This window comes from Oceanisphaera arctica, from assembly GCF_002936955.1.
In the GTDB taxonomy this organism is placed as follows: Bacteria; Pseudomonadota; Gammaproteobacteria; order Enterobacterales; family Aeromonadaceae; genus Oceanimonas; species Oceanimonas arctica.
In genome coordinates, this window is sequence record NZ_MPZM01000002.1 from 115,343 (window position 1) to 173,013 (window position 57,671).

Sequence of the window (57,671 nt, forward strand, 5' to 3'; positions counted from 1 at the left end):
GAAGATCTTACGTACAATCAACGAGAGGTGGAGTCATGGATAACGAATTATTCGATCGTCTGGCCGAAAGCATGACCCAAATGGATGAAATTGTTAAAGGAGAGCGCCAGCCTTCCCGCGAAATGGTTGTCAATGCCATCATGGTAAAGACGATACGCAGAAATACCGGACTGACTCAACAGCGTTTCGCCAAGCTGATTGATGTCAATGTTGGTACTCTGCGTAACTGGGAACAAGGGCGCCGCGAGCCCACAGGTCCGGCAAAAGCACTGCTACGGGCGATTGAACGCGACCCCAAGCATGTGTTGAAAGCATTATCTTGACTGTTTTTGTAGCCGGCGCTTTAGCCGCCGGGCAGACGATGCCGATTCTGCAGATATGGCGTTGTTTGCAAATTCGCGCCAGCTAAAGCGGCGCCTACAGCCCAATCCAAACATCGGTGTTTTGGTTTTTTCTTACCGCTGACAGCTTACCGCTGACAGCTTACCGCTTAAAGCTCCCCAAAGGGGCTAACGCCTCCCACAAATACCGGGCTTTGCGCAGGCGGCGATGGGCCCAGCGCAACAAGGTGTTGTTCGGCTCTTTGAACTGTTCCCGTTCCCGGGCCAGCCGCCAGGCCATGCGCAGCGGGGTGCTGTACAGGCCGGTGGCATAGTCCACATAAGTGGGGTACCAGGCATAAGTGGCATACACCAGGGCGGCCAGGGGCAGGGCACGACCCCGGCGCTCCACAGGGTGCATATCGAGAGTCAGCCCCCAGCCGGCATAAAACGGCTGACCCCAGACCGTAACCGGTTTGCCGCGGATCAAGGCTTCCAGTCCGGTAAGTGAGGTGAGGGTATGCACCGTATCGCATTCATCCAGGCAGGCCACAATTCCGGCCCGGGTTTCTACCGTGTCCGCACAGCATTCAAGCACCGCATCCGGTACCTGGCCCTTGCGATTGCCACTCACCACATCCGGATGTGGCTTGAACACGATAAAGGCCTCGGGATGATCCCGGCGCACCGCCTGCAGCAGGGCTGCATTGCCCTTTACAAAGGGGCTGCCCAGCTGAATGGAGGCATCATCATCCACCTGGCCGGGCACCAGTATTATCGGGCGCCCCGCCGCCTGCTGCCGCCACTGTGGTCGGGCATTATCGCCTACATTGTATTTGGTGAGCGCCTGCTCCCTGAAATGAATGACCAGCTGTTCGCCCAGCTGTAACTCGAGGGCAGAAAAGTCATGCCCGGCAAGATACCGCTCAATGGCGCTGGGCGTGCGCGGGTCGTAATACATGCCCAGATTGTCGACCACCAGCGAGCCCGGACGACGCAGATCCGATCCCAGCCCCACCGAGCGTAAAAAGCCGTCTTCCATCCGCCACACCGGCAAAGCGCCGTTGGCCAGTTCCGATTCAAAACGGCGACCCCAGACCAAGACCGCCTCTTTGTCATTCCCGCGCAGGCGGGAATCCATATTTTGCGAATGGCCGAATGAATTCGACCCTGCGGGGAGTCGGTCTACAAACTTCACATCTCGGGCATAGCGGCTTAAAAACCGGGGGGTAAAACGCCGTCGCCAGAGCGAAAAACCCACCGCATACAGGGTATCCACTATTGGTACCGGGCTGCGCTGAGCCAGAATCAAATCCAGTAAATCTTCCAGTTCGCAGCGCTCACCGGTAATAGGGTCCACATAACGGCAATAACGCAAATAAGCGGCCGCCAGCAGTTGCGGTACGGTACGGGGTTCGCCTCGACGCGGAATAGCTACCCGGTCGTCGGTGACGCCCCAGCCGGCATAAAAGGGTGCGCCAAAACACACCACTGGCTTGCCGGCCAGCAAGGCCTCAAAGCCCAGCTGCGAGGTGACCGTATACACCTTGCTTACCGCCGCCATCAGCGCAAACGGGTTAACCGCATCGGCCAACAGCAGCACATCGTCATCGGCAACATCCGTTAAATAGCCCTGCTTTTTGCCCAGCAACACATCCGGATGAGTACGCACAATAATCTGCGCCGTTGGGTTATCTGCTTTAGCGGCAGCCAGCATATCGGCAAAGCTTCGCTCGCAGGCCTGCCCCAGTCGCACCGCCGGATCGCCCCGGGTCTGATCAATCACCAGCACCCGGGGGCGAGACGTATCCAGGCGCTCAGCCACCGCCGGTGGCAGCTGGTTATCGGCATAGCAGTTGTATTTGGTAATGCCTTCATGGCCAAGCAAGGCTTGCAACTGCTCAGCCCGCTGCTGCCACTGCGCGTTCCACCAGCTCATGTCATCCAGCATCTGCTCAAGCTGGCTTGGGCGAGTGGTGTCGTAATACACGCCCACTTCATCCACTATCAGCGACAAGCGAGATGCCCCGGAGGCCGGGTGACCGATATAACCCACAAAACCGTCTTCCAGCTGCCAGAAGGGTAGGGCACGCTTGGCTGCAAGGGCGCGGGCTTTTTGTGTGTTGGGCTTCATGCCCCAGCCGACCACAGCAGCTAATTCAGGAGTTGCCTGCTTGCCAAGATAATGAGGAGATAGAAACGCATTCAGTACCCGGCGCTGGCGCCAGATACCGCGAGAGGTGGTAAGCAGCATAAAAGATATAAAACCCCGTTATTTTTGTAGCCGGTGCTTCGACTGCCGGATCATACGGCGCCGATTCTGCAGGTATGGCGTCGTCTGCCCATTTTCGCGTCAGCTAAAGCGCCGGCTACAAAATCCAATACAATACCCAACATCGATGTTTGGCCATGTTGTAGGCGCCACTTTAGCTGCCGGTCCTGCGGAGCAGGATGTAATCAAGCTATCAGCTTGCCGGCAGTTTGGCATCGGTAAACAACGGCGCTTGCTGATCTTTCTGCGATAGCAAAGGATCATCTTTCAAAGGCCAGTCTATGGCAAGTGTGGGATCATCCCACCGAATGCAACGTTCGTGCTCGGGAGCATAATAATCGGTGGTTTTATAAAGAAACTCGGCTACGTCAGACAACACCAAAAAACCGTGGGCGAAGCCTTCGGGGATCCACACCTGGCGTTTATTTTCGGCCGATAAAAACACGCCCTCCCACTGGCCAAACGTAGGGGAGTTGGGTCGAATATCTACCGCCACATCAAATACTTCACCCAAGCTACATCGCACCAGTTTGCCTTGCGGCTGTGCAACTTGATAATGCAGGCCACGCAGTACGCCCCTGGCCGAGCGGGAGTGGTTATCCTGAACAAATTTAACCGGTCGACCAGCAGCCGGCTCAAATTGTCGTTCGTTGAAGCTTTCAAAGAAAAAGCCTCGTTCGTCACCAAACACCCTGGGCTCGATAATCAATACATCGGGAATGCCGGTTTTAATGATATTCATGCTTTAAACCCAGGTTGAATAAGACGTAACAAATACTGGCCGTAAGCGTTTTTAGCGAGCGGAGCTGCCAGTTGACGCACCTGCTCGGCATTTATAAAGCCCTTGCGGTAGGCGATTTCTTCGGGGCAGGCGACTTTTAGCCCCTGGCGATGCTCTATGGTCTGAATAAAATTACTGGCCTCGTTCAAACTCTCGTGAGTGCCGGTATCCAACCAGGCATAACCACGGCCCATAATCGACACCGACAACGCTTCTTGCTTCAGGTAGTGGTTGTTGATGTCGGTAATTTCAAGCTCACCTCTAGCCGAAGGTTTCAACCCTTTTGCTATATCAACCACATGGTTATCGTAAAAATACAGACCGGTGATGGCATAGTTACTTTTGGGCAGAACCGGTTTTTCTTCCAGTGACAAAGCCTGTCCCTGTTCATTGAACTCCACAACACCGTAACGCTCGGGATCATGCACATGGTAGGCGAACACGGTGGCACCTTCTGCTTGCGCACTGGCTTGCATTAATTCCGCCTGCAGGTTGTGACCGTAAAAAATATTGTCACCCAGCACCAGGGCGCAATTATCCTGGCCGATAAAGTCTTCGCCAATCAAAAATGCCTGGGCCAGACCATCCGGACTTGGTTGCACCGCATACTGCAGGTTAAGCCCCCACTGACTACCGTCACCCAGCAGCTGTTCAAAACGTGGCGTATCTTGTGGCGTACTGATGATCAGAATATCGTGAATACCGGCCAGCATCAGGGTGCTGAGCGGATAGTAGATCATCGGCTTGTCGTAAACCGGTAGCAGCTGTTTGCTGACCGCCATGGTTACCGGATAAAGCCGGGTGCCGGAGCCACCAGCCAGAATAATGCCTTTACGCTTGTTCAATGGCTTGCTCCAGAATGTCGGTGAGCGTATGTTTTACCCCATGCTGCCAGGGCGGCAAGGTCAGGCCAAAAGCGGCTTCTAGTTTGTTGCAGTTCAGGCGGGAGTTTAGCGGGCGCGCCGCCGGAGTGGGCCAGGCAGTGGTGAGAATGGGCACGAGCTGCGTAAGGGCCAGCGGTACACCGACCCGGCGGGCCTGCTCAAATACCAAAACCGCATAGTCATGCCAGCTGGTTTCTCCTTTGGCGGCAAGATGATAAAGCCCGGCCAGTGCCGGCTGCTGCATAGTCTGGCGCAGGGTATGGGCCGTGACATCGGCAATCAACTCGGCACCGGTGGGGGCCCCAATTTGATCGCTGATCACATTCAGCTCAGTACGCTCGTTACCCAGCCGCAACATGGTTTTAGCAAAATTATTGCCTCGGGCAGCATAAACCCAGCTGGTGCGAAAAATCAGGTAACGCGAGCAATATTGAGCAATGGCCTGCTCACCGGCCAGTTTGCTGGCGCCATAGTGGTTGAGCGGTGCGGTTGGGTCTTGCTCTTGCCAAGGAATGCTGCCCGAGCCGTTAAACACATAATCGGTGGAATAGTGCACCAGCCAGGCCTTCAGTGCCTCAGCCTCTTTAGCCAGCACGGCCACACTGGTTGCATTTATCTGTGTAGCCAGCTCAGGCTCGGCTTGTGCCTTGTCTACCGCCGTATAAGCGGCGGCATTAACGATGACATCCGGCCTGAGCGCTCGTAAAGTGCGAGCCAGTTCAACCGGTCTGCTCAAATCACCGCAGTACTCAACCGCATGACGATCCAGCGCCGTTACTCGCCCCAGTGGTGCCAGCGCGCGCTGCAGTTCCCAGCCAACCTGGCCATTTTTACCTAACAATACAATATGCACGCATTTTGCCTTTCATAATTAAAGCCCTGCGGGCAGCCATAAAGCTGAACCGTATCTGTATGTAGGGTCGAATTTATTCGACAAACATGGCAGCACGGCCTGAAAACGGTCGAATGGATTTGACCCTACATTGGTTGTGTTTGTCTTTAACTGATCGCTTACAGCTTAAGGCTTACCGCGTTGTTTCACATTGCTTACCCAATCTTCATTGGCCAGATACCACAGCACGGTTTTACGAATGCCGGACTCAAAGGTTTCTTGTGGTTTCCAGTCCAGGTCACGTTCAATTTTGGTGGCATCAATGGCATAGCGCCGATCGTGGCCGGGGCGGTCGGCAACGTGAGTGAGAAGTGAGGAGTAAGGCGTGAAGTGTGAAGGGGCCAGTTCGTCGAGTATGTTACAAATAGTGTGTACCATTTCTATATTTTGCTTTTCGTTGTGACCACCAATGTTGTAGGTTTCCCCCACCTCACCACGGGTGACTACTTCATACAGGGCCTGGGCATGATCTTCCACATACAGCCAGTCGCGAACTTGATCACCCTTACCGTAAATAGGCAGTGGCTTGCCTTCCAGTGCGTTGAGGATCACCAACGGAATCAGCTTTTCGGGGAAGTGATAAGGCCCGTAGTTGTTGGAGCAGTTGGTAATGAGCGTGGGCAGGCCGTAGGTACGCTGCCAGGCTCTTACCAGATGATCACTGGAGGCCTTGGAAGCGGAATAGGGGCTGCTGGGCGCATAAGGTGTGGTTTCGGTAAAGAGATCATCGATGCCGTGCAAATCACCATAGACTTCGTCGGTAGAAACATGATGAAAACGAAACGTCGCCTTGCGCCCGGTATCCAGCTGGTTCCAGTAATGGCGGGCGGCTTCCAGCAGGGTATAGGTGCCGACGATATTGGTGTGGATGAACTCCGCCGGGCCGGAAATGGATCTGTCAACATGGCTCTCTGCCGCCAGATGCATCACCGCATCCGGTTGGTGCTCGGCAAAGAGCGCATCCAGTCCGGCCCGGTCGCAGATATCCAGTTTGGCAAAGTGGTAGCGTGAAGAATCCGCCACCCCGGCGAGGGATTGCAGGTTGCCGGCATAGGTGAGTTTATCCACATTAACCACGGCATCTGGCGTGTGATGGATGATGCGGCGTACCACGGCAGAGCCGATAAAGCCGGCCCCGCCGGTAACGAGAATTTTGCGCATTGTGTTTCCGTGCAAATATCAATCAATTGTTCGGTTTGTAGCCGTTATTACAGATCTTTGTTGGTTTTGTGTAGCCAGCGCTTTAGCTGGCGAAAACTTGCAAACAATACCAAACAAACAGAGCCCTAAAAACCTGCTACGCAGCCCCTGCAGCTAAAGCGCCGGCTACAAGGGAAAAACCTGATGTTTTGCGTTTTCCAACATCTTCTTCCTGCTTTGTTCATCGTTGCTCAGCCGTAAAATCTCATCTGCCCAGGCTTGCTGGTCCATCGGCAGCAGCACGCCATTGTGCTGGTGACGGATAATCGAGCGATATACCGGATGGTCGGCATAAATACCCACGGCACCAGCCTGGGTAATATCGAAAAACTTGGTGTGAGCACGGGCGGCATTGAAGCGGTTTTCCAGCAAGGGCGCCAAGCCAATGGTGCGACCAGGCCGGCTTAACAGCGCCTGATAGGCTGGCCATTCCATGGGGTACAGCACATGTACCCGGGGCAGGGCCGTAAACCGGTTGCGTACTTTACTATTGCCTATCAGCTCAAAACTCAGGGTGTGATCCTGGTTTAGTACCTGCTCCACCATTGGATAGAGCCATTCAAGCTCTTGGCTGTGCGAAGCCGAGCCATGATAAAACAGGGTTTTTTGAGCACTTAACCCCGAACCCACACCAGAGTAGGGTGACTGCGGTTGCAGGACTGTAGGCTGCCAGCTGACGTATTTTTCCGCCAGCCAGGGGGTAGATACCCATAGTTCCGCCCCCATTTTTTTCAGCCAGGCCTGGTGCCGCCAGGCCAGTCGGTAGAGCTTCCAGCGATAGCGTATTGGCAGGCCCGTATGAGGGCGTAAATCGAACAGATCATCGTCCATAAAGAGCACTAACCGACTCATTTTCTGTCGGTTTTTTTCCACCCATTGTCGCCAGGCCGGTGTGATATAACGAACAAAGATGACTGTTGGTAACGATTCATCTAATAATGGCGGTGAATCATCAAGCCTCAGAGTGGTTATTTCCTCCCCGTTGGCATCGAGCCAGGGACGCACAAAAAAGTCGCTGGTAGGATTGGCGCCCTGTTCCACTATCAGGGCTCTGGGCTGCCGGCTTACCACGGCCAGCCTACCCGAGGGATCTTGCCCGGCTTAAAGTCCGGCTGCGAGTAATTGAGGTTGGGATTATAAAAGGGGTCGCGTTCAATGATATGCCCCCAGCGGTTGCGCATATACTCCGCCTCACGTTTGGCTCTGGCCTGTTTTTCCGGCGAGTCGTCTTTGCCGCGAGAAACGGACTCATGGTGATACAGCTCCGCATAAGGGGTATAAATCACCCGTTGTCCGGCCTCCCTTACCCGCAGACAATAATCCACATCATTAAAAGCCACGGTCAGGTTGGTTTCATCCAGGCCGTCTAGCTCCTGATACAGCTGTTTATGCGTTACAAAGCAAGCGGCGGTAACGGCAGACAAATCCTGAGCCAGCATGGCCCTGTGCATATAACCGGGGTCGTCTGCCTCCAAAATACCATGCAAGTGGGTAGCGCAGCCGCCGGGGCCCAGCACGTCACCGGCATGCTGCACCCGGCCATCACTGAAATACAGCCGGGCACCTACCACGCCAACACCGGGTTGTAGCAGGCGGGAAACCATTTCTTCCAGCCAGCCGGGGCTGATCACCTCGGTGTCGTTATTCAGCAGGCAGATCACATCTCCTGTTGCCTGCTCTACCGCAAAATTATTGATGGCAGAAAAGTTAAAGGGATGAGCGTAATGCAGCACCTTTACCCGACCGTCTGTTTCCAGTTGCTCCAGGTATGCCAAGGCCGCCGGCTCACTGCTCTGGTTATCCACAATAAGCAGTTCATAGTCCGGCCAGGTGGTTTTTTGCAGCAGGCTTTCTACACAGGTTTTCAGATAGTGCAGGGCATCTCGGGTGGGCACCACAATAGATACTTTAGGCAGGTTTTCTGGCTGCTGATAACGCACTCGCAGATGTGCCCCTTGCGGCTCTACCTTTGCCGCTATCTCATGCCTGCGCAAGTGCTGTTCCAGAGACTGTTGGCTGGAGGTTGTGGAGCATTGAACCCCGTAGTGACACAGCACTGCGGGAATATGACTTATCGCCTCTGGGCCGGCCAGCGTTGTGACATCCAGCACCAGCTGATAGGCACAATCAAAACCGGTTGTCTGAATAACCTGATTGAACAAGTCGGCACGCACCGCAAAGGCTGAGCCCACATAGCCGGAAGTGCGGGCCAGCTCTTCGGACCAGTCCGGCTTGAACTGAGGGTTCACCCGTTTGTTATCCACCAGATAATCGTGATCCGGGTAAATCAGTGCGGTGGAGGCATGGCGTGCTTCCATGGCTATCCAGGCCAGAGCCCAGGGGGCCAGCTTGGTGCCGGCCTGTATCATGAATATCCATTGCTGTTGATCTGAACCGGGCCAACCAGCGTGTGCGGCGATACTATCGTCACTGATTAATTTAGCCTGATCCTGAAGTTTTTCTGCCCACCAAGGCATGGTATCTGCGGTGATTAGCACCCAGGGCCGGAAAGGGAGTTCTAGTTGGGCGTACAGGGAGGTTAGCGAATCCAACACAGAGTCTGCCGACTCAAGGCCTCGCGCGTCGATCACCACTTCGAGCATCATGCTCTTTAATCCGAGCCGTTTGACGGCACGCTTCAGACGCAGGTACTCCGCCGAGGTAAATTGCTCGGTCTGGGCAACCCATTCGGGGTAAGAAGGAGAGGCGGTATAGTAGCGACTTTTACCGATCAGGGCGTAAGACGGATAAGGTTTGAACAGCATGCCACCTGGGGTCAGACCTAAAAGGCGGCGTTGTGTTTTTGAAACCCGGGTGTAAGTGTTGTACAGCCTTCGCCACATCAGATAGCGGCTGGTGACAGGATTGATGGGTTCAATCCGCACCGAGTCTACACCGGTAACCGAGCCGATGCTTTTTATCTCAAGCCACGCCTTGGTAACCAGGCATGGCAATCGAACCAGCTCATACAGCTTGCCTTTAAGCGTCACCGGCAGGTTAAACGACAAGGTATCACCCTGCCTGTTTTCAGTAACCAGAACGGCTTCCAGCTTCGGCCCATCATACTCCAGCTGACCACTCACCCGCACCCAGGAGGGACCCATGGCAGAGTCGATACCAAGACGGAGGTGCTGCAGCTGTGTTTTAAATGTCAGGGCGGGTAATTGCGTCATGCTAACCCCATAGCCATTTCAGACCTTGCACCAATTGCGTGCTCAGGCTTACGGCTTTCGGCTGCGATATGGCAATGTGTGCCAGCGGAATACGGGCATCATGGATCACCAGCCCCAGCTCAAAACCGCTTTCCAGCCAGCTTGCAGGTAGCTCAAAGGAAAAGCCACAGGGGTGATCCTGCCAAAAAGCGGGAGCGGTCTCTGCGCTGCCAAAGACGTCATCCAGCACATCTGTTCTTGTCTTCTCTGGTGTAAACTGCGCTTCGCCCTCCGGTCCGGAAACGTAAAGGCGGTAGCTGGTTTTCAGATAATCCCTGGTCACCGCCCAGCCGGCCACGCAGATGGTTTCTGTCCCGGTGCACCATTTTCCGCTACCGGGAGAGTCCAGATGCCACTGAATGAGAGTCTTAAGCTCTTTTTTCAGTTGCTTGCTAACCCGAACACATTCGCAGGCAAGGGCAGACTGCTCTTTTTTCAGGTAGGTTTCATATTGTCTGGCGCTGTTGGTCGACTCCTGTACCTTTGTTAACGGTGTATAGTCATCCCATGACACCTCAACCGGGAAGTAGCCGAGAGATTGCAAAGCAGCTTTTATCTGTTGGCGATATTCTGCCGGCACATAGGAGTCGAGCACGAAGTCACGAAATCCGGCCCGGTCGGCCCACAGTTGCGCCAGTTCGCCTGCCAACCCTTGTTCCAGCACCTTCAGGGTCGTTTTATCTATGGTCGCAGTGGAAAAGTCTGCTGCAACCAGATTGCGCATTTTATGTGACAGTTCAAACTCGCCCTGACTCATTTGCTGATATATATGATCGCCAGAAATGATCTTCGTATCGGGCTTCCCGCCAAACATACGGCGGCTAATGGTGGACTTTCCTGAGGCAGGCTCTTGCATCAGTAGCCAGGCATAAGGTTTGAATTTTCGAATATGCACCACATAGCGCTGTTGCGGATCGCCGGCCTGCATCACGCTATGGCCGATCACCTTCCAGGCATAGCCTTGCAATATTTTGTTTAGTTTGTTGCGGGTGGGAAAATAACGCTCGTCAATGGCACGTTTTACTTTTACCCATTCATCCTGTTTACCCGGCGCCAGGCTGAGCTCCAGCACCAGCAACCCATTGTCTGCCAGTAGCGCCATCAGTTTATGAATGAGCTCGGCCTGATCCTCGGCATAATGCAGGGCAGAAAGCAGGGTGATAACATCAAAGGGCCCTGTCGGCAGGCTATCCCACGACTGGTTGATAAACTCTGCATCCGGAAAGCGGACCGATGCCTTGCTAATGGCGTGTGCAGACTTGTCCATGCCCACGACTTGGCTGGCGCAATTAAACAGCGCATAGCCACAAAAAAAACCTTCATTACAGCCGACATCAAGAAAGCGCTTGCCAGTGAGAGAAGGCAGACGCAATGCTGCCAGTTTTTGCAAGGACGTCGAGCTGCCTTTAACACCAGGAAATGACTGATATTGCATTTGGATTTCTCCTGGTTAAAAAGTACTGGCCATTCGAGGCTGAAACATCGTTGCCAGTGCCTGCTGCATGACTTCTGGGCTGTATAATTGTTGCGCGCGATTTTTTCCGACGAGTCCCATTTTGATGCGCATGGTCTCGTCAGCAGCCAGTAAGCTTACATATTCCGCAACTTGTGCAATATCACCCATGGGTGCCAGAAATCCGCTTTCACCATGAATCACCAGCTCCGGCAAGGCGCCCCAGTCATAACAGATAACGGGGCGACTGGCGGCCATGGCTTCCAGTATGGTGCGGCCGAAGGACTCTTGTACATGAGATACATTCAGCACAATATCAGTCTGTGCCAGTACGGTTGCGGTTGGCATATAGTCAATGAAAATCAAATTTTCCGTTAATTGACCGGCAGCTTGCCTGGCTTTTAAAGCGGTAGTTTCATTATTTGCTGGCCCGATTAATAAAAAGCTTATGGCATGTGGGCTTTCTGCGAGCAGTTGCGCCAACTGAACAAAATCATGCAACCCTTTTTTTGGCAGATTACTGCTGATCAACGCTACCCGTAAGGTGTGGGAGCGGGGGAAAGGTAGATCATAGTCTGAGGTGTTCACCACATTAGGCACGATCACTGAAGGCTTATCCGGCCAGCAATTGGCCACGGCTTGAGAGTTAGCGAGAATTAGATCAGCCATAGCGGCCACTCGTTGCTGGATGTACGGAGCCGTTGCACCCAAGGCGGTGCATAAATCGGAATCTGACTCAATCAGCTCATGTACATACCAGGCAACCGCTACATTACATTGTTTAGCCGCCAGTATGGGTTCATCAAGTACCAGCGTATTGGCCAGTAACTGAGTGATTGAATATTGCTTCAATAATCCAGTAAACAAATCCAGAGTGTGTGGGCAGGTAGCTTTACTGGCATGCCACCAAGAGTAAGGCAGCACCACCAGTCGATGGCAATGCTGACGCACGTTAGCGACATAATTTTCATTCACGGCGGTTGGCAAGGTAACTAATACGTTCACTCGCAATGCAGACAAGGCTGCCAATACATCCAGCAAGCAGCGCTCCGCGCCAAATATAGTCTGGTCTGCCTGGTGACCACATACCATTACCCATGGGTGGCCAGAATGCTCGGGCTGCACACCCGGAAACTGTGGGCAAGGCTTATAGCCTTGTTCGTGGCCAATCGACAGAAAATGAGGTAGTGCCTCTCGATAAGTAATGGGATCCTTCGAACTTGAGTAGCAGGCAACATAGCCGGAGGCACTGAAGGCCGGCCCGGGGTCTCTGCCTTCTGCTGCTCCATAATGGTAATAGTGCAAGGCGGGATCTATGGTGCTTTTCAACAAGTCGGTATAATTCTGACTGTACCAATCAGCAGAAAACCATGAACTTTGTTGAATTAAATCAATTGAGTGAGCAAAGTGTACCGATTTTTTCTCGCAACATAATGTTTCAGGCGCCAGGAATGGCCGTTGAACCGGATCCTTCGTCAAATACAGACCTTTTCGTGAATGAGCCGTGGCAGCGTGCCAGCGTCGTGCCGCATCAATATAAAACTTGCGCACACCGTTAAGTTGCGTGACCAGGTGTGTTTCACCGAGCTGGGTAAGTGACGACGGCATCACACGGCCAATGGACAAGGGTACCTTCGGCAACACTTCAATTACACTGTCTGCTCCAAATGCGGCCTGAATACGCAGCAAATATTCCGAATCGGCAGCCACGCGTACCTTGTCCCAGTAACCCGTTTTTTTGATAACCTGGCGACGAAATAACAACGAAGATTCATTGCGCTCGGTCCAGCGCTGAGCGGCGCGCCACTGGCTGAACTGTAAATCCGGGGTTGCCCGTACCCAGTATGATATGGAAGCCACACACTGTGGTTTATCCAATAGGGCCAAGACCTGATGCTCTATTTTTTGCGGATGTGACCAATCATCACTGTCGTGTGTAGTGATAAAGGCGCCACTGGCCACTGTCAGCCCTGCATTACGGGCGGCATAGGCCCCATCATTCGTATTTTGCTTCAGTATTCTCAGCGTTTTTCCAAGGGGAAGAGGATATTGTTTCAGCCAGTTGTGCACGACATCGAGAGTGTTATCTTGACTGGCATCATCAACCAGAATTAACTCAAGCTCGGGCCAGGTCTGTTCTGCCAACGCACGTAAGGCCGTAACAATATAATCAGCCGCATTATAGACTGGCATAATCACACTGACTCTGGCTTGGGCCACTGATAAAGAACAGTGTGCCGTGGCTGTGTGTATAGCCTGCAAGCCATCAAGTCGGGAATCTGATGATGAAAGGGCACTCACTGCAGACAAACCATGGCGGAGGAATACCCGATTGATCAATGCCAGTTGAGTCGTGGAAGCATGCGCTTCTATATTGGCCTGTGCCAGCAATAAATCGGTTTCTTCAGGCAAAAGGGCTTGGGCATGTATGAGCATCTGTAAAGCCCGCGCATGCTGGCCGGTATGTTGCAGCCCCAGGGCAGACAACAACCATATGCCAGTTGTGATGTCGTGGCCGGGAGTTGTATTTATATAAGTCTGTAAGTGTGCGATAACTTCCGGCCAGGAGTCTTTCCAGGCAGCGCGACGAGCCAATGCCCACAGTGCCGAAGCACGCTCTTCCTCACTGGCGTTTTCGTCCAGCGGCAGTGCCTGCAATAAGGGAAGCATACGTCGTTCAAGACCACGCCAGAGATGATGCTCATAGATCAATGCCCGGTTTCGGCGCAACGGACGTTGTTCTGCCCGCCCATAGCGGGAGTAATGGGTCCAGGCGTCCATTCCTGCGGCGGCGACATCGGGATTGGCTTGTAGATAAGCAGGCCCATCAAAACTGACCGGTATCGCCAAGTTGGCGGTGGCAGATGGAGGTTGCAACCAGCGTAAAAGCTTAGTCAGCATCTTCATGCCATCATTCGCTGTAAAGGAAACACGGAACTGAGAAGGTAATCTGGTAATACATGGGGGTTAGTCACTACCAAAGAGATCCCGGGTATAGACTTTATCCTGCACATCCTTTAACTCATCGGCATGACGGTTGGTAACAATGACATCACAGGAATGTTTGAAGGTTTCCAGGTCTGTTATTACCCTGGAATGGAAAAACTCGTCTTCTTCCAGTGCCGGTTCATAGATGATCACTTCAATACCCTTGGCCTTGATGCGTTTCATGATGCCCTGTATGGCCGACGCACGGAAGTTATCTGAGCCGCTTTTCATCACCAGACGGTAGATGCCCACGACCCGGGGGTTACGCTTGATCACCGAATCGGCAATGAAATTCTTACGAGTTCGGTTGGCATCCACAATCGCCTTAATCATGTTGTTGGGTACGTCTTGGTAGTTATCCAGTAGTTGCTTGGTATCTTTTGGCAGGCAGTAGCCACCATAACCAAAACTAGGGTTGTTGTAGTGGCTGCCAATGCGCGGGTCCAGCCCAATCCCTTCGATCATCTTACGAGTGTTAAGACCATGACTTTCGGCATAGCTGTCCAACTCGTTGAAGTAGGCGATTCGCATGGCCAGGTAGGTATTGGAAAACAGCTTTATTGCCTCGGCTTCGGTACTGTCGGTAAACAGCACCGGCACATTCTGCTTTATCGCGCCCTGCTGCAATAATCGGGCAAATTTCTCGGCACGCTCACTGTGCTCACCCACAATAATGCGGTTGGGGTAGAGGTTGTCGTACAGCGCTTTGCCTTCGCGAAGAAACTCGGGCGAAAACATCAGCTTCTGGCAACCAGTCTGCTGTTTAAGATGTTGTGTGAATCCGACCGGAACCGTTGACTTAATGACTATTACCGCATCCGGATTGATAGACATTACATCTTTCACAACGGCTTCAACACTGTGGGTGTTAAAATGGTTGGTTTCAGGGTCGTAGTCGGTTGGGGTAGCGATGATGACGAAATCTGCATTGCTATATGCTTCTTCTTTATTCATCGTCGCGCAAAAATTTAACGATTCATCTTTAAGAAAACGTTCAATATCGGTGTCGGAAATAGGTGAGAGGCGATCATTCAACATGTCAACCTTTTCGGGAATAATGTCGATGGCAATGACCGCATTATGTTGTGCCAGCAACATGGCATTGGACAAACCCACGTAACCGGTGCCGGCGATAGTGATATTATATTTTGACATTGAATATTATCCAGCAATGCTTTATAAGGATTGGGTTGTTTTCATCTTTTTTGTATGGCGGTTTTTGAATTATTAATTTTAATAGTATGTCGCGGTATATTATCTATCCGTCATTCCGCACCTAATTCCCGGATTTAAAATTGTGACGATTATCTCAAAATCACCGTCAGTATTAGGTTCTAGCTGACACCAGGAAGGGTATTGTGTATTAATGCTCGGTTACGCTATTTTTATCCCAAATTCAGGAGGTTGAAGGTTATGTCCTTCCTTTCGACAGCTCTGTATTACACATCGACATCAAAACCGCTAGTTCGCTTGTTTTCTTAAAACGAGTAGACATCTTCGCCGAAAATAAATCTAAAAATAGGTGCGGAATGTCGGATCTATATGCAAGTGTGCACCAGCTCCTAAATGTGATGAATACTGCACTTCACATAGCAGGGGAGTAATTTCTAAATAATCTCGTATAGATAATGTGTAAATATTCGCACCGGGAGGTGCAGTAATGTTGACGCGGATTCGTATGTATAAATATGTTCTATTTCGAATTTCTTAAGTTGCATGTGTCAATGATGGTTTTTAATTATTTTCTGCGTCGCCATCAATGTTTGGCGTGGCGTGGTTCATGTTATGAGTGATATTTTTATTATTTATGATGAAGGTCGGTTGGAAGTTAGTTATATTAATGCTCGAGTTGAACGTTGATATATATGCATAGTTAACTTTTGATTCTATATTTGAGTAAAAAGGTACTGATGATAAATATTTGAATTCATCACTTGTAATGAATTCACTTGCCTTTTTTGTTAGTTGGCGACTAAGGAATTTGTGAGAATTTTGATTTATTTTTTTTAGTGTTAGCCAATCATCGAAAGATTTTCTCCCTATAAGGTTAGCTGGCATTTCTTTGTGGTATTCGAATCTTAGGTTTCTTAAGGCAACATTTTTAGGATGCTTTAGCGTGTCCAAGTGAAGAATGCAACAGGGGCTATTTTCCTTATTCATGTATAGCCGCTTCGGATTGTCAATCATCGAATAAAGTTCGTCAGCATACCGGCCATTTTTATACCTGAAAGACTCCCTTCTATAAAGTCTAATGTCACCGCTCAAACCAGCATATTTATTTTCACCTCCTACACAATTGAAACCAAAGCCGATATTTACAGCTTTGAATAAGCAAAGATCAAGTTTTTTCTTACTCATAAGATCAATTGAGTCACTCAATAGTGGTTTGAAGTCAAGTTTTGCTCCAAGGTGAGAGCGCATGGCGATAAAATCTGAGTCCCATTTTAATATGAATTCGCTGTTGGAGTTGTCAATTATCCAGTTTCTGCATTCAGCCATGTCGAGGTTTTTTCCGTCTTTTAAAGTGATAAGCCCCTCATCTTTAAATCGAGAAAGGATCTGTACGGTTTTATCTGTGGAGCCATTGTCAACAACAATGACTGAGTCAACAATATCTAAAATTGAAAGTATGGCTTCATTTATAGATGTATCTGCATTTTTAACTACAATGGCAGCGGCGCATTTTATTTTAGGCACAATAAATCCTCTGATAATTATTTTTATCTGTGATTGAAAACTAAAAAGTTGGTAGGTTTTTATGTTTTTGTTAGTTTATATTTTCTACAATTATCTTTTTTTGTTAGTGGGTGGTACACCACATTTTTTAATTTTTGTCTTGATAAGGATTTATTTACAACTTTAAAATGATTTTCTTTTTGTAGTCCAATTTTTTTAATGGATGTGTTTTCTCCATGAAGTACCCTGTTATAGCAAATTTTATTAATATGCTTGAATGGTCCAACTTCACTGAGTTTTAAATACATATCATAATCTACGGCGTTGGTTATTTTTTCATCAAAGCCTTCTGTCAGGTTCCAAGCACGAGCAGTAAACATCCTGAAGTGATGACAAATCATCGCTGTTGTCAGCTTTTCACGGGAAAATTCAGGCCAGTTATAACCGTTGACAATTAAAGAACCATCCGGGTTGACATTGCGATTGGTGGTGTAAACACAGGCTAGCTTCCTGTCGAAAAAAAATTCCTTTAAGCAATTTTCAACTGCATCTGGCTCCAGGTAATCGTCTGAATCAAGTTGGCCAATATAAAACCCCCTACACATTTTTACTGAAGAGTTAGACGCAGCACCGATGCCTCCATTATCTCTAGACATAAAACGAACTCTAGGGTGATCCGAGTATAGTTTCTCTAGAAGTGAGAGCGTTCCATCAGAAGATCCATCATCACAGATACAAACCTCCAGATCTGTTACTGTTTGATTTAACGCGCTTGCTACACAACGTTCTATGTAGGCTGCACAGTTATATGCCGGAATGTAAATAGAAACAAGTGGAACGAGTTTAATTGTCGCTTTCTCTATGGATTCTATTTTTCTATAAAAATAAGGAACTTTTTGCTCAACTATTTTAATTGTTATTGCTTTACCTGCCGCTCTATCTGTTTCATTTTCTTTCCCTGGGGGCTCTTGATGATAGGCGAGTGCCCCATTGACGGATTTAAAGAAACATCCTGCACGATATAGACGGTAGCCGAACTCGTTGTCTTCACCACCCCAATGAGTGAATTCTTCATCAAACCAGCCAGCAATAAAGAGCCATTTTTTTGCAAAGGCAACATTGCCACCACTAAAAAATCTGAATGGATAGTCACATAAACGAAGGTTGTCTGTTTTATTAAAGTGTTCCAATCGCCAGTCAACCGAAACTTCACCTTCTTTTTTACCTGCGACACCATTGTTGGTTATGATTTCAGGTAAAGAGGAAAGAAGGTCAGGTTGAGAGAATATGTCATCAGCAGTAATGCTGTGGGTGTCAATATACTTTCGAGGACCTATCAAAGCAATGTCAGAAGACTCAAGTAGGCCTGATATATATGATTGAACCCAGTGCTTGCCTGGTGCCATATCACAGTCTAAAATAGATACGTAATCATATTTTGCTGTGCGTAAACCAAGGTTTCTCACCGCGCATAGTTGATAACCATAATTTTTTTGCCTGACAAATTTTATATCTAATGACTCTTCATATTTTCGAACAAGCTGAGTTAAATCTTCTTTACTACCATCATCTGCCACGATAACTTCAAATGAATGATCAGTAATCTGATTAACAAGACAAGCTAGTGTGATGTCAAGGATTTTAGAGCGATTAAAAGTGGGTATAATTATACTTAATCCAGTATTGATATTATCAGTGGATTCCTTATGCTCTCTTTCTAGTAGCCAATTATAATCATTAGTCGATTTAGGTAATGGAGGTAATACAAGATCTGTAGGCCAGTCTGATGGTATTGGATTTATCTTTTTTATACCAAGTTCTTCGGACTTTTTAGTTTTTAATTTACTATAAAATATTAAATTAGATTTTAATTTTTCAGCGTTGCATTTGTACGTATCTTCAGTGGCGTTATACAATAGTATTTCTGTTATTGGATCTAACAACTCCGATGGATTTTTAGTGTTTATGTTTAGCATTTTTTCACATAATGTTATGTTATATTTGACCACCTTTTGTCCGAATTTATCTGCTACGATATGATACTTATTAAGCGCTTCCTGATATCTTTTTTCAATGTATAGTTTGTTTGCTTGCTGAAAAATGTTCATGTTGAATTTTCTTCTTTTATAATATCGAAAGACTTGCCAAACCTTTCTCGCTAGGAATGACATTAAACTCGAAATCAAGAGATCTTTCTTTAATTATCTTTTTCCATGCTTCCATGATGTCTTTCTCTTCCGCCCGATGGTAATCATCCATGATTAAAGTGAGCTTATTGCCAGCTAATGTGTTGATTAAGTGGGGCAGGGCAGGAAAGCGCGCATTATTATTGGTTGCCCCTGGTGGACCATCAATCAGCACCATGATATTGGCTTTTTTACCTTTGAATAGTTTTGCAATATCTGACAGCTTTTCTTCGCAGTTGTAGTACAGGTATTGCTGGTCGTCTTTATATTGATAGTCCACCAGTGGGGCGTGAACCAAATCTACCAGGTGCTCAATGCCGTGCTCGACTAACAGCTTGCCTGTCTTTTCAAAGTATAAGAAGTTATGCTCAAAGGATATAATTTTAGCAGGAAGAACATGATAAGTATAATCAATATCCTTTATATCATGTAATCTTTTATTTTCTTTATGTTTTTTAATGTTTTTTACGTTTTTTACAGTAAGGTTTTTTTGTTTGGCGTTTAGTGCTTTAGCCATTAATAGGGTTGAGGTGCCGCTGCCAAATTCTATAATACAGTCGTAATTAGCCTCATCGATCAAGCCTGTGATATACAGGCCTATGTCAGGGCTGATCGGCCAGCCGTGAAAGCTGAGTGGTTTTATTCCTTTTTCGAGGTAATTCTGTATTCCCATAAAGGATTCGATCTGCTTGGCCGTATTTCCCAAGCCATTGTTGATGTGGTTTTTCAAGCCGTTAACCATTTTATTTATTTCCTGGGTTTGGCTTAAAACCATGTTGTTTATCTTTTCTTCCAGTATGTTTTCAATGGTTTTGTTATTTCTCAGCTGTTTTAATTCTTCTTCTTTTTTTTCAAGTTCTCGTTTTTTATCTTCAAGCGCCTGGCTTAACATCAGAATTTCTTTTCTGGCATAGTCCCGTTCGCTCAGTGCCGTTTTTGTATTCTGTTGTGCTGTTTCTTCAGCTTGTGATACTTCCTTCAGCCGTTGCTGACATTTTTCTTGTTGCTCTTCCAGCTCGGTCCTGGCTTGATGAGTTGTTGCCAGCTGTTGCTTTAGCCGGGCACTGGTCTGCCGTGCTTCTGCGAGTTGCTGCTGCAGCTGAGTCTGTTGCTGATCGAAGCTGGCCTTGTTGTGGACAAGTGTTTTTCTTACTTCCGCATTGGTTTTACTGGCAAGCGCCAACTGCAGATCAAACTCTGTAAGTCTGTTGTTGGTTGCATTCAGCTGCGCTGTTTGCTCAGTCAGTTTTTTTTGCAAATCATCTCTGGCGATTTGTACCTCAGCCAAGGCAGTGCTGGTTTCGCTCAATTCCAGTTTCAGGGCATTGCGATACAGCTGAAAAAACGGCCTGTCCGGATCTGAGCTGTCGGTTGCCATCAGTTCATAACCTTGCTGTAGCAGTATGGTAAGAACGGTTTCACTATGGCTGTTGCTGTTATAGTGTGGTTCGTGTGGGCAGTGGAGTATGATATGCGCGAAGGGATTGTCCCGGTCCAATTGTGTCAGTTGCCTGGCTATCAGCTGTTCCGCACCGCAGGCATCAATAATCAGCATGTGGTCAACTTGCTGAGGAAGTTTGGCATGTTCAAGCAACCGGGTCAGGGTAAGGGTGGCGACTTCAAGCACCTGTTGCACTTTCAAGCCTGGCATCAGTTCGGCTAAGCCAGTAGCCTGATAAAGGCTGCTGGCTTCGTTCCAGTTATAAATATTAAAGGTGCTGCTGCCGTTGCGGTCGGCAATGGCCACCTCAAACAAGCACGCATTACCATGTTCCTGGCTGAACTGTTTGAGCAGGGGGGCGCACCTGGGGTTGGGTTCTATCAACAACAGGCGTCGGGCGTGTTGATAATAGTTGCCATTGTTGCCGGTATTGGCACCAATGTGTATCAGGGTATCCACTGAGTTTGGAATTTTCACAGTCATATAATAGGAAGCCATTGTTAGATGACAGAGTGGCAGTTTTATGAGGTGGCTTTGGGCTCTCGGCCCTCTTTCTGGCCATATTTAAGATAATGAACCAGAGGATTCAGTTCGGCCTCAACCACATCTGAATACAGTTTAAGGTACCAGTTGGTATCAAAGTGCTCACTGGGATTACGGCCCTCGAATGCGCCCACCTTAAGGTAGTGTTTGATGGCTAACATGCCGCTTTCGGCAACATCCGGATAGGTCGAAAGGTACCATTCGGTATCGAAAAGCGTGCTTTTTTTCAACAGAGTAATCTGTTGCTTGAGGCTGCGTTGCTCCGGTGTTGTCTTACGAAATGTTTTTCCCAGCGCCCGTATGGGTATAGTAACTTTCCAGCTGAAACTGGTGGTGAGCTTTTGTAGTTGTTGGCTGTTTTCTGCTAACTGCTGCTGTTGATGAGCCAGTTGTTGAGCCAGTTGCTGATTGTCCCGGTAATATCGCTCCAGCTCTTCCTGTACCAGGTGCAGCTGCTGCAGTATTAGTTCGTTTTCTTCTTCTACGTCTTGTTTGTTCTGCTGGATATGATGTAGTTCAGCCTGGGCACTGTCGCTTTTCTGTTTTAATACATTCTTGGTGACTTGGAGGCGCTGGAGTTCTTCACCCAGGCTTTCGGCCTGGTGTTTATGTTGATGCAGGGCGTTTTCGTAACCGGTATTCTGCTGCTGCAGGACTTTCAGTTCTCCTTGCATACTGTGCAGCAGGGTGACTACTTCGTGGTTTTTTTGTTCTTCCTCGTCTAATCGGCTCAGCAAGGCGCTATGCTGCACAGATTGTTGAGCCTGTTTTATAAGCTGCTGATATAACTGATCGATATTGATCTCTTGTGTGCTGGTATCCTCCAGCAGGTGAGTCGTAGCAGCTTCCAGCTCTGCCAGGTCATCGGCCATTTCACGTTGTTGCATTATTAGCTGTTGTGCCAGCAGTTGATGCAATGCTGACGGAGGAGCCATGGGCTGAAGAGACACTGGGCCTGCAGTAATGCCAAAACGCTGCTGACAATACTTCAATAACTCTTGGGGATTATGTACCGCTTGCATCACGTTAATTAACAAGGTTTTCCGGCGATGACGTCGATAAAACAACAGGCTTTGATGTAGGGCATCTTGCCATTGTTGCAAGGCTGCGGTGGGTGTTTTACCTTCATCCAAAGCATAAGCCACGGCGATATGTACGGGGAGATACAGCAAAAGACAAGGTGAGCCGGCTACCGGTTCGTTGCTGTCCCAGTCCTCTGGCTTTGCACTGCTGTTATGGTTCCAGCCGAGTAATGGCAACAGAGCTTTCAAGTGTTGCCATTGGCTAAATGGTGTAGCACCTACGATCAACTGCATCTAAATAAGCTCCTGATGTGACTGTTATTTAATTTATATCTACAACCTTTGGTGCTCAAATAATCATGCTCTGCGGAATAAGTTAATGCCTTGGATAACACAGGAAAAATAAGCCGTGCTTAATCCCGGTGGTCACGCACAATCAGCATCATCATGTTGGCGATAAAGGTCAGAAACAGGGTGATGATGGCGAATACGCTGGCGTTGTAGAGTCTGTCAGGCTTGGTGGCGTATTCGGGCAGCAACGGGCTTTGCAGCACGCTGACCTGCTTGAGCTTGCGGGCGGCTTCTATACGGGTGTTTTCCAGCGCGGCCAAGGCGCTGGAATAAGTTTGCTGGGCAAACTGGGCTTTCAGCTCCAGGGTTTGGTAGTCGGCGGAGATGCGGTTAAGGGCGTTGCCGGTTTCCTGCGCTAGGCGGTTTTGCTCCTTGCCGATTTGTTTTTTCAGAGCATTGATTTCGCTGTTTATTCTTACCAGTTCGGCCGAACGGGTACTCTGATAGCTTTGAGCCGCGCTATATCGGGCCTGCATGCGGGCCAGTTCACCTTCTAACGTGCCGACTACCTGATTGAGGCTTTCTACCGTATGAAGGGGAGAAATCAGCCCATGTTCATTCTGATAGGCCAGCAGGGCGGCGCGTGTTTCATCCAGGCGGCCTTCCAGTCTGTCTACCTGGCGCTCTAAAAAGTGTACCTGTTCTTCTGCCAGGCGTTGCCCCATTTCATTCATATGGGCTTCACCGGCATTCAGCAGCAACTGTGACATTTGGTGGGCAAATTCGGGTGCAAAGGCCTCTACGGTGATGTTCAGTACCCCGGCGTATTCATCCAGTTCTACCGATACCCGTTTCTTAAAGTATTTGTGCAGCTCCTCTATGGGGGCTTCGGCATCCAACAGGCGGGCAAAGAGATCGCCGCTCTGGCTGTAATGTTCGCGAAAGGGCAGTCCGCTCTGTACTTTTTTCAGCATGTCCACCGACAGCAGATGTTCGCGCAGTAGTAGCAGGTCACTGTGGCCGCCGGCGCCTTTTAACAGGCTGGAGAAGCTGAACTCTGGGGCGGCAATTTGCGGGCTTTCCAGCACCACGGTAGCACGCGACACATAACGGTCTGTTGCCCATACAAACCAGTACAGGCTAACGGAAATAATGGCGACAAGGGCCAGGGCCCAATGAGGATTTTTTTTGATGAAGAGTTTCATGATTGCTCAAATATTGGGTTCGAAAAATGTTCGCGGGTTTTGTAGCCGCCGCTTGGTCAGGTATCGGTGTTGTGGTTTTTTACGGCTTTGCTTTCTGGTGGTAGGCGGCAATGGCGTCGTTGATATTGTCATACCAGCTGGCCTCGCCGTCTTTCAGATAGATTCCGGCCTGACACAGCTCTTTGAGAATTCCTTCGGAGTGGGAGACCATGATCAGACTGGACTGGCCTACCTTGTCTTTAAAGGCTTTGCTGGCCTTCTCTCTAAAGTTGCGGTCACCCACGGCGGTGGCTTCGTCGGAAAGATATACATCAAAATCAAACGCCAGCGACAGGCCAAAGTTGAGTCGGGCGCGCATGCCGGAGGAATAGGTTTTGATGGGGCGGTCGAAGGCAGTGCCCAGTTCGGCAAAGTCTTCTACATAATCGATAATGCGTTGCACGTTAAAGCCACCACCCTGCATCCGGGCCACAAATTTAACGTTTTGTCGCCCGGTCATGGAGCCCTGAAAACCACCGGAAAGGCCGATGGGCCAGGAAACCCGACAATGCCGCTCTACCTGGCCGTGCTCCGGACTGTCCATGCCGGCAATCAACCTCAGCAGAGTACTTTTGCCGGCGCCGTTGCAGCCCACCAGCCCTACGCTTACATTTTTGGGAATGGTGAGATTGATGTCTTTCAACACCCAGCTGTTTTCTGTGCCATCGCGGCTGTTATAGCGTTTGTAAAGATTGGATATCTTGATCATTGTGCTTTCAACCGTTCTTTAAAGCGTGCATGCATTAACAGGCCCAATGCGTTTAAAGCCAGTATGCACAGCCAGAGATAGGTTTCGCTGGTGCCATGTACCACCTTGTAGCTACTGAAAAATCCCAGCCGTAAAAGCTCCAGACCATGGGCGATGGGGTTGAACATCAGATATTCCAGCAGGTATTGGGGCAGTATATTCAGCGGCATGATAACGCCGGAGATAATCAGCAGGGGCAGCGAGATCACGTTGATTATCTTGGCGGTTTCCGGCACCAGAGTACTGGTTACCGATACCACCAGCCCTAGTCCCAGCCCTAACGCCCATAACGACATCCAACCACACAGAGCATAAATGGCGTTATCCGGGAAAATATCCAGCCCCAGCAGCAGGCCAGCAACAATAAACAACAGAAACACGAAAGTGCGTAGCATGCCTTCCAGAAAGGAGCGTACCAGCACGGGGTCTACCGGCTGAACCTGGCGGTAGGCAAACAGTGCCTTATTGGCATTTATTGCTCCCTGACTCCGGCTCATGCCTTCGCGTACCAGAAAAAAACCCATCATGCCGGTAATCATCCAGGGGATGAAATCGGCTCCCATAATCAATTTGTTGCTGCCGCCGATAAAACCGCGAATCAATACCATAATGGCAATCATCGCCATGGGTTCGAAGATCATCCAGAACCAGCCCAGGCGGTCAGTCATGGTGCGGGTGACGGCTTCGCGCATAAACATGGCATACCAGACGCTGCGGGTGACCTGCCAGGGCGTGCGTGTTTGCATGGTGCTCATTACAGGTCTATCGCCACTTTGGCGGCAATGGCAATCTGGTAGAGGATCTGGGTGAGGGTGCTGGCCAGCTGCAGGTTTTTGGTGGGGGCTTGTGGCAGTACCAGAATTTCGTCACCCGGGCGCAAGGCGACGTCTTCCGCTTCGCGTACTTCGCCATTCTGGCGCACCACCAGAATACGTTTTTCATCGGCCTGATCGGTAAAGCCACCGGCGCCGGCAATGTAGTCTTTAGCATTGCGGTTGGCGTGGAACACCACCGACTGGGGCACCAGCACTTCGCCACTGATCAACAGGGAGTCGGACTTTTCGGGAATGGTGATCACGTCACCGTCCTGCAGACGAATGTTGCTGATGGTGCCATTGTTGGCCAGCACCAGGCGACCGTTGGGCTCTACCTTACGGGCGCGCTCGATGAACTGGCTGATCAATTCGGCTTCTCGCACACGAATTTGCGCTTCTTCGGGGGTGGAGGAAGAGGCACTCAGATAGGTGGTTTCCAGCCGGGCCAGGCTCTCACTTAGCGCCTGCTGTTGCCGTTCTGCCACGCTGACTCGTTTGAGCGAGATGCTGTTTACATCGGTCATGCTCCGGGGTACGGCAATGGCATCCAGTAGTTCGTGCAGCCGGGCGTCACGCGGCAGGGCAAAGCGGGAGGGGCCGTAGTAGCTGCCTTCCAGCTGCACCACTATGGTGTTGTCGCGCATGTCGCTGCTGAATACCACCTGATCACCGCTGTTCAGCGGTTGTTGGCCAAAGTCGGCCAGATCAACATAGCTGGATACGGGGCCCGACGCCCGGGCGCCGCGCAGCAGCGCATGGGTGACGTTGGATTTTAACCGGGCCAGCTGTTGCAGTGCCTGGCCTGTCATGGCTCCGGGCGTCAGCTCGTAGCGGTAGGATCGGGTCACATCGCCCTCTACGGTCACGGTGGGGCCGCGTTCTGACACCACTATGGTGTCGCCGTCCTTGAATTGCGGGCGGGGCAGGGTGCCGTTAATCAAGAAGTCGTACAAATCGGCGCTGGCAATGGTTTTGCCGTGGCGCACAATACGCACTTTACGATAGCTGCCGGTGGCGTCGTCTATGCCGCCTGCCTGATCCAGAAAATACAGCACAGAATCGTTGGGGGTACCGGCAAAGCGGCCGGGGTTCTGTACATAGCCTGTCACGAACACGGAGACCGGCTGCACGCCCTGCAGGTTGGTATATACCTGCACGTTGTTGGAATAGATGGAGTTAACTGCTGCGCGAACCTGGCCGTCCAACTGGCTGTGGCGTATACCCTGCACCTTGATGGGGCCCACACCGGGAATGAAGATATTGCCCTGGGCATCTACCGGCAGTACCCGGTCTATGTCTATCGCACCCCACACCCGCAGAGTGACCTGGTCGCCGGGAGTGATTACATAGTCGGGGTTCAGGCCGTCGGCCCGCACACCGCGAAAGCCGCCGGAGAACAAGTGGCTGCCAAAGCTGGGTGGCTCGGCACGTGTGAGAGGCGTGCTTTGCCGTACGGGACCGTAGCGACCGCTCTTCCAGTTGGTGCTGTTGTTGGTAACCGCCTGATCGGCCGGGGAAATTAGCTGGGCCTGGTCTGCTTCTGGCAATTCACCGGCATTAGTGCCGATAAGTTGGGCGTAGCAGAAGTAGGGGGATGATGTCAGAACGGCAATGAAGCAGGGTCGTATAAAATATCTGTAAAAGCTATTCATTGAGTGTCGTCCCATTGTTCTGTGATGTTCAGTGATGAAGCAAACGAGTTACCGGACGCACTGTGTTCCAGCTGCCGTGATCTACCTGACAAACGATGGTGTACGATATAGTTCCAGTGGTGGAAGTGATTGTCAGCTCGCGGCAGGTCCGGCCGCTGGCAGCGAAGTAAGGCTGTTGTGCCAGAACCAATACGTTGCTACCCCAAGGAGAGTGTGTCAGGGAAATAGAGCTGACGTTGGTGGTTGAAGAAAGATAGGCGTTAAGATCGGATGACAGTGCTTTTTGGCTATTCTGGTTAACAGCCGAATCAGTCGGCGATGAAGGGATGTTGTGTCGGAGTGAACATCCGCTGATGGCAACGATATCGAGGAATAGTATTAAACATAGCAGCTTCCGGGTCATTTTGGATTGCATCAGATATTTTCACTCTTGTAGTTTTTTAAATAAATCAGAACAGTAACTCCCGTAAACATGGTGCCTGCCCTGTATTGAGGCTGACTTACAGCATGTCGATAAAGTATGGCTTGATACATTCGAGTCTTATTTTTTATCTAGACCCATTGAGGGTTGTAAGCCATTTGATACGCTACCGCCCTTAGGTTACAGCTCCTAATTTGCTGATTTAACTAAATTCTTGTAAATCATTTTAAAATTCCATCGAAAAATTATAGGTTGAAATTTTTATACCGTAATCAGAGGCTGATGCTTCCTTGTTAGCTACTGCTAAATGTACTGTACTTATCTATGCCTACATACACGAGCCGGAACAGGCAATGAACCGGGGGACATGTTTATTCAGGCTGCTGGCTTGGTCTGCGACGCCAGTACATTGAATGGATCCGCTTGAGATCCGATATTTTTGACTGTGGTATGAACAGTATTGAAAGAGTTCAATACAAGCAGTCGTTGCCAAATTTTCTCACAAGTTTTTTGATATTCCCCATAAAAGCTGCCGTTGAGTTGAGTATGGTTCAGCATGAAGCATCGTAATTGTTTGAATAGTTTTGCATTTACCGGGCATGGTTTTTTCCAGAACTGATCCAGGCCATTTTGACTGGTTAAGCCGGGAATGTCGTATATTGCCTTGCCAAGAGTAATGGTTGGGACTGAATGTAGTAGGGCAGACATACCGGCTGTGCTGTTGACCGTGACCACGGCCTTGCAGTGAGGATAGAGCTCTGGCAAAGACAAATCATAGCCATAGAAAATTCGTTCATTTATGCCCAGGCGCTCGCATTCATATCTGATCAATTTCTTGTAGTTGGTATAGCCGCGATCCATGGGGTGATGTTTAAAAACCAGTACATCATTATCATTAGCATGGCTGGAAAATGACAATAAAACATGTCGAATAAACTGAGATGTATCGCCAAAACAGGAGTGAATCCGTACCTGAAAGTCATCTGTTACCTGCAGGGGGACCAGAAAAATATGCCCTGAATGATGGTCGATAAGTCTTTCCTTCAGGTTCTGATCTCTGTTCTTGTAAATGTATTTCGTATATAACCCTTTTAGCCAAGCCAGTCCTTCGGATAAGCAAGTACGACACCTGTGGTGTTGGTAGTGTGTAAATATCGGGTAGTGAAGTTGCATTGAAATATAATAACGAATGGCATAACCAATGCGGCGCTGGAAGGTAGGTGAAATGACAAAGTGGTCATTTTTTTCTACCGGTAATACCTCGGGCAGTAAGGTTTCAAGGCGCCCGTACCAGGTGCTGTGAGCGTTGACGCCATTTGGCTCCAAAGTGATGTAGTCCGGTCTGAGATAACCTTCTTCAAATACATAAAAACCAATGTGCTGCTTTTGGCAGTACTGGCGAGCATAATGATGGTAGAGGCGACAGTCGTTGTAGCAGAACACCGTATCAATGTGACAGCGCTTGATGGTCTCATCCAGAAAAGCAGGCCAGTCAACCAAGCTACCACGATAGCTTATGTTACTGCCTACGCATGGCCAAGACTCATCTCCACCATTGAAGTTGAGCTTGTGAACCCGGATACCTTGACTGGCTAAAAACCGGGAGAAGTGCTGAAAAAAAGGCCCTAAAGGTCCTTGGAGTAGCAAAATCGACCGCATGCTTGCACCCACCTTTCTTTCTTTTTATAAATTATATTTTGTCAGCTGGCCAGAAGCTGCCAGCACTTTGAAATCCCCTTACTTCCTTCAATATAGACGGGTTATCTGTGGGTTCAACCTCTGGAAGTGAGTTAGTTTGCCACCATCTGTAAGTTTCATATGTATCCACACTCACTATCGGCGATTTTTTATTTTCATTCTATGCTTTGCTTGTGCAGGCCTTTTTGCAGCATCAGGTCGACCAGGGGTTGCTCTCGCTTGTTGGCGCGTTGGCAGTGATCCTGCTGGAACTTGTTGGTCAGCCAGATCACGAATTTGGCCCATTGCTTGTTGTCGCGCTCGCGCCATGCGTGGGACGAGACCGACTCCCAGGCGTAACCGTTGAACACAGAAGCATTCACAAAATGATCCAGGGCACGTACGCCGCTGCGGCCCCGTTCTACCCGGCCCATGACACCCACGCAGCAGATGATCAGGTAGCCAAGAATGGCCAGCGGCACCACGGCGCACATGAGGATAAAGCCGGCGAGTCGTTCTTTCATACCGTTGCTTCTCTTGGGGTCAAAATCAGTTTCATGCCGTTTTGCGAGCGAATGGTCAGCCGGCCGACCGGCTCGGGCACAAAGTCGTCTGCCAGGGTAAAACGGTAGTCTCTGAGTATGGTGGCCAGGATCAGGCTGGCTTCTTGCTGGGCAAAGGCGGCGCCAATGCACACCCGTGGTCCGGCGCCGAAGGGCAGGTAGGATTTACTCAGGGGCATTTTCAGGTTTTTACTGGTAAAACGGCCGGGGTCGAAACCGTTGGGGTTATCCCAGAAGTCCTGATGGCGGTGAATCAGCCAGGGCGAGATCATCACCGACGAGCCAGCCGGCATTTTTTTGTCGCGCATTTCGGTGGCATGGGTGCATTCGCGGGACAAAAAGCCCACGGGCGGATAGAGCCGCAGAGCTTCGCGAAAAATATCCCGCACCAGTATCATCTTGCGCAGCGCCTCAACACTCATGGGGTGCTCGGCCAGTACGCCGGTTACCTCTTGGTGGGCCTGCTTTTGAATATCCGGATACAAAGCCAGCAGATATAACGACCAGGTCAGGGCGCTGGCCGAGGTTTCGTGCCCGGCCAAAAACAGCATGGAGATCTGGTCCACTATTTCACTGAACGAGAACGGCTCGGCGGTGGTGTCGTCGGTGGCCAGAAGCAGGGAAGACAGAATATCCTGTTGTTGCTCCAGCGCCGCCTGGCTTTGCGGGCAGCCGGCGCGGGCGACCTCGGCCTGCTGGTAGCGGGGGCGGATAATATCTTCGATAGTGCCCCGAATGTCTTGCGCGGCTTTAATACGTTTGCGCTCGCTCAAACCCCGCTGAATAAAGCCGGGAAAGCGGAACATCTTGAGCAACGCCAGTTTGGGCGATTCGGCCTGAAACTGAACAAAGGCGTCCAGAATGCGATCGGCCTGCTCGGGCGACAGCTCGGTCGACATAATGGTACGGAAGATGATGTCGGCGGTCACATAGGTCATCTCGGGGTCTATGTCCTGCCCCGGCTGGTGCTGCGTTAGCCGCTCAGACATATCGCTTACCGCCGCTTGCATGAGTGCAAACACCTGTTGCACCCGGGCGTGCTTGAAGGCCGGATCCAGCATGTTGCGCTGCTTTTGCCATTGCTCGCCGTTGGTGGTGAAGATACTTTCGCCCAGCAGTGGCTCGAGGATCTCGCCCAGCAGTCGGTTTTTGGGGAAGTTGTTGACGTCCTGCACCATGATTTTGCGGACCAGCTCGGGCTGGTTCACCATATAGAGCCGCAGCCCCGGCAGCTTGAATTCGCCCATTTTCATGCCATAGCTGCGCTCGTACAGGGCATCCAGCCAGGAATGGCGCTTGGTGAAAAATACCTTCCATAACGAGGCTTTGTTTTTGGCGGGTTTGGGGAACACCGGGCAGGTCATGGTTGATCCTCTATATGGCGTGCAACGGGCCGGGGGCCGGCGGTAAAGGCAAAAAAGTCGTAAGGGCCGGCCTTGTCGGTAGCCATCAAATACAGAAAGTGCATTGTGTACCAGGAGCGGCGCAGTTTTTTGTAGCGGGCCGGGTGGTACAGGGTAAAAAAGCGTGGCGACAACAGGCGCGGGCCGGCGTGGGGTGTGCGTGTCAGGCCGCAGGAGGTGAGGGGGTCGAGCAGAGGAAAGCAGGCGCCGTCGGTGGGGGCCGTATAGTCCAGCCACAGCAGACGGGGGTCTTGCCCCAGTTGTGCAAGCGCGGCTCTGAATTCATGGGCGCCGGGCTGAAAGCTGACCAGCGGTATGCACTGCCCCAGGGTGATGAGCACGACTCTTTGGTTGGCAAAGACATGGCCGTCGGGCAGGGCGGCCAGGGCCCGGGCGAGGGCAGGCACCACCATCATGGTGCCCACGCTGTGGGCGATGATCACCACTTCGTCGTTGTCGGGGTTTTGTATGGCTTTGATGATGTGGTCGGCGAAGTGCTCGGTACGTTCGTTTAAATGCGGGATTTTATCGTCTGCCCACCTGGCCGAAAACGCATAGATACGCAGCAGCCAGAAGACGGCCAGGCGATCCCCCAGCTTTTTTACCCCTTGCAGGCATAACCCGAATACGAGCATGCCGGCGAGTAGTTGAAGACTGTATTGCCCAGCGTCAGGCAACGCTGTCAGGGGCAACAAGGTCGTGATAAAACAAGATAAGGTCGCACTGCCGCTGACACCAAGCAATATGTATATCAGTGGGTAAAAGCCGGTCATCATCTGTTTATAAGAGGCTCGGGCAAAGGTAAAGACGTTGCCACTGGCGAGATAGGCCAGCATAACGACATAGAGATCGCTGATAATCTGGCGCCAGTCTTTACTCCAGTGCTGACGCACCAGATCGTCCCAACCCAGGTAGCAATAGTCGGTTTGAGTATGGGGGGTGCTCAGCTGCCAGTGATGGCAGTGCGCCGAGCGCCGGTGGCGGCGTGATACGGCTATATCCAGCCCGTTTACCGCAGCCTGTTGTGCCGACTGGGTACTATAAAGGCGGTGATAGTGACCGGCGCCGCGGGGATCAAACCCATGAATATAAAACACCTGGCGTTGTTTAACCGTCAATCCGTTGTTCCTTGACATAAAGGGGTTAAAACAGCAACAGATTACCTTAAATCGGGCAACGGGGCGAGTTGGCGCGGATTTGCGCGGCGGTGTGGTGTCTGCAGAATCGGCGTTGTTTGCCTCGACAGCTAAAGCGCCGGCTACAAAAACACACTCCGATGTTTGGTGGAGTCTGTAGACGCCGCTTTATCTGGCGCGAATTTACCGGCGGCAATCTCATCAATAGGTCTAACAGGAGTCTGCTGTTACTTGTCCCAATGGCGGTGTCGTGACACAATCGTGCCCCAAATTATGAAATAACTAATCAAGAAGAGGACGCTGTTATGCGCATCGTTTTGTTGGGTGCTCCGGGCGCGGGCAAGGGAACGCAGGCTCAGTTCATCATGGAAAAGTTCGGCATTCCACAAATCTCCACCGGTGACATGCTGCGTGCCGCTATCAAGGCCGGCACTCCGCTTGGTTTAAAAGCGAAAGAAGTGATGGATCAGGGCCAGCTGGTGTCCGACGATCTGATCATCGGTCTGGTCAAGGAACGCATCAGTCAGGACGACTGTGCCAAGGGCTTTTTGCTTGACGGCTTTCCGCGCACCATTCCTCAGGCCGACGCCATGAAAGACGCCGGTGTAGTCGTGGATTATGTGCTGGAATTTGCCGTGCCGGACGAAGAAATCGTCAAGCGCATGAGCGGTCGCCGCGTACATCCGGGCTCCGGCCGGGTTTATCACCTGATCTACAACCCGCCCAAGGTGGAAGGCAAGGACGACGTGACCGGTGATGAGCTGGTGATCCGCGTCGATGATGAAGAAGGTACGGTACGCAAGCGTCTGGGTGTATATCACGAGCAGACGGCCCCGCTGATCGACTACTACAAGCAGGCAGCCGAAGCCGGCCAGACTCGCCATTACAAAGTGGATGGCACCCAGTCTGTTGAAACCGTCAGCAAAAAACTGGCCGACATCCTGTCTTAAGTTCATTGCTTCCTACCGGGCGCCTCTTGCGCCCGGTTTCTTTTGTTCCGCTTCTATTCAGCTTTCTTTGCATACATGGGTAACAAAGTGAAAACAGGCGTTTTACTGGTTAACCTGGGTACCCCCACAGCTCCTACCGCCAAGGCGGTCAAGACGTTTCTCGGTCAGTTCCTGCACGATCACCGGGTAGTCGATCTTCCCAGGATGTTATGGTGCCCGGTATTGCACGGCGTTATTCTGCCGTTCCGTTCCCCCAAGGTAGCCAAACTGTATCAGTCTATCTGGTGGGAAGAGGGCTCTCCGCTGATGGTGGTCAGTCGTCGCCAGCAGGCGGGCTTGAGTGCCGCCCTGCAAGAGGCCGGCATCAATATGCCGGTGGCGCTCGGCATGAGCTACGGCGAGCCGTCTATCGGTACCGCCTGGCAGGAGCTGAAAGACGCCGGGGTAGACAGAGTCATTATTCTGCCCATGTATCCGCAGTATTCGGTCAGCACCACCGCCTCGGTATTTGACAGCTGGGCCCGGCTGATGAAGCAGGAGCGGTGTCTGCCGGCATTTCGCTTTATTCGCGATTATCATGATCATCGCGGCTATATTCAGGCGCTGGCGGAGTCGGTGCGTGACCACTGGGAAGCCGAGGGCCGAACCGATTTGCTGTTGCTGTCTTATCACGGTATTCCCAAGCGGTTTGAAGATCAGGGCGACCCCTATGGTCACCAGTGTCATAGAACCTCCGAGCTGGTAGCCGCCGAACTGGGGTTGGAACGTCACGAATGGCGTACCACCTTTCAGTCTCGTTTCGGGCGCGAGCCCTGGTTACAGCCCTACACGGACGAAACCATGAAGGCGCTGCCGGGCGAGGGCACAAAAAGCGTGAGCGTGATTTGCCCTGCCTTTTCGGCCGATTGCCTGGAAACCCTGGAAGAAATTGCCGAGCAGAATAAAGAGATCTTTATGGAAGCCGGTGGCGAGGCGTATCACTACATTCCCGCCCTCAACGATAATCCCGCCCATATCCGCATGATGATGGATCTGGTCTGCCGGGAGCTGGTGTAACCACAGCATTCCCAGACTGTAGGCGCCGCTTTAGCCGGCGCAAGACGCCAAGCGTTTTGTGCCGTCATCCTGACGAAGGTCAGGATCTTGATTTTGTTTAGTTCTGCTACGCAAAACCGGCCAGCTAAAGCGGCCTCTACAAAACCACAACACTACAGTCCAATCCAGACATCGGTGTTGTGTTTTTGTAGCCGGCGCTTCAGCTGCCGGGGCAGACGGTGCCGATTCTGCAGTTATAGCGCTGTTTGTGGGCTTGCGCCGGCTAAAGCGGCGCCTACAGCACCCCCACATCGGGGGTGTTTTTAGCGCCGCCCTACGCGGACTGTAACTGCGGGCTGGTGTTTTCGATCACATGGCGGGCAAAACCACTGCCGGCCTCTTCGTAGATATTGAAGATGTCGTCGGCCCCCATTTCGCGTAGCTGAGCGCCTTCTTCCGAATAGCAGATAATGGCGGCCACCTTGCCCTTGAAATGGTTGTGGCGGATCTGCTCCAGGGCGTAGAGGTTACCCGCGTGATTCGGCATGGCGAGAAAGATGTATTCCAGCTGTTCGCTGATGTTGGTCTTGTCCCAGAAGTCCGAATCGGAGGCATCGCCTTCGATGGCGTTGATGCTCAGATCCTGCAGCAGAGTGATTTTTTTCTTGTCGCTGTCGATGCCCAGCAACTGACCCGGATAGCTGCTTTCCAGCTCCATGTAGGCGCCCTGGCCGATGCGGCCCATGCCGATAATCAAGACCCTGGCATCGCCCAGCTGAATGGGCATATCGTCCGGGTGCAGATGCGAAGACTCGCGGGGCTGGAAGCGGTTCATCAGCCGGCGATAGATGTTTTCATTTTCGGCGTTCAATGGCGCCGAGATCATGAAAGAAATTGCCAGCGCGATGGAGGCGACAATGACCCAGTCGTTGCTGAGCAGCCCCTGTTTGGCGGCCAATGCGGCCACGATAAGGCCGAACTCCGAATAGTTGCTCAGGCTGAAGGTGGCCAGCAGCGAGGTACGAATACGCAGGCCGTAACGGTTGTACATCAGGTAATAAATCAGGCTTTTCAGTGGTAGTACCAGCAACAGTATGGCTGCAATCCACAGGGCGTCCATGGTGGGCATACCGTTCAGGCCTATGCTCAGGAAAAACGCCACCAGAAACAGTTCTTTCATGTTGAACAGGGACTTGGCCAGCGAAGAGGCACTGTAGTGGGAAGCCAGCATCATGCCGATGACAAGCGCCCCCAGGTCGCCCTTGAGCCCGACCAGCTCGAAGCCGCCCACGCCCACCACCAACGCCAGAAACACCGCAAACAGGGTTTGCAGCTCGCCGTGACCGCTTCGCTCCAGCACCTTGAAAAACAGCGGGCGCAGCAGCGGCAGCAGCGCCAGCAGGCCCAATGCCCAGGGGCTGGGGACCTTGCCGCTGGAAATGGTTAAATACGCCACCGCGAACAAGTCCTGCATGACCAGCACACCGATGGCGATGCGACCATAGAAGGTGTTCATGTCACTGCGCTCTTCCAGCACCTTGACCGCAAAGACGGTGCTGGAAAAGCTGAGCGCAAAGCCCATCAGCATGGCCTGACGCCATTCCAGCTCCAGCGCCAGGCTGAAGCCGATGGCTTTCACTGCCAGCAGTACCCCGGTAAACAGCAGGGTCGAGAACAGGATATGACCGGTTGCCGTGCCCCATACTTCTTTCTTGAGCAGGGTCTTGATGTCCAGCTTGAGCCCGATGCTGAACAACAGCAGGGTCACCCCCAGGTTGGCGAGGGTGTCGAGGGTGGCATTACTTTCATAGCCCATGGCGTTGAGTACGAAGCCCGCAGCCAGAAAACCAATCAGGGGCGGAAGGTTAATCAGATAAACGGCCAGGCCGCAGCCAAAGGCAATAGCGATAAAAATAGGATCCATTAGTGCTTCTTATTACTGAGTCAGAACAGGTCGATATCGGCGACGGATGAATAAACATGCTGCGGACGGAATGGCATCTTGTCAATGTCCGCGACCTGGCTGACGCCGGTCAGCACCAGTATGGTTTCGAGCCCCGCCTGAAAACCCGCCAGAATGTCCGTTTTCAGGTTGTCACCCACAATCAGGGTGTTTTCGGAGTGGGCGTCCATGTGATTGAGCGCGGCCCGTACTATCCAGGCGCTGGGCTTGCCAACGTAAAACGGCTTCTTGCCGGTCATGCGTTCTATGGGGGCACAGAGTGCGCCACAGGCCGGGTGCATGTTCGGGCCGTGGGTATCCGGGTTGGTGGCGATAAAGCTGGCACCGCCGGCCACAAAGCGGGCCGCCATCTGGATCATGCTCCAGTTGTAGTTGCGGGTTTCTCCCACCACCACAAAGTCCGGGTCTATGTCGGTAATGGTAAAGCCGGCCTTGTACAGCTCGTGGATTAGCGCCCCTTCACCGATAACATAGGCTTTTTCGCCGTTCTGGCGTTTCAGAAAATCGGCGGTGGCCATGGCCGAGGTATAGAAGCTGCTTTCCGGTACTTCGATGCCGGCAGAATAAAAACGGTTTTGCAGATCCCTGGGCGTCTGGGCCGGGTAATTGGTGAGAAACAGCAGGTTGATGTCTTGTTCCAGCACCCGGCGTACAAAGGCGTCGGCGCCGGGGATCAAATCGTTGTTATGCAGGATGACGCCGTCGATATCACAAATCAGATTTTTCTTATGCACTCATGCTCTCCTTGAGACCTGTATCGAGCAGGTCCTTGTCTAGTAGGTCCGTGTCTAGTTGGTTAGACCAAGCTCCGGCTTTATTCCTACTGTCATCGCAGCTTATGACAAATTGATGACCAGCGTCACCGTTTTATTACTTTTCCACGCAGTCGACCAAGGGGCCGAGCTGGTTAATGCGATAGCCAATGGTTGTGGCGCGTCGCTGCACGTAGGCCGATGGCCGCCCTGCGTTGAACTGCCGGGGATTGGGCAGCACCGCTGCCAGCAATGCGGCCTGATGACGGCTGAGATTGGCGGCAGAGGTATTGAAATAGGCCCGGGCCGCCGCTTCGGCGCCATAGATGCCGGGGCCGAATTCGGCGATGTTCAGATACAGGGTCATGATGCGGTCTTTCGGCAATATCAGCTCCAGCATGGGGGTATAAATGGCCTCCAGTGCCTTGCGGGTGAGGCTGCGCCCCGGCCACAGATAGAGATTTTTGGCGGTTTGCATGGTGATGGTGCTGCCGCCGCGCAGCCGACCCTCGTCCTGAAACTCGTTGAAGACATCATTGAAGGCGTCCCAGTCAAAGCCCCGGTGGCGACAGAACTTGTTGTCTTCGGACGCGATGACCGCCATCTTCAGGTGACTGGAAAGTCGGGATGAAGGTTGCCAGTCCTTGGACAGGGATTCGCCTTCAAACAGACGGATCACCATCAGCGGCGTCACCGGCACCGGCACGTAGCGATACAGCAATGTCAGCAGCAGCGGCCCCAGGATAAGCAGGCTCAGCAACCAGACTACACAGCGTTTCAAGAAAGAGATCATCGAGAGGGCATTCCCATGGTGGTGTTTGACCGTCCGGTTGTTGTTTGGCGGCAGCGGTGACTGAATTTTTGTTATCTTTAATCTAGGGTCTGACTCGAGCCACCGGTTTATAAACAGCGGAGAAACGCCATGTCCACGTTTATCAGTGAATTGCCCAAGGTGGAACTGCATCTGCATATAGAGGGAACCCTGGAGCCTGAAATGGTGTTTGCCCTGGCCAGGCGCAATGGTATCACCCTCGATTACAAGGATGAAAGTGCCCTCAAGGCGGCTTATCAGTTTGAAGACCTGCAATCGTTTCTCGATGTCTACTATCAGGGCATGCAGGTGTTGCTCACCGAGCAGGATTTTTTCGATCTGACCTGGGCCTATCTGCTCAGGGCTCATGCGGATCGGGTGCGCCATGTGGAGATTTTTTTCGACCCCCAGGCCCATACCGGGCGGGGCGTGCCCCTGGCGGTGGTGATAAGCGGCATAGTGCGAGCGCTGGAGCAGGCACGCCTGCAGTGGGGGCTGACCAGCCGTTTGATCATGTCGTTTTTGCGCCATCTGTCTCAGGAGTCAGCCTTCGAGACCCTGCATCATGCCGAACCCTTCCGCCAGCAACTGTCGGGCATCGGCCTCGATTCGGCGGAAAAAGGTAATCCGCCCACCAAGTTCACCCAGGTTTATACGGCCGCCCGGGAGCAGGGCTATCGGCTGGTGGCCCATGCCGGAGAAGAAGGGCCGGCCAGCTACATTCGCGATGCGCTGGATATTCTGCAGGTGGAACGCATCGACCACGGGGTGGCGGCCATTACCGATACCCCCCTGATGGCACAGCTGGCCCGGGAGCGTATTCCGCTCACCGTGTGTCCGCTGTCCAACCTCAAGCTCAAGGTCGTCGAGACCATGGCGGAGCATCCCATGCTCCAGCTGCTGCATGCGGGCCTGTGTGTGACGGTCAACTCCGATGATCCGGCCTACTTCGGTGGCTACATGAATGCCAACTATGAGGCGTTGCAGCAGGGGCTGGGGGCCAGCAACGAAGATCTGCTGCAGCTGGCGCTGAATGGGGTGGAAGCCTGCTGGCTGTCGCCGGAAGAAAAGGCGCTGCTGACGCGGGAAATCAAGGATTATGGCGAGCAGGCCGGCATCAGCCCGGGGCACGACAGACACTGAGAGAGGGTATCTACAAAAACCGCAAGCCTGTCCGTCTCGTAGGGTCCAATTTATTGGACCGTCAGGCCGGCGGTAACGGCGTTGGTCGAATAAATTCGACCCTACGACTATCAGAAAACAAGGTGCCAAGCGTTTTGTGCCGTCATCCTGACGAACGTCAGGATCTTGTACAGTGCAGATGGTAAGCTCGGCGCCGATCTACTCCCTCCCCTTAGCCTCCGATTTATCAGAATAACGGCAATGTGCAACGTAAGGGGAGGGCTGGGGAGGGGTTACTGCACTGTTTTTCTTTCCCGCTTCCCGCTTTCCGCTCTCCCTGGTTGGCTTTTACCTCCGCCTTAGGTAGTTTATGGCCTTTGTCTTTTTTAGGGATTCAATATGACCTGGTTGATGTATCTGGCACTGGGGGCCTTTGCTGGCACCCTGGCCGGATTGTTTGGGGTGGGTGGCGGCCTCATTATTGTGCCGGTGCTGATTATCAGCTTTAAACTGCAGGGTATCGGTGGCGATCTGGTGACCCACATGGCGGTGGGTACTTCGCTGGCCACCATCATGTTTACTTCGCTGAGCGCCATTCATACCCATCATGGTCGCAGAGCCATCGACTGGCGCCTGGCGGCGCTGTTGTCCGTCGGCATCGTTGTGGGGGCCTGGCTGGGCGGCTATACCGCCGACAAGCTCTCGGGGCCGCTGTTGCAGCGGCTGATCGGTTTGTTCGCCTGGCTGATGGCGGCACAGATGCTGTTTGGCCTGGCACCCAGGGGTGGCTCTCAGCTGCCCGGCAAGCCGGTGCAGGTGGCGGTTGGCGGTGTGATTGGCTGGGCCTCGGGTATTTTCGGCATCGGTGGCGGCTCGCTGACGGTGCCGTTTCTCAGCTGGTGTTCGGTGCCCATGCAGCGAGCGGTGGCGGTATCGTCGGTCTGTGGCTTTCCCATCGCATTGGTGGGGGCGCTCAGCTACGTGGTGCACGGCATGGCGCACGAGGGGCTGCCGGACGAAGCCTGGGGTTATGTTTATCTGCCGGCAATGATCGGCATCAGCCTGGCCAGCATGCCTTTCGCCCGTTTCGGCGCCATTCTGGCGCACAAACTCTCGGCCCCGGTACTGAAACGCGCCTTTTCGGTATTTTTGCTGCTGGTTGGCGCCAAGTTCCTGTTTTTTCCGGGGTAAAACCAGTGAGGGGTGATAAACGGCCTCTGTAGGCGCTGCTTTAGCTGCGCAAACCAACAAACGGCGCCATATCTGCAGCATCGGCGCCGTCTGTCCCGGCAGCTGAAGCGCCGGCTACAAAATACGGTGCCAAGCGTTTTATGCCGGCCAGCTAAAGCGGCCTCTACAAAAGACGAGGTTTTGTCTTTAGCCAGGCGCTTGGCGCTGTGCCGGTTTTTCTTACGGCTTAAAGCTGACAGCTTACAGCTATGTTTTCCGCTGCTCTTTCTCGATCAACCAATCGTCGATGCGGGCCACCAGCCACATGACCAGCAGGCCGGTGGCGATCGTCAGCAGATATTCCAACCAGCTCATTGTTTTCTTACCTCCCGGATTCCCGCCTCGTAACGACCTTCGTCGCTATCGACCTGGGTCTGAAAATACTTCAAAAACCACATGTATTGCTCGGGCCACTCATTGAGCAGGGCTTCTATTTCTGCGTTCATCGCCCGGGTGTCGGCGGCAATATCGGCGGTGGGGTAGGGTGCCATGGGGGGGCGAAGGATCAGCTCGTAGCGATGCTGTTCGGCATTGTAGACGCTGAGCACGGGTATTACTTTGGCGCCGGTCAGCTTCACCAGCTTGGGCAGGGCCGGCAGTGTGGCCTTGAGCTCGGCGAAAAAGGGCACGAAGAGGCTGGCTTCCCGGCCGTGATCCTGATCCGGCAGATAGAAGAAATGCTTGCCGTTCTTGATGGTCTTGATCACCGCCTTGATGCCGGCGTCGCGCTCGTAGACGATGCCGTTGAAACGTGCGCGCTGACGGTTGATAAACCAGTCAAACACCTGGTTCTTGGCGCTGTGCATCATGGTGCACATGGGCAGCCCCAGCGATGTCAGGTAAAGACCGCCGGCGTCGATGGCCCAGGTGTGGGGGATCATGAAGATGATTTTTTCATCGGCGGCGAGGCAGGCGTCCAGATGCTCCTGGCCCTGCACCACGAAGCGCCCCTGCAGATAGTCACGGCTGCGGGCGGTCCACTCGCCGTAGCCCATAAAGGTCATGAGGCCGGCACGAATGGAATTCAGCAGCATCTGCTCCACCTCATCGGCAGGCAGCTCGGGAAAGCACAGCCGGATATTGGTACGGGCGATATAGCACTGCTTTTTGGTAAGCCTCACCAGCAAGGGCGCGAAGGCGCCGGCAAAGGCGTCGCGCGCTCGCACCGGCAGCCAGGCCAGCAGCCACAGCGAGCCGATGGCCAGCCAGGTCAGCCAGTACCTGGGGTGTAGATAATGACGTTTAAATTCTAGGTCATAAACAGGGTCGGACCCGGACATAACAACTTCCTTTCGATGACAAGGCGGCAAGTGTAAGAAAAAAATCGAGTTAAATCACCTGTTACGCCGGGGGCGGAAGTAATCCCGGTTCTGGTAAAAGTCGGGATCGTCGTTGGCCGGCCACCAGCCGGGGATGCCCAGCAAGGGCAGCGGCAGCAGCGGGCGAGGCCGGTCGAACAGCGTATCCTGCTCCAGCCGCTCCGCCAGCCGGGCATCCAGCAGCGGGTAACGTGCGGCGGTGGGCAATGCAAAAAAGGCGGCCTCCATTTCCAGCACCACGCATTTTCCGGTCATGCCGATAAAGGGCGCCAGCGCCTGCTCATAAAGGGCGTGGCCGAAGATAAAGGGTTGCCAGCTCTGACTCCAGCGGTCGCGTTCGGTGATGAACAGCCGTTGCCAGTCGTGCTCGCGCAGCCAGTGCTCTGACTCGGCTTTATCCGGTACCGCCAGTATCAGACCACATTCGTCGAAGTGGGTGACCCGGTCGCGCCGGGGCGTGCGTTTGCCGAGGCCGGTGGCCGCAATATCTTCCATGTGCAGCCGGTTGAGTAGCGCCTTGGTACGGGGAAACAGCGTCCAGATCACGGCACCGAAAAAGTCATGCCAGTTGGCGGCGCGGGTCGGGACCATGCCCTGAGCCACCGCCTGCTCGTAGTAGCAGTTCAACGCGACAAAACGCTCATCATCGATAAATTGCACCGGCAAGTCGGCGGCCAGGCGTTGGTTCAGCTCGGCCAGGGTCGGCCACTGCGGCGTGGTGATATCGACCAGGCCGGCGAGCTGTGCCAGCACACCATTACGCCCGGTAAAATGGGGATCCCAGTCCATTATGACTACCTGCATGGATGAAAACGCGCAAGCATACCCGGAGTAGCGGCCGAGATCACCTAACCCATACATCGGGGGCTATTTGGGGCATGACCTTGTAGCTGCCACTTCAGTCGGCAGGGCCAGCTCCGCTGGCCGTTAACACCGATTCTGCAGGTACCACGCCGTTTGTGAATTTGCGCGGCTAAAGCGGCGCCTACAGCATGGCCAGACATTGTGCTGGTTTTGTAGCCGGCGCTTCAGCTGCCGGGGCAGACGATGCCGATGCTGCAAATATGGCGTTGTTTGTGGGTTTGCGCCGGCTAAAGCGGCGCCTACAGGCCCAATCCAGACCCCGCACAAAAAAGGCAGCCTCTCGGCTGCCTTGGTGCGTTATTTTGTTTTGGACTTCATCGCCCGGCGAATACACAGGGCGGCACCGCCCCAGGTGATGCCGAGTCCGATCAGCATCATGATGATGGCTCCTGTGCTCATGCGGTGGTCTCCTTCTTGCTGCTGGCGTTGATGGTAATGGCCACCACCAGCATCAGTGCAATCATGCCCCAGCCGATAAAGGTCACGTCATTATCGGAGTAGCCGCCGTAGCCTTCACGGAAGGCACCCAGAATATTGTTGAACAGGATCACCACCAGAATACCGATGGAAACAAAGCGGATGCAGATGGCCCACCAGCCGCCGATGGTGAATTCGGACAAGCGGTTGGCATGGGCACGGAAGTCTTCCAGTCGGCATAGCCAGCCCACCAGCAACAGCTCAAGCAGGCAAGAGCCGAGGAGGGCGATGTTGTTGATGAAGTAGTCCACCAGATCCAGCAGCAGCAGGCCACCCTGGGTGATGAACAGCAGGCTCACCACCAGGCCGGTAGAGCAGAACACGGTGGCGGTTTTCGGGCGGCTCCAGCCCAGCTTGTCCATCAGGCCGGTGGTAACCGCTTCGGCGATGGAGATGTGGGAGCTGATACCGGCAAACACCAGGGCCAGGAAGAACAGCGGCCCCATCACGCCGGGTGCGGGCAGCAGGTTGATGGCGGTAGGCAGGGTAACGAAGGCCAGACCCACGCCGGAGCTCACCACCTCGGTCAGTTCCTTGCCCTGGGCGTTGGCCATGTAACCGAGCGCACCGAAGATCATGATACCGGCCAGCATGGAGAAGCCGCAGTTCATCAGCACCGTCATGAAGGCGTTGTTGTTGATGTCGGATTTTTCCGGCAGGTAGCTGGCGTAAGACAGCATGATGGCGAAGCCCACACTCAGGGTGAAGAAAATCTGGCCGTAAGCGGCAGACCACACCTTGAGATCCCATATTTTGCTGAAGTCGGGCTCCAGCAGCCAGTTGATACCATTCAGGGCGCCGGGCAAAAAGGCGATGCGGCCAATCAGCAGTAATACCATCACGAACAGCAGAGGCATCAGTACCTTGTTGACCTTCTCGATGCCGCCTTTCACGCCCCGGTAGGTGGCGAAATAGGTGGCGGACCAGGCCAGACACAGAGGCAGCAGCAGGTGCCATTGCATGCCACCCAGGTTGGAAGGTGCATTATCGTCGCCCAGACCCAGGAATTCCCCGAAGAAGAAAGCGTTGCTGTCCTCGCCCCAGGCCTGGGTAAAAGCGAAGTAGGCATAAGAAATGGCCCAGGCAATCACCACCACATAGTAGAAGGCGATGATGGCCGAGATCATGACCTGGAACCAACCCAGCCACTCAAAGCGGGCATTCAATGCCTTCAACGTCTTGGGGGCACCGGAGCGGTATTTATGACCCAGGGTAAACTCCAGGATCATGAAGGGAATGCCGGCGGTCAGCATGGCAAACAGGTAAGGAATGAAAAAGGCGCCGCCGCCATTTTCATACGCCATGTAAGGGAAGCGCCAGATGTTACCCAGGCCGACGGCAGAGCCGACGGCGGCAAGGATAAAGCCGGTGCGAGAACCCCATTGTTCTCGTTTCATAGTGACTCCTAAGCAGGATATATCAGATGTAAGGATAGATAAGCGGAGCGCAGGGTAGGGAGAGCGGGCGGTAAAAGCAACGAGTCAATTGGCTATCTCGGCGTGTGTTCACCATGGATAAATGGGGGTGAAGCTATTTTTATGGTGATATTGATTATTTTTTATTGTTAATTTAGTGTTATTCTCTACTTTCATCGGTGATGCTAGCGTATCTGTGTTTTTTGCATTTTGATAAAAGTCGTCGAGAGGCGCACCTTTGGCTGGCTGTGGTAGTAAATTGGTATTTATGCAGAATATTATCGCAATAAGCTGATGGTTAGCCGGTTGATTCATTTTTTTATGCATTCTCCCTTGGCACGAGAAGGCATTAAGTCGGCTTTTTAATTTTTTTGATGGCGTGCCGCTCTGGGCGCTTGTGTGTGGCTTGTTAAGGCACTGATAACGGGTTGGTTGTTATTTTATATTAAACACCGAAACATTATAAAAACTAATGTTGTGATCGAATAAAAGTGAGTTGAGCCGGTATCGCCGGCTCTCTATGCTGTGCCGGAAATCAGCTCAGGAGGCGCATCATGAACACCGCAACTTATCAAACTCAAGACCTGTCACACGCAGGCAAAACAACTGCTCAACCGGGCCTGCTGGCCACCCTCGGGCAGTGGCTGCAACGCACTCGTACCCGCCGTCAGCTGTCCGAGTTGCCGGCCTATCTGCTGAAAGACATCGGCCTGAATGAATCCGACCGTTATCAGGAAATCAGCAAGCCGTTCTGGCAGCAGTAAACCGGCAAGGATGCGCCCGAAAAAAGCCGCTGAATATCAGCGGCTTTTTTGTGGGCTCAGGCGAAGACGAAGAAATACACCGCCAGCATGCCGATACAGACCAGATTGAGCACAAAACCCGCTTTCATCATCTCTTTCTGGCGAATGTAACCAGAGCCGAACACGATGGCGTTGGGTGGGGTGGCCACCGGCAGCATGAAGGCGCAGGAGGCAGACACCGCAATCACCGAGGCCACCATCACAGGGGTCAGCCCCAGGCCTTCGGCCACTGCCACAAACACCGGTATCAGCAGCGCCGCACTGGCGGTGTTGGATGCCAGCTCGGTCAGGAACACCACGAAGGCGGTAATGACCAGCAGGATCACGAAGGGGCTGGCATGGCCCAGCATGTCGGCCAGATGGTGGGCGAGAAATTCGCTGGTGCCGGTGGCCTTCAGTACATGACTCAGAGTCAGACCACCGCCAAACAGCAGCAATACGCCCCAGTCGGTATGCTTTTCAATGTGCTTCCATTCCGCCACCCGGGTGATGCCGATCAGGGCAATGGCCAGCAGCGCGACTACGGTGTCGAAGGATGCCAGGCCGCCGAGAGCCTTGGACACGGGGCCGGAGAACACCCACAGAAACACGGTCAGGGCAAAGATAGCCAGGGTAATCTTACGTTTGCCGGTCCAGCTGATGTGTTCTTCGGCCAGTTCGATGCGCTCGCCCAGTTTGGGACGGAATAACAGGTAGAGCACCAGGATGGCCACCGGCAGTAGCAGCAGGGTAATGGGCAGGCCCAGGGCCATCCATTCGCTGAAGCTCAGTCCCACCTGGGCGGCGGCAATGGCATTGGGCGGGCTGCCGACCAGGGTGGCGATACCGCCGATGCTGGCGCTATAAGCCACGCCCAGCAGCACGAAGAGATAAGTACTGCGATAACGCTCTGCATCAAGGCAGCTCAGCAGGCCCAGCGCCAGCGGCAGCATCATGACGGTGGTGGCGGTGTTGCTGATCCACATCGACAAAAAAGCGGCGGTCGCAAACAGCAGGAACACGGCGGCACCGAGCCGTCCCTTGGCCAGCCGCAGGATCCGGCCGGCAATCAGCCGGTCGAGCTGCTGGCTGTGCATGGCGGCGGCCAGTGCAAAACCACCCAGAAACAGAAAAATGATGGAGTTGGAGAAATTGCTCAGGGCCGCATTGGTATCCAGCACGCCGAGCAGGGTCGCCAGCAGCGGCACCAGCAGGGCAGTGATGGTAATATGGACCGCCTCGGTCAGCCAGAGCACGGCAATAAAGATCAGCAAGCTCAGCCCCTTGGTGACGCCGGGGTCAAAAGGCAGCGTATTGAGCAAAAGCAGGAACAGGAGCAGGTTGGCGCTGAGAATGCCCCACCTGGCCCTGATGTTTACACTTTGTTGTGGAGTCTCGTTGGGCATGTTTTTTTCTCGTTATGTTGTTGTTTTGGTTACGGTTGTGAGTATATCACCTGACGATGGGTACAAAAGATGATAACGGTTGTAAAACGACGCATTTCTCAGATTCCGCGCTGGGCGATACTGGTTTATGCACTCACGTTGTCCTTGCTGCTGGGTTATGGCGGCAACCAATATCGTCAGTATCGCTATTATCAGGCGCTGCAACAACAGACCGAGCCGGTACTGAAGGCCCTGCATCAGCAGCAGAGCCGGATGACGGCCAACGTAGAAAGCGGCCTGTTACTGAGTGAGCCGGTCACCTCGCTGGCGCTGACGGTGTCACACTTTGTTCAGTTTATCGAACAACACCCGATTCCGCTGGCGGGCGTTGCCGAGGTGCTTGCCGAGCTGAACCGTTATCAAGAGACCTTGCAGGCCCTGCAGGATGCGGATATTCACGGCCGTTATGCGCTGAAGTCCTTCGCAGAAGCCCTCCAGCTACTGCCGGCCCGGCCGGGGTACCAACAGTTGCTGCAGCGCAGTCGGCTCTATCTGACCGCGCCTAATCAGATGTTTCTGTATGCGCTCGACGAAGAAGCCGAGCGTTTACAGCAAACGGCAACCGCCGAGTGGCAGGATGTGCTCTATTATCATCAGCTATACCGACACAACCTGAGAGAAATGATACGGCTGCGGGAGGCTCTTGCCGCGGATGATCTTTCTGCTCTGTTCGAGCGCACCCGGGCCTGGCGGCAACAGGCTGAAGACAGCTGGGAAAGTATGCAAACGGTAGTGGCGTTGTTACTGCTGCTGTTCTTCAGCCTTGGGTTGCTGTTGCTGGCGGTACGCAACCGGCAGTTGAGCGAAGCAAGCCAGGCCTCGTTTGCGCTGGCCCGGGCCAAAACCGACTTTCTGGCCAACATGAGCCACGAAATTCGTACCCCCATGAATGCCATCATCGGATTTTCTTCCCTGTTGCAGCAGACGTCGCTGAATGCGCAACAGATCGAATACCTGAAAAAAATCAAGAACTCGTCCGACAACCTGCTGTTGCTGATCAACGACATTCTGGATCTGACCAAGGTGGAGGCGGGCAAGCTGGAGCTGGAAGATATCGAGTTTGATCTCAACGAACTGCTTGAACGACTGTCCGGACTCTTTGCCGACATGTCCGAGCAGAAACAGCTGGAGGTCATCATCAACAAGGTTGCCGAGGTGCCCGACTGTTTGCGTGGCGATTCATTGCGACTGGGGCAGGTGCTGGTCAACCTGGTCAATAATGCGGTCAAGTTTACCGAGCGCGGTGAAGTGGTGCTGACGGTGTCGGTGTGCGCCGATCCCGAGCCCCGACTGTGTTTCGAGGTCAGTGATACCGGCATCGGTATCATGCCCGATCAGCTCGACCGACTGTTTAGCTCCTTTACCCAGGTCGATGCCAGCACCACCCGCAAATACGGTGGTAGTGGTCTGGGCCTGAGCATCAGCCGTCATCTGGTGCAGTTGATGGGGGGCACTATCGAGGTCACGAGTCAGCCGGGGCGGGGATCCACCTTTACCGTAAGCCTGCCGTTGCGGCCGGCGGCGGTCGTCAGGGCCGAGTCGCAGGCGGCACACTTTGCGGGGAAAAAGGTGCTGCTGGTCGACGATAACGCCCTGGTACTGGAAGTCATGAGCCGGTTACTCCGCGGGCTTGGGCTGGTGGTGTACAGCGCCCAGGATGTGGGCACGGCCCGAGAGCTGCTCCACAAACGGGGAGGCGAGCTGAGTCTTGCACTAATAGATTGCTGCCTGGGGCAGGACAAGGGACTGGACCTGGCCCGTAACCTGGTGCAGCAGCCCCACTTTGGCCATATAGGCGTGGTGATCATGAGTGCCTTCGGTCGGGAGCGGCCAGAAGCCCAGATGCAGGCGCTGGGCATTGATCATTATCTGTCCAAGCCGATTACCGAACACAGTCTGCGCCAGTGTCTGAACCAGATGCTGGGTGATGACGCCGATACCGCAGGCCATGCGGTGGTGGCAGGCTTGCAGGATCTGGCGTTTTACCATGCTCGGCTGGCAGGCAAACAGATATTGCTGGCCGAAGACAACCGCATGAACCAGCAGCTGATTGTGGAGTTTCTGAAACAGGTCGAGGTGTCGGTGACCCTGGCCGACAACGGTCGCCAGGCCGTTGAGCTGATGGCCCAGCGCAGCTTCGACGCTATTCTGATGGACTTGCAAATGCCGATACTGGACGGGGTCGAGGCGACGCGCCAGATCCGCAAGCTCAGGGTGCATCACGATATTCCCATCGTGGCGCTCACTGCCAGCGCCATGCGCGGCGATCGGGAAGCCAGCCTGGATGCGGGCATGAATGGCTATGTCACCAAGCCGGTCAACCGCCTCGATCTCTATGAGGCATTGATGAAGGCACTGGCACATTCGCCGGCGGCAGATGTCAGGGCCGCGGACAGTGCAGCAGATAGTGCAGCCGACAGAGCCCTGAACGCCGATGCCGAACACCCGGACTCATTAGCCGCGCAGCAGGCCATGAAAGAGGCTTTGCAAGAAGCTTTGATCGAAGGCGTCAGGCAAACAGCCGATGCGGCTACCGAGTCTTTCGCCAGACAAAGGGCGGATTTTAGCGAGCAGCACCAGGACGATGTCTGGCTGTTGCAGGCCGCCCTGGCCGGCGAAGACTGGCCAGAGGCGCTGGCGGTGGTGACGGAACTGGTCGAACAGGCCGAGGCCTGTGGGCTGGCACCAGTGGCGGAACGAGCCCGGGCATTGCTGTTGCCGTTGCAACGGCGGCGGCGACCGGAGCCGGAGCAGCTGGCGGCCCTGACCGACTCTCTCGGCCGGCTGGCAGACGGCCAGACGGGATCCTGAGATCGGGATTTCATTGAATTGAGATCTTCGTCACATTTCACTGTTGGCCAGTTAATTGTTCTGGTTTTTTGTTATTTAATGAATTTATAAACCAAGCATAAAACCGGGCTTAGATAAAGATAGAGCCCCCGTATTTGCTGGCGGTACTCCGGTTACTCCCGTCGGATCTTGTGCTGTGTTTTACTCTGGATTTTATTGTTTTTTTAGATGATATTGTCGGTATACAAGCATCTGGGTAGGGGAGTGTCATGAAAGTATTAGTGTTAGGTAGTGGTGTCGTCGGTGTAACCAGCGCCTGGTATCTGTCTCAACAGGGCCATGAAGTGGTGGTGGTCGACCGGCAGCCCGACGCGGCCGAAGAAACCAGTTTCGCCAACGCCGGCCAGCTGTCTTTCGGCATGACCTCTCCCTGGGCCGCCCCCGGTATTCCCCAGAAAGCCGTCAAGTGGATGTTTCAGACCCATGCGCCGCTCAAGCTGCGCCCCAGCCTCAATCCGGCGCAGTGGCAGTTTATGCTGTCGATGCTGGCCAACTGCAATGAAAAATCCTACGGCGTTAACAAGTCGCGCATGGTACGGGTGTCCGAATACAGCCGTCAGTGCATCAACGCGCTGCAGGATGAACTGAAGCTGCCGTTCGAAGGGCGCAAGCAGGGTCTGCTGCAGGTATTCCGTACCCAGAAGCAGATTGATGACGCGGCCAAGGACATCAAGGTGCTGCAGGAATTCAACGTGGCACATGCCATGCTGAACGTGGACGAATGTATCGCCCGCGAGCCGGCGCTGGCACGGGTGAAGCACAAGCTGGTGGGCGGTCTGCATTTTCCCGAAGATCAGACCGGCGACTGCAATCTCTTTACCAAGTCGCTGGTGAAAAAGTGTCAGGAAAACGGCGTTGTGTTCAAATTCAATACCGAGATCAAGGCGCTGGTCAGCGAAGGCGACATCATCCGCGGCGCGCAAACCTCCAATGGTCTGGAAACCGCCGATCAGGTGCTGGTGTGCATGGGCAGTTATTCTCCCTTCCTGCTTAATCCGCTGGGTATTCGCCTGCCGGTCTACCCGATCAAGGGTTACTCGCTGACCATCGACATCAAGAACGACGCCGATGCGCCCCAGTCGACCGTGATGGATGAAACCTACAAGGTGGCCATCACCCGTTTCGAAAATCGTATTCGTGCCGCCGGCACCGCCGAGCTGGCCGACTTCAATGCCGACCTGCCCAATGCCCGTCGTGCCACCATCGCCGAGTCGGTGAAAAGCCTGTTCCCCGAAGGTGGCAAGGTAGACGAAGCTCAGTTCTGGACCGGTTTCCGCCCCATGACGCCGGACGGTACCCCCATCATCGGTACCACCCGCTACAAGAACCTGTGGCTGAATACCGGCCACGGCACCCTGGGCTGGACCATGGGCGCGGGCTCCGGCAAGCTGATTGCCGATCTGATCAGCGGCAACAAGCCGGAAATCGACGACAGCGGCCTGGCCTTCAGCCGTTACGGCTAAGCCTTGCGCTAACCCGTAGTACTCACACAGCCGCCGCCGCCGGCGGCTGGACAGCACCATTGCAAGGCGCCATACTGGCGCCTTTTGCGTCTCTGTATGTTCTCTACTCTGCTCAATATCGTGGTGCCGGTGTTTGCGGTGGTGGCGGTGGGCTTTGCCTTCGGTCGCCGTCAGCGCCATGCCGACATGGGATTCGTCAATCTGGCCAACGTGGCGGTGTTTTGCCCGGCGCTGGTGTTTTCTGCCCTAATCGACAACCCGGTGCGGCTGGGCACCAGCTGGCCGCTGATGCTGGCGGGCGTGCTGGTGATCTTGCTGCCGGGCCTGCTGCTGTGCCTGTTTCGTTTTCGGGGGCTGGAGCGCCGGACCCTGGTGCTGGGCGGCATGTTCCGCAATACCGGTAATATAGGTATTCCGCTGATGATGCTGGCCTATGGTGAGGATCAGCTCGGCGGCATCATCATACTGTTCGTGCTTTCCAATCTCGTTCATTTTTCGCTCGGGCTCTTTATCCTGTCGCGCGAGGCCGGCCGCTGGCTATGGCTGAAAAACCCCATTATCTGGGCCGCCGTGCTGGGCATGCTGCTGGCGGATCATCCGACCCTGTTGCCGGAGTTTGTCTACACCAGTGCCGGGCTGCTGGGACAGATAGCGGTGCCGCTGATGCTGTTTGCTCTGGGTGTGCGGCTGTCGGGCGGTGAAATGGGCGATTTGGGGCTGGCGCTGAGAGTCAACCTGAGTTATCTGCTGGTCGGGGCGGCGAGCCTGCTGCTGGTGGCCTGGTGGTTGCCGCTCAGCGCAGACTGGTTGCGGCTGCTGGCGTTGTCGGTGATGCTGCCGCCGGCAGTACTCAATTACCTCTTGTGCGAACAATATCGCTGCCAGCCCGATAAAATGGCCAGCATAGTGCTGCTCGGCAATGCCTTATCGGTATTGACGATTCCGTTGGTGATCTACCTGACCCTGACGTTTCTTTGAACATGACAATGTAGCGTCAGGCGCAACAGCGATGGCCATTATCTCTGTTTACTGGCTGCTTGTGTGTTAATTGACCATTACAGTCTGTTTATAAAACATTTTCATCCGATTATACTGCCTTCTTTCGATAGGTGATGCGAGCTATATGAGACTGAGATTCAAGGTGTTCAACAAAGCCAGGCCCACGTCCAGACTGGGTGTCTGCCTGACCCGGGATGCCGTCCTGGTGATTGATGAACAGGCGTCGACCCGGCTGTACACTCGGGCGATCAGCGCCCAGGAAACGCCGGCCAGCGCCCTTGTCGCCTTGATTGAACAACAGCAGTGGCAGGGGCGAGGGCTGGCACTGACGCTGGGGCGCGGCTGGTATCAGCAGCTGCAAGTGCCCAGACCCGCACTGCCCGATGAGGAGCTGCTCCAAGCCTTGCCCTGGTGTGTCGGGGAGCTGATCAACGAGCCGGTCGACAGTCTGGTATTTGACTATATCGATCTGCCGCCTGCGCCCAATGGCGAGGCCCGGATCGCCGTCTATTACAGTGCCCGGGCACCGCTGGCAGCTCTGGTCGAGGCCGTGACACCCTTATGCCCGCTATTGACGATAGGGGTGGATGAACTGGCCATGGCCAACCTGCTGCCACCGGAGAACCATGATCTGGTACTGTACAAGGCACCGGGTCAGGAGCTGACGCTGCTTTTTATTCATCAGCAACAGTGGCTGTTTTCGCGTATCATCCGTGGTTTCCAGTCACTGGATGATGACTCGGTTGCCGTCGAGGAATTCAATTTCGACACCCTGTTGCTGGAGCTGCAGCGCAGTATCGACTACGCCACCGGCCAGCTGAAACTGGCGGCACCGGAACACTGGTACCTGGCCCTGCCGGACCGGATAACACCGGCCCTGCAACAGTCGATAAATCGGGTCTTCAATATGCAGGCTCACTCCCTGACAGAGGGAAAATTGCCCCCAGAGGCCTTGCCGGCACTGGGCATATTGCGGCGTGGAGATTGATGAAGAAGCAGATTGAGTTTTATCAGGCCAGCCTGCGGCCGGCGTCAGACCGCCCCACCCCGGTGTGGGGGCTGGCAGGAGTGCTGTTGATTGTGCTGGGTTGGTCGCTGGTATTTGGCATGACCGCATGGGAAAGCCACCAGCAATCAGAAGCGAATCACCAGTTGCAGACGCAGGCGGAGGCGGCACAAGCCCACCTTGAACAGCTGCAACAGAATGTCAGGCGGCTGACGGCCAGTCTGGATGAAGGAGAGCGGGAGCGATTGCAACAACATATCCGGGAGCAGCAGCAACTGCTTGAATTGCTCAGCAGCGATAACCTGGTGTCTTACGCGAAGGTACTGACCGACCTGACCTCGGTGCCATGGCAGGATATTTCCCTGCAGGGGCTGAGCCTGGCTGGGTCGACCATGACTCTGACCGGGGTAGCCCGCCATGCCGAGGCGGTGCCCGCCTGGATACTCGGTTTCAAGCAAAGCGGCTCCCTGCACGGACGTGATTTTGGTCGGTTGGAGATCCGTCAGGGTCAGGGAAACACCCTGTTTTTTACACTGCAGAGCGAACCGCAGGCCAGTCAATGAAAAGACTCTCCCTGAGCGAACTGCGACGCCTGTTTATGGCCCGTAACCCCCGTGAACGCTGGTTGCTGCTGGGCGCCGGTTGGGCCCTGCTGGCCTGGCTGGGGTTGGTCGTGTTTGAAGCCACCGTTCAAGCGAGGCTACTGCAACTGCAAGCTGATAATGTGCAGTTGAATCGTACCCTGGCCGAACGGAAAAAAAGCACTGATGAGCTTAATGGCGTCATTGCCAGGCTGTCTCTGCCTGAGTACCGGCAACAAATCGAGCAATTGAAACAGCGTCTGGCCCGACTCGATAGTAAGGTCTCAGGCCGGCTGCAAAGCCTGGTGGGGCCGGAGCAGATGGCCGGGTTGCTGCTGGATGTACTGGCACAGGAAAACGACTTGCAGTTGGTGCAACTGCAGAACCGGCCGGCTCAGGCCATTGCCACCCCGACAGGCACTACCCTGTACCGACACGGAATCAGCCTGCAGCTCCAGGGGAGTTATACCCAGTTGCTGGGCTACGTGCGTCGGCTGGAATCGCTGCAGGGGCAGTTGTACTGGAAGGGGCTGGAGTTCGAGCTGGAGCAATACCCGGATGCGCGTATCCGGCTGGATTTTTTCACTCTGAGTGATCATAAGGAATTGTTACGTGGTTAACCCGCTGCTGTTGCTGATGCTGAGCACAACGCCTGTGTTTCAGGATCCCACCCTTCCTCTGGAGGTGGTGATGCCCGATATCCGGTCATCATCACCCCTGACTGACGTAGCGCGGCCGCAGCACCGCTTGCAGGCAGTGTTGCACGGGGGGAAGGAGGCCGGTGCCATCATCGATGGCCGGCTTTATCGGCAGGGTGACAGAGTAGGCAGCTATCGGCTGGCCAGAATCGGGCGGCGTCAGGTCACGCTGGAAGCCCAGGGTGAATCGCTTGAACTCAGACTTTTTTCTCCATTGACCCTACAGGATATGCCATGACTCCGGTACTTAGACAGCCAGTTATCCTATTGCTGAGTACACTGCTGGTGGCCTGTGTGAGTGCTCCGGACGGCTCCTTGCCAAAAGACAGCCTGGAAGAGGCGATGCGTTACCGTCCGGATCCGTTGCCGGCGGCGGTAGAGCGGGAACTGCTGGGCGGACAGGCGCGCAAGGTCCCGCCGGCGCTTTCACCGAGGCAACGCCGTTTCGATATTGCCGCCAGTGAGGTCGACGCCCGGGCGTTTTTTGCCGCACTCGGCGCCGAGCAGGACATCAGTATTGCCGTGCATCCGGAGGTGAATGGCTCCATCAGCCTGAATCTGCGCCAGGTGACCCTGCCGGAAGTGCTGGACGCGATATCTGGCCTCTATGGCTATGGTGTTCAGCAAAAGGGCAACATCTATCAGGTATTTCCTTCCGGGGTGCGTACCCGAACCTTCAATGTGAATTACCTGATGCTGAGCCGGGAGGGGTTGTCACAAACGGCCATCAGCGGCAGCAGCCTGAGTGGTCACGAGAACGGCAGCGATAACAGCGGCACCCGCATCAACACCAAGGCCAACAGTGACTTCTGGCAAGATCTCGAGTCGGCATTGAGCCGACTGCTCGGTGACAAAGAGGGCCGGGTTGTGGTGACCAATCCCCAGGCCGGGCTGGTGAGTGTGCGGGCCGCCCCCGCTGAGCTGGCGCTGGTAGAGGACTTTCTGACCCGGGCCGAACGCCAGCTCAAGCGGCAGGTGGTGCTGGAGGCGCGCATTATCGAGGTGGAGCTCAGTGACGGTTATCAGCAGGGCATCGAGTGGAGTCAGTTAACGGCTGGCAGCACAGCCAGCCGCGCACCTGCGCCACTGGTCACCGGCAACAGTGGTGCCGGCAGCTTTGCCCTCAATCCTCTGGCCGGTCTGGCCGGCGGTGGTGTGGTCTTCAATGTGACCGATGGTAACTTCAACGCGGTGATCAGTCTGTTGCAGACCCAGGGGGAGGTGAATACCCTGTCCAACCCCAGGGTGACCGCCAGCAATAACCAGAAGGCGGTGATCAAGGTGGGCACCGACGAATATTTTGTGACCGACTTTTCGGTGACCACCACCACGGGCACCTCGACCACCACCACGCCCGAGGTAGAGCTGACGCCGTTTTTCTCCGGTATTTCGCTGGATGTGACGCCGCAGATTGCCGATGACAACCGCATCCTGATGCATGTACATCCGTCCGTCAGTCAGGTGGAAGACAGCACCAAGACCATCAGCTTTGGCTCTGACACCATCAGCCTGCCGTTGGCGCGCAGCAGTATTCGCGAGTCCGATACCGTGGTCGAGGCCCGCTCCGGTGAGCTGATTATCATCGGTGGCCTGATGCAGGAAACCCAGAGCGAACAGAATGCCGGTGTGCCCCTGTTGAGCGAGATCCCGGTGCTGGGCAATCTGTTCAAGAACCGCAAGCTGGCCACCAAAAAGAGCGAGCTGGTGATTATGCTGCGTCCGGTGGTGGTCAATGAGAATACCTGGCAAACCGAGCTGCAGCGTTCCCGGGATTTACTGGAAAAATGGTATCCGCCACTGCCGCCGCCCCTGACCAATATCCATTCGGGAGCCTTATGAGAAAACATCCTTACCTGGGGTTACTGGCCGCGCTGCTGTCATCCTGGATCCCGGCCGCCTGGACCAGTGAACCAGTGGTTCCGCCGACCGAATTTGCCGACCAGTGGCAGGCGGCTGACTGGGCCGACCTGATGGTGGAAGTACCGGCGGCGGGAGGCGAACTGACCATTACCGAAGTGACGCTCAGCAGGGCCGAACGGGTGCAGGAAACGAATCACGAGGCCGATACGGCCCTGGCCGAGGGAGACTGGGCCAGGGCCGAGTATCGTCTGGGGCAGTTGCTGGCGGAATATCCGGATGAACATCAGGTTCGTCTGCGGCTGGCGGCCATGCAATACGGGCGGGGCGCGCTGGATGAGGCCCGGGTTCAATTACAGCAGGGGCTGGAGCTGGCGCCGGCTCATGCCGACCTGCGCCTGGCCCTGGCCCGTCTGCTGGCCGAACAGGATCGCCATGGGGCGGCGTTTGCCGTGCTGGACGAAGCGGCACCCGACCTGGTCAGTCATCTGGACTATTACAGCCTGAAAGCGGAGATGGCCCGGCGCAGCGGCGACTGTGCCACGGCGATAACCCTGTATCATCGCTTGCTCGACCGCTCCCCAGGGGTAGGGAGCTGGTGGTTGTCATTGGGCCTGTGCCAGCGTCGTCTTGGGCAGGATTTTGTGCCAGCCTATCGCAGGGCACTGGCCAGCGCCGATCTCGGCAATGCCTCTTTGCATTTCGTTCAGCAGCAACTGGAGCAACATGGTTCAGCGCAAACTCACTAAACGCCTGGGCGAGTTGCTGCTCGAGCATGAGGTGATCACCTCGGCCCAGCTGAAAACGGTACTCGAGCAGCAAAGGCGCGAAGGCGGCCGCATGGGTTCCCATCTGATCCATATGGGGATCATGACCGAACTGGAGCTGCTGGGCTTTGTCGCCGAGCAGCTGGACCTGCCGTTGCTCGACCTGAACAAGGTGGACATAGACAAAAACGCGGTCAAGCTGCTGTCGGAGGTTTATGCCCGCCGCTATCGGGCCCTGGTGATCGCCGCCGACGACACCCAGACCAGGGTGGTGCTGTCGGATCCGGCTGATCTGGACACCCAGGATGCGATCAGCCGGCAGCTGGCCCCGCGAGATATTCAGCTGGCGGTGGCGCCGCACAGCCAGTTGCTGGCGCTCTATGATCAGCTGTACCGGCGTACCGAGGATATTGCCAGTCTCGCCGTGCAGTTAGGCGAAGAGAACGCTCCCAGCCGTTCCCTGATCAGCAGTGATATCCTGGATGACAGCGAGGCCACCGTGGCCAAGTTGCTCCATTCCCTGCTGGAAGATGCCCTGCAGATAGGGGCGTCGGATATTCATATCGAGCCGGAAAAAAACCTGCTCCGCCTGCGCATGCGGGTGGACGGCACCCTGCAGGAAACTGAACTGAAAGACATCGGCATAGGCCCGGCACTGTTGTCGCGGCTCAAGCTGATGGCCGGGCTGGATATCTCGGAACGCCGCCTGCCCCAGGACGGCCGTTTCGAACTGAACATCAAGCAGAAACGGATAGATGTGCGCATGGCCACCATGCCGGTGCAGGCCGGTGAGGCGGTGGTGCTGCGGCTGCTGGATCAGTCCCGGAGCCTGCAGGGGCTGTCCGGCTCCGGCATGCCGTCGGCGCTGCAGCAGGCCTTTCGTCGCAAACTGGCCAGCCCCCATGGCATTATTCTGGTGACAGGTCCCACCGGCAGCGGCAAGACCACCACCCTCTATGGGGCCCTCGACGAGCTGAATATCCCGGAACGCAAGATCATCACGGTAGAGGATCCGGTGGAATACCGGTTGCCCCGCATCAATCAGGTGCAGGTCAACAGCAAGATAGGCCTGACCTTTGCCCGGGTGTTGCGTACCAGCCTGCGTCAGGATCCGGATGTGCTGCTGATTGGTGAAATCCGCGATCAGGAAACCGCCGAAATCGCCATGCGTGGCGCCCTTACCGGCCATTTGGTGTTGTCTACCCTGCATACCAATGACGCCCCCGGCACGGCGGTACGACTGATGGACATGGGGGTACCCGGTTATCTGGTAGCCAGCACCCTCAAGGGGGTACTGGCCCAGCGTCTGGTGCGATGCCTGTGCCTGCACTGCAGGGAGCCGTACCAGCCGGAGCTGGGGGAGCAGCAATTCCTGTTGCACCTGAATCCTGCGGCGGAGCAGGGGGGCTATTATCAGGGCCGCGGTTGTGCCGGCTGTAACCATACCGGCTACAAGGGCCGGGTC

The 57,671-nt window shown here is 53.9% G+C and carries 48 protein-coding genes (2 of these 48 running past the window's edge); 17 read left to right on the top strand and 31 right to left on the bottom strand.

All coding sequences use genetic code 11. The features are described from left to right. Window positions 1-43 carry the final stretch of a hypothetical protein gene (locus UN63_RS01730; protein WP_104485059.1) on the top strand. It extends 278 nt beyond the left edge of the window, so 43 of the gene's 321 nt are visible here — the last part of the coding sequence; the start codon falls outside the window, past its left edge; it ends in the stop codon at window positions 41-43. Continuing rightward, entirely contained in the window at window positions 36-323 is a 288-nt protein-coding gene (locus UN63_RS01735; protein WP_104485060.1) for a helix-turn-helix domain-containing protein, read from the top strand. Before UN63_RS01730 ends, UN63_RS01735 begins: the two co-directional genes overlap by 8 nt. A gap of 160 nt (window positions 324-483) precedes the next feature. Here the strand turns inward: UN63_RS01735 and UN63_RS01740 are convergent, their stop codons facing one another. The 23 genes from UN63_RS01740 to UN63_RS01850 form a co-directional block, all read right to left on the bottom strand. After that, window positions 484-2,574, bottom strand: coding sequence for a capsular polysaccharide biosynthesis protein (locus tag UN63_RS01740; RefSeq protein ID WP_104485061.1), 2,091 nt, complete (start codon window positions 2,572-2,574; stop codon window positions 484-486). Window positions 2,575-2,785: 211 nt separating this feature from the next. Continuing rightward, window positions 2,786-3,334, bottom strand: a complete 549-nt coding sequence (gene rfbC, locus UN63_RS01745; protein WP_104485062.1) for a dTDP-4-dehydrorhamnose 3,5-epimerase — start codon at window positions 3,332-3,334, stop codon at window positions 2,786-2,788. Beyond that, window positions 3,331-4,218, bottom strand: coding sequence for a glucose-1-phosphate thymidylyltransferase RfbA (rfbA, locus tag UN63_RS01750; RefSeq protein WP_104485063.1), 888 nt, complete (start codon window positions 4,216-4,218; stop codon window positions 3,331-3,333). The genes rfbC and rfbA overlap by 4 nt, the downstream gene beginning before the upstream one ends. Further along, window positions 4,205-5,110: a dTDP-4-dehydrorhamnose reductase gene (gene rfbD, locus UN63_RS01755; RefSeq protein WP_104485064.1), complete on the bottom strand. Its 906-nt coding sequence runs from the start codon at window positions 5,108-5,110 to the stop codon at window positions 4,205-4,207. The genes rfbA and rfbD overlap by 14 nt, the downstream gene beginning before the upstream one ends. A gap of 165 nt (window positions 5,111-5,275) precedes the next feature. Further along, a complete protein-coding gene (rfbB, locus tag UN63_RS01760) occupies window positions 5,276-6,310 on the bottom strand; it encodes a dTDP-glucose 4,6-dehydratase (RefSeq protein WP_104485065.1) in 1,035 nt (344 codons plus the stop codon). Between the two features lie 165 nt (window positions 6,311-6,475). Further along, window positions 6,476-7,201 carry a glycosyltransferase family protein gene (locus UN63_RS01765; protein WP_229793473.1) on the bottom strand — a complete coding sequence of 242 codons (726 nt, stop codon included), beginning with the start codon at window positions 7,199-7,201 and terminating at the stop codon, window positions 6,476-6,478. 212 nt (window positions 7,202-7,413) lie between these two features. After that, window positions 7,414-9,522, bottom strand: coding sequence for a glycosyltransferase family 2 protein (locus tag UN63_RS01770; RefSeq protein ID WP_104485067.1), 2,109 nt, complete (start codon window positions 9,520-9,522; stop codon window positions 7,414-7,416). Between the two features lies 1 nt (window position 9,523). Beyond that, window positions 9,524-10,996 (bottom strand): class I SAM-dependent methyltransferase, encoded by a 1,473-nt coding sequence (locus UN63_RS01775; RefSeq protein ID WP_104485068.1) that lies wholly within the window; start codon window positions 10,994-10,996, stop codon window positions 9,524-9,526. A gap of 15 nt (window positions 10,997-11,011) precedes the next feature. Then, on the bottom strand, window positions 11,012-13,921 hold the full coding sequence (locus tag UN63_RS01780) for a glycosyltransferase (RefSeq protein WP_104485069.1): 2,910 nt from the start codon (window positions 13,919-13,921) through the stop codon (window positions 11,012-11,014). A gap of 60 nt (window positions 13,922-13,981) precedes the next feature. Continuing rightward, a complete protein-coding gene (locus UN63_RS01785; protein ID WP_104485070.1) occupies window positions 13,982-15,157 on the bottom strand; it encodes a nucleotide sugar dehydrogenase in 1,176 nt (391 codons plus the stop codon). A 579-nt stretch (window positions 15,158-15,736) separates the two neighbouring features. After that, on the bottom strand, window positions 15,737-16,699 hold the full coding sequence (locus UN63_RS01790; protein WP_181068142.1) for a glycosyltransferase family 2 protein: 963 nt from the start codon (window positions 16,697-16,699) through the stop codon (window positions 15,737-15,739). A gap of 59 nt (window positions 16,700-16,758) precedes the next feature. Beyond that, the gene (locus UN63_RS01795) at window positions 16,759-18,786 is read right to left on the bottom strand and encodes a glycosyltransferase family 2 protein (RefSeq protein WP_104485072.1); all 2,028 of its coding nucleotides are present in this window, start codon (window positions 18,784-18,786) and stop codon (window positions 16,759-16,761) included. Window positions 18,787-18,802: 16 nt separating this feature from the next. Further along, a complete protein-coding gene (locus tag UN63_RS01800; RefSeq protein ID WP_181068143.1) occupies window positions 18,803-20,788 on the bottom strand; it encodes an FkbM family methyltransferase in 1,986 nt (661 codons plus the stop codon). A gap of 38 nt (window positions 20,789-20,826) precedes the next feature. Further along, complete coding sequence (locus UN63_RS01805; protein WP_146084701.1) at window positions 20,827-22,164, bottom strand: hypothetical protein; 1,338 nt, start codon at window positions 22,162-22,164, stop codon at window positions 20,827-20,829. Window positions 22,165-22,283: 119 nt separating this feature from the next. Next, window positions 22,284-23,366, bottom strand: a complete 1,083-nt coding sequence (locus tag UN63_RS01810; protein ID WP_104485075.1) for a KpsE/RkpR family capsule polysaccharide export protein — start codon at window positions 23,364-23,366, stop codon at window positions 22,284-22,286. 79 nt (window positions 23,367-23,445) lie between these two features. After that, the gene (locus tag UN63_RS01815) at window positions 23,446-24,114 is read right to left on the bottom strand and encodes an ABC transporter ATP-binding protein (RefSeq protein WP_104485076.1); all 669 of its coding nucleotides are present in this window, start codon (window positions 24,112-24,114) and stop codon (window positions 23,446-23,448) included. Further along, a complete protein-coding gene (locus UN63_RS01820; protein ID WP_104485135.1) occupies window positions 24,111-24,899 on the bottom strand; it encodes an ABC transporter permease in 789 nt (262 codons plus the stop codon). Before UN63_RS01820 ends, UN63_RS01815 begins: the two co-directional genes overlap by 4 nt. A gap of 8 nt (window positions 24,900-24,907) precedes the next feature. Further along, window positions 24,908-26,620, bottom strand: a complete 1,713-nt coding sequence (locus UN63_RS01825; protein ID WP_104485077.1) for a polysaccharide biosynthesis/export family protein — start codon at window positions 26,618-26,620, stop codon at window positions 24,908-24,910. 28 nt (window positions 26,621-26,648) lie between these two features. Then, window positions 26,649-27,035, bottom strand: a complete 387-nt coding sequence (locus tag UN63_RS17440; RefSeq protein WP_104485078.1) for a DVU3141 family protein — start codon at window positions 27,033-27,035, stop codon at window positions 26,649-26,651. Window positions 27,036-27,416: 381 nt separating this feature from the next. Continuing rightward, complete coding sequence (locus UN63_RS01835; RefSeq protein WP_104485079.1) at window positions 27,417-28,700, bottom strand: capsule biosynthesis protein; 1,284 nt, start codon at window positions 28,698-28,700, stop codon at window positions 27,417-27,419. A gap of 194 nt (window positions 28,701-28,894) precedes the next feature. After that, window positions 28,895-29,242, bottom strand: a complete 348-nt coding sequence (locus tag UN63_RS01840) for a hypothetical protein (RefSeq protein WP_104485080.1) — start codon at window positions 29,240-29,242, stop codon at window positions 28,895-28,897. After that, complete coding sequence (locus UN63_RS01845) at window positions 29,239-30,645, bottom strand: cytochrome P450 (RefSeq protein ID WP_104485081.1); 1,407 nt, start codon at window positions 30,643-30,645, stop codon at window positions 29,239-29,241. The genes UN63_RS01840 and UN63_RS01845 overlap by 4 nt, the downstream gene beginning before the upstream one ends. Continuing rightward, on the bottom strand, window positions 30,642-31,802 hold the full coding sequence (locus UN63_RS01850; protein WP_229793472.1) for a hypothetical protein: 1,161 nt from the start codon (window positions 31,800-31,802) through the stop codon (window positions 30,642-30,644). Before UN63_RS01850 ends, UN63_RS01845 begins: the two co-directional genes overlap by 4 nt. Before the next feature lie 323 nt (window positions 31,803-32,125). Between UN63_RS01850 and adk the strand changes: the two genes are divergently transcribed. Beyond that, entirely contained in the window at window positions 32,126-32,770 is a 645-nt protein-coding gene (gene adk / locus UN63_RS01855; RefSeq protein ID WP_104485083.1) for an adenylate kinase, read from the top strand. A gap of 75 nt (window positions 32,771-32,845) precedes the next feature. Continuing rightward, complete coding sequence (gene hemH, locus UN63_RS01860; RefSeq protein WP_104485084.1) at window positions 32,846-33,826, top strand: ferrochelatase; 981 nt, start codon at window positions 32,846-32,848, stop codon at window positions 33,824-33,826. A 313-nt stretch (window positions 33,827-34,139) separates the two neighbouring features. Here the strand turns inward: hemH and UN63_RS01865 are convergent, their stop codons facing one another. The 3 genes from UN63_RS01865 to mtgA all read right to left on the bottom strand — a co-directional run bounded on the left by UN63_RS01865 (window position 34,140) and on the right by mtgA (window position 37,301). Next, window positions 34,140-35,729 carry a cation:proton antiporter family protein gene (locus tag UN63_RS01865; protein WP_104485085.1) on the bottom strand — a complete coding sequence of 530 codons (1,590 nt, stop codon included), beginning with the start codon at window positions 35,727-35,729 and terminating at the stop codon, window positions 34,140-34,142. A 20-nt stretch (window positions 35,730-35,749) separates the two neighbouring features. Beyond that, window positions 35,750-36,502 (bottom strand): HAD-IIA family hydrolase, encoded by a 753-nt coding sequence (locus tag UN63_RS01870; protein WP_104485086.1) that lies wholly within the window; start codon window positions 36,500-36,502, stop codon window positions 35,750-35,752. Window positions 36,503-36,638: 136 nt separating this feature from the next. Further along, window positions 36,639-37,301 (bottom strand): monofunctional biosynthetic peptidoglycan transglycosylase, encoded by a 663-nt coding sequence (mtgA, locus tag UN63_RS01875; protein WP_229793470.1) that lies wholly within the window; start codon window positions 37,299-37,301, stop codon window positions 36,639-36,641. Window positions 37,302-37,442: 141 nt separating this feature from the next. On the opposite strand from mtgA, the gene UN63_RS01880 reads away from it, so the two are divergent. Together UN63_RS01880 and UN63_RS01885 are read left to right on the top strand one after the other, a co-directional pair. Next, window positions 37,443-38,474: an adenosine deaminase gene (locus UN63_RS01880; RefSeq protein ID WP_104485088.1), complete on the top strand. Its 1,032-nt coding sequence runs from the start codon at window positions 37,443-37,445 to the stop codon at window positions 38,472-38,474. Window positions 38,475-38,852: 378 nt separating this feature from the next. Continuing rightward, the gene (locus UN63_RS01885; RefSeq protein WP_104485089.1) at window positions 38,853-39,644 is read left to right on the top strand and encodes a sulfite exporter TauE/SafE family protein; all 792 of its coding nucleotides are present in this window, start codon (window positions 38,853-38,855) and stop codon (window positions 39,642-39,644) included. Between the two features lie 350 nt (window positions 39,645-39,994). On the opposite strand, the gene lpxM is transcribed toward UN63_RS01885, so the two are convergent. From lpxM to UN63_RS01905, 4 genes are all read right to left on the bottom strand, one after another. Beyond that, window positions 39,995-40,963 (bottom strand): lauroyl-Kdo(2)-lipid IV(A) myristoyltransferase, encoded by a 969-nt coding sequence (gene lpxM / locus UN63_RS01890; RefSeq protein WP_104485090.1) that lies wholly within the window; start codon window positions 40,961-40,963, stop codon window positions 39,995-39,997. A 54-nt stretch (window positions 40,964-41,017) separates the two neighbouring features. Continuing rightward, window positions 41,018-41,791: a DUF3025 domain-containing protein gene (locus UN63_RS01895; RefSeq protein ID WP_104485091.1), complete on the bottom strand. Its 774-nt coding sequence runs from the start codon at window positions 41,789-41,791 to the stop codon at window positions 41,018-41,020. Between the two features lie 372 nt (window positions 41,792-42,163). Further along, window positions 42,164-42,265 (bottom strand): MetS family NSS transporter small subunit, encoded by a 102-nt coding sequence (locus tag UN63_RS01900; protein ID WP_104485092.1) that lies wholly within the window; start codon window positions 42,263-42,265, stop codon window positions 42,164-42,166. Beyond that, a complete protein-coding gene (locus UN63_RS01905; protein ID WP_104485093.1) occupies window positions 42,262-43,740 on the bottom strand; it encodes a sodium-dependent transporter in 1,479 nt (492 codons plus the stop codon). Before UN63_RS01905 ends, UN63_RS01900 begins: the two co-directional genes overlap by 4 nt. A gap of 572 nt (window positions 43,741-44,312) precedes the next feature. Here UN63_RS01905 and UN63_RS01910 point away from each other — a divergent pair. Further along, window positions 44,313-44,522: a DUF1127 domain-containing protein gene (locus tag UN63_RS01910; RefSeq protein ID WP_104485094.1), complete on the top strand. Its 210-nt coding sequence runs from the start codon at window positions 44,313-44,315 to the stop codon at window positions 44,520-44,522. A 56-nt stretch (window positions 44,523-44,578) separates the two neighbouring features. On the opposite strand, the gene UN63_RS01915 is transcribed toward UN63_RS01910, so the two are convergent. Then, a complete protein-coding gene (locus tag UN63_RS01915) occupies window positions 44,579-45,946 on the bottom strand; it encodes an SLC13 family permease (RefSeq protein WP_104485095.1) in 1,368 nt (455 codons plus the stop codon). 69 nt (window positions 45,947-46,015) lie between these two features. On the opposite strand from UN63_RS01915, the gene UN63_RS01920 reads away from it, so the two are divergent. The 10 genes from UN63_RS01920 to UN63_RS01965 all read left to right on the top strand — a co-directional run. Then, window positions 46,016-48,796 (top strand): hybrid sensor histidine kinase/response regulator, encoded by a 2,781-nt coding sequence (locus UN63_RS01920; RefSeq protein WP_104485096.1) that lies wholly within the window; start codon window positions 46,016-46,018, stop codon window positions 48,794-48,796. 248 nt (window positions 48,797-49,044) lie between these two features. Next, complete coding sequence (locus UN63_RS01925; protein ID WP_104485097.1) at window positions 49,045-50,298, top strand: D-amino acid dehydrogenase; 1,254 nt, start codon at window positions 49,045-49,047, stop codon at window positions 50,296-50,298. Window positions 50,299-50,394: 96 nt separating this feature from the next. Next, window positions 50,395-51,276 (top strand): AEC family transporter, encoded by an 882-nt coding sequence (locus UN63_RS01930; RefSeq protein ID WP_104485098.1) that lies wholly within the window; start codon window positions 50,395-50,397, stop codon window positions 51,274-51,276. 145 nt (window positions 51,277-51,421) lie between these two features. After that, a complete protein-coding gene (locus tag UN63_RS01935; protein ID WP_104485099.1) occupies window positions 51,422-52,285 on the top strand; it encodes an MSHA biogenesis protein MshI in 864 nt (287 codons plus the stop codon). Further along, window positions 52,285-52,866: a PilN domain-containing protein gene (locus UN63_RS01940; RefSeq protein WP_104485100.1), complete on the top strand. Its 582-nt coding sequence runs from the start codon at window positions 52,285-52,287 to the stop codon at window positions 52,864-52,866. Before UN63_RS01935 ends, UN63_RS01940 begins: the two co-directional genes overlap by 1 nt. Next, window positions 52,863-53,504, top strand: coding sequence for a DUF4349 domain-containing protein (locus tag UN63_RS01945; protein WP_104485101.1), 642 nt, complete (start codon window positions 52,863-52,865; stop codon window positions 53,502-53,504). Before UN63_RS01940 ends, UN63_RS01945 begins: the two co-directional genes overlap by 4 nt. Beyond that, window positions 53,497-53,820, top strand: a complete 324-nt coding sequence (locus UN63_RS01950; protein WP_104485102.1) for an MSHA biogenesis protein MshK — start codon at window positions 53,497-53,499, stop codon at window positions 53,818-53,820. Before UN63_RS01945 ends, UN63_RS01950 begins: the two co-directional genes overlap by 8 nt. Next, window positions 53,817-55,421 (top strand): pilus (MSHA type) biogenesis protein MshL, encoded by a 1,605-nt coding sequence (gene mshL / locus UN63_RS01955; protein ID WP_104485103.1) that lies wholly within the window; start codon window positions 53,817-53,819, stop codon window positions 55,419-55,421. The genes UN63_RS01950 and mshL overlap by 4 nt, the downstream gene beginning before the upstream one ends. After that, window positions 55,418-56,188 (top strand): tetratricopeptide repeat protein, encoded by a 771-nt coding sequence (locus tag UN63_RS01960; protein ID WP_104485104.1) that lies wholly within the window; start codon window positions 55,418-55,420, stop codon window positions 56,186-56,188. The genes mshL and UN63_RS01960 overlap by 4 nt, the downstream gene beginning before the upstream one ends. Beyond that, window positions 56,166-57,671: the 5' portion of a GspE/PulE family protein gene (locus UN63_RS01965; protein WP_104485105.1), read on the top strand. The gene runs 192 nt beyond the window's last position; 1,506 of the gene's 1,698 nt are visible here — the first part of the coding sequence; the start codon lies at window positions 56,166-56,168; its stop codon lies beyond the right edge, outside the window. Before UN63_RS01960 ends, UN63_RS01965 begins: the two co-directional genes overlap by 23 nt.

What these genes read in the sequence shown, in the direction of transcription:
- UN63_RS01825 (WP_104485077.1), bottom strand. Translation starts at nt 26,620, where the DNA reads ATGAATAGCTTTTACAGATATTTTATACGACCCTGCTTCATTGCCGTT.
- UN63_RS01800 (WP_181068143.1), bottom strand. Translation starts at nt 20,788, where the DNA reads ATGACTGTGAAAATTCCAAACTCAGTGGATACCCTGATACACATTGGT.
- UN63_RS01960 (WP_104485104.1), top strand. Translation starts at nt 55,418, where the DNA reads ATGAGAAAACATCCTTACCTGGGGTTACTGGCCGCGCTGCTGTCATCC.
- UN63_RS01815 (WP_104485076.1), bottom strand. Translation starts at nt 24,114, where the DNA reads ATGATCAAGATATCCAATCTTTACAAACGCTATAACAGCCGCGATGGC.
- UN63_RS01840 (WP_104485080.1), bottom strand. Translation starts at nt 29,242, where the DNA reads ATGAAAGAACGACTCGCCGGCTTTATCCTCATGTGCGCCGTGGTGCCG.
- UN63_RS01740 (WP_104485061.1), bottom strand. Translation starts at nt 2,574, where the DNA reads ATGCTGCTTACCACCTCTCGCGGTATCTGGCGCCAGCGCCGGGTACTG.
- UN63_RS01735 (WP_104485060.1), top strand. Translation starts at nt 36, where the DNA reads ATGGATAACGAATTATTCGATCGTCTGGCCGAAAGCATGACCCAAATG.
- rfbC (WP_104485062.1), bottom strand. Translation starts at nt 3,334, where the DNA reads ATGAATATCATTAAAACCGGCATTCCCGATGTATTGATTATCGAGCCC.
- UN63_RS01780 (WP_104485069.1), bottom strand. Translation starts at nt 13,921, where the DNA reads ATGAAGATGCTGACTAAGCTTTTACGCTGGTTGCAACCTCCATCTGCC.
- UN63_RS01900 (WP_104485092.1), bottom strand. Translation starts at nt 42,265, where the DNA reads ATGAGCACAGGAGCCATCATCATGATGCTGATCGGACTCGGCATCACC.
- UN63_RS01920 (WP_104485096.1), top strand. Translation starts at nt 46,016, where the DNA reads ATGATAACGGTTGTAAAACGACGCATTTCTCAGATTCCGCGCTGGGCG.
- UN63_RS01785 (WP_104485070.1), bottom strand. Translation starts at nt 15,157, where the DNA reads ATGTCAAAATATAATATCACTATCGCCGGCACCGGTTACGTGGGTTTG.
- UN63_RS01770 (WP_104485067.1), bottom strand. Translation starts at nt 9,522, where the DNA reads ATGACGCAATTACCCGCCCTGACATTTAAAACACAGCTGCAGCACCTC.
- UN63_RS01845 (WP_104485081.1), bottom strand. Translation starts at nt 30,645, where the DNA reads ATGACCTGCCCGGTGTTCCCCAAACCCGCCAAAAACAAAGCCTCGTTA.
- adk (WP_104485083.1), top strand. Translation starts at nt 32,126, where the DNA reads ATGCGCATCGTTTTGTTGGGTGCTCCGGGCGCGGGCAAGGGAACGCAG.
- hemH (WP_104485084.1), top strand. Translation starts at nt 32,846, where the DNA reads ATGGGTAACAAAGTGAAAACAGGCGTTTTACTGGTTAACCTGGGTACC.
- UN63_RS01865 (WP_104485085.1), bottom strand. Translation starts at nt 35,729, where the DNA reads ATGGATCCTATTTTTATCGCTATTGCCTTTGGCTGCGGCCTGGCCGTT.
- UN63_RS17440 (WP_104485078.1), bottom strand. Translation starts at nt 27,035, where the DNA reads ATGCAATCCAAAATGACCCGGAAGCTGCTATGTTTAATACTATTCCTC.
- UN63_RS01765 (WP_229793473.1), bottom strand. Translation starts at nt 7,201, where the DNA reads ATGAGTCGGTTAGTGCTCTTTATGGACGATGATCTGTTCGATTTACGC.
- UN63_RS01915 (WP_104485095.1), bottom strand. Translation starts at nt 45,946, where the DNA reads ATGCCCAACGAGACTCCACAACAAAGTGTAAACATCAGGGCCAGGTGG.
- UN63_RS01805 (WP_146084701.1), bottom strand. Translation starts at nt 22,164, where the DNA reads ATGCAGTTGATCGTAGGTGCTACACCATTTAGCCAATGGCAACACTTG.
- UN63_RS01930 (WP_104485098.1), top strand. Translation starts at nt 50,395, where the DNA reads ATGTTCTCTACTCTGCTCAATATCGTGGTGCCGGTGTTTGCGGTGGTG.
- UN63_RS01795 (WP_104485072.1), bottom strand. Translation starts at nt 18,786, where the DNA reads ATGAACATTTTTCAGCAAGCAAACAAACTATACATTGAAAAAAGATAT.
- UN63_RS01895 (WP_104485091.1), bottom strand. Translation starts at nt 41,791, where the DNA reads ATGGACTGGGATCCCCATTTTACCGGGCGTAATGGTGTGCTGGCACAG.
- lpxM (WP_104485090.1), bottom strand. Translation starts at nt 40,963, where the DNA reads ATGTCCGGGTCCGACCCTGTTTATGACCTAGAATTTAAACGTCATTAT.
- UN63_RS01925 (WP_104485097.1), top strand. Translation starts at nt 49,045, where the DNA reads ATGAAAGTATTAGTGTTAGGTAGTGGTGTCGTCGGTGTAACCAGCGCC.
- UN63_RS01820 (WP_104485135.1), bottom strand. Translation starts at nt 24,899, where the DNA reads ATGCAAACACGCACGCCCTGGCAGGTCACCCGCAGCGTCTGGTATGCC.
- UN63_RS01905 (WP_104485093.1), bottom strand. Translation starts at nt 43,740, where the DNA reads ATGAAACGAGAACAATGGGGTTCTCGCACCGGCTTTATCCTTGCCGCC.
- UN63_RS01810 (WP_104485075.1), bottom strand. Translation starts at nt 23,366, where the DNA reads ATGAAACTCTTCATCAAAAAAAATCCTCATTGGGCCCTGGCCCTTGTC.
- UN63_RS01880 (WP_104485088.1), top strand. Translation starts at nt 37,443, where the DNA reads ATGTCCACGTTTATCAGTGAATTGCCCAAGGTGGAACTGCATCTGCAT.
- mshL (WP_104485103.1), top strand. Translation starts at nt 53,817, where the DNA reads ATGACTCCGGTACTTAGACAGCCAGTTATCCTATTGCTGAGTACACTG.
- UN63_RS01945 (WP_104485101.1), top strand. Translation starts at nt 52,863, where the DNA reads ATGAAAAGACTCTCCCTGAGCGAACTGCGACGCCTGTTTATGGCCCGT.
- UN63_RS01775 (WP_104485068.1), bottom strand. Translation starts at nt 10,996, where the DNA reads ATGCAATATCAGTCATTTCCTGGTGTTAAAGGCAGCTCGACGTCCTTG.
- UN63_RS01885 (WP_104485089.1), top strand. Translation starts at nt 38,853, where the DNA reads ATGACCTGGTTGATGTATCTGGCACTGGGGGCCTTTGCTGGCACCCTG.
- UN63_RS01940 (WP_104485100.1), top strand. Translation starts at nt 52,285, where the DNA reads ATGAAGAAGCAGATTGAGTTTTATCAGGCCAGCCTGCGGCCGGCGTCA.
- rfbB (WP_104485065.1), bottom strand. Translation starts at nt 6,310, where the DNA reads ATGCGCAAAATTCTCGTTACCGGCGGGGCCGGCTTTATCGGCTCTGCC.
- UN63_RS01835 (WP_104485079.1), bottom strand. Translation starts at nt 28,700, where the DNA reads ATGCGGTCGATTTTGCTACTCCAAGGACCTTTAGGGCCTTTTTTTCAG.
- UN63_RS01910 (WP_104485094.1), top strand. Translation starts at nt 44,313, where the DNA reads ATGAACACCGCAACTTATCAAACTCAAGACCTGTCACACGCAGGCAAA.
- UN63_RS01935 (WP_104485099.1), top strand. Translation starts at nt 51,422, where the DNA reads ATGAGACTGAGATTCAAGGTGTTCAACAAAGCCAGGCCCACGTCCAGA.